Raw genomic sequence first — 55,486 nt, 5'->3', positions numbered from 1 at the left:
GCCCGCTGCAGGCGGCGAACCGAAGCCGGCGACTCCCGCCACACCGATCCAGGAAGAGGACGACGACATGACCGTTTACGTGCAGGCCAAGGGCCAAGACCCCGTCTACGAGATCAAGGACGGCAAGCGCCGGCAGCTGAGTTCCCCCGAGTGGGAGATCATCAAGGGCGCCTTCGAGTTCGCGGGACGAAAGGTCCCGTACTCCAAGGAGAAGCTTTCGCTGAAGGACGTCCTGAGCATCCCTGAAGCGGGCAAGTGATGCGACGGCGGCTCCTACGGCGCACGATCTGGGATGCCGACGCCATCAGCCCGGACGAGTGGAAGTTCCGCAACCTCATGCGGATCGCTCTCCCCGTCTACGACGCGATCGTCGTCGGGGCTGGGGTGTGGGCGATGTTGTGGGGGTCGCCGATCCTTCACCGCCTGTTCCCTGAGCACATGATCGTCCTGCTCGGGGCGCTCCTCTCAGCCGCTGGGATCAGCTGCGCCGTGGGAGTGATCTTCCCGGCCCTGTGGCGTCTCGAGCTGATGTCGAAGGTCGCGCTCGTCGCGCTCCTCGGAACGTACGCGGTGGTCGTCCTGCTGTTCCGCTCGAGCCCGGACCCATCCTCCGCGTTCGTCGTGTTCATCCTGCTCCTCGCGTTGCCGCTCCCGCTGTTCAGGCTCAGCCTGCTCGGGGAGGACATCAAAGAGCGCCGCGAGGAAGAGGCCTGAATGGACCCGCAGCACATCGTCACCATCGTCGTCGCGATCATCGGTCTCCTCGGGATCGTGGTCACGTTCGTCGGCACCCGAGGCAAGACGAAGACCGACGCGAAGACCGCGCTCGACGCTCGCATCGACGCTCGAGTCGCCGAGCAGCTCGAGGGCGCCTGGACGAAGATCGGGTCGCTCGAGGGCCGCGTCAACGAGCTCGTAGAGAAGGACCGGCTCAAGTCGTCCGCGTTCGCCCGCATTCTCCGTGCCATCGCCCGCCAGTGGCCCTCCGACCACGGCCCCGACCTCGACCCATCCGACATCGCCCTCATCGAGGACACCATCCCGCCGACGTGGTTGCGCCGGCAGAAGGAGACATCATGAGCTTCGCTTTCACCGTCGACCCGCTTGTGGTCGTCCAGTTCGTCATCTCGTTCATCCTGCCCGTACTCGTCGGTCTCGTGACTACTCAGGTCACGTCGAGCCGGTGGAAGGCTGTGCTCCTCGCGGGGCTCACCCTGGTCACGTCGCTGCTCGTCGAGCTCGCCCGCACCATCGGTTCCGGTGAGGTGTACGACCTCGGCGTCGCCCTGTTCTCCGCGCTGCCGGCGTTCGTCGTCGCCGTCGCTGGCCACTTCGGCCTGTGGAAGCCGACCGGTGTCGCCGACAAGGCGCAGACGGTCCTCGTGACCGCTGAGGAGGTCTGAGCATGGTGTTCCCTGATTACGTCACGACCCGGGCGGTGACCGCGGGTGGCGCGTTCACCCTCGAATCCGCCGACCTCCTGAAGGTGCGGCTCACGGTCACCGCGTCGAAGTCCCTCGTCCGGGATGAGAACGGTGTCCGCTTCGAACGTCGCCCCCTGACTGCCACGTCCGAGCTCGGATCGGAAGTGTCGATCGCGTTGCCGGTGACGGATCAGGCGGGGTGGCGGGATGCGGGCACGGGTCAGCTGATCGACGTGTCCGCTCCGGACTCGTTCACCCACAAGTACACGGCCCTCCTCGAGCTCATCGACGATCAGGGACGTGTCCTCGCCGGCGGTCAGGTCCGACTCGGGCCGTTCGTCGTCCCGACGGGTGACCTGTCCCCGATCGACCTCGACAAGACGATCCCGACGTCCACGGTGGCGGGGGAGCAGGTCGCTGTCCCCGACCTGTGGGGGCAGCTCGTCGCGGCGGCCGAACAATACGCAGCCCAGACCGCGGCCACTGTCGGGCCCGTCGCAGAGAAGGTCAGCGAACTCGACGAGCTCGCCCCCACGCTGGTCCGCTTCCGCGACCAGAACGGCAACCCCCTCCCCGAGGGTTCGACCACCACCATCGTCATCAACACCGCGACCGGCGAGATCGACGACATCATCTTCGAGGAGGCCTGACCATGGGGTACATGAAAGACTCCACCGGGCGCCGCCTCGACGCTATCGAGGTCCCCGCCCGGACCGAACTCAGCGGAGATGCGGCTTACCGCTCCACGTCCATGCCGACCGATGTGCCGCCGCCCGTGCTGGACATCAACTACGCCGAGCGCATGGCCCTTCACGGCTTCGAGACGCACACGCGTGCCGCCACCGATACGTACACGGACGCGCTCGGTGCAACCCAGACGGCCGTAGCCGACGTGCCCGTGTTCGACCGAGGAGCGCGGTCTGCGTCACAGATACTCGTGCCGCTAGGCCTCAAGCTGTCGCCCGGTGCGATTGTCTCATTCAACCCGAACGCGCTACTCCCCGCGACCGCCGACTACACGATCGTCGTGGATGTCGACCGGGCATCCGGCTACGCCAACAACGGGGCGATCCTGACGTTGGACGACGGCGCGGGAGGTACTCAGCACCGGGTCGTCATCAGCCTGAACTCGAACTATCAGCCGTCCTTCACCGTCCAGGCATCCGGTGCGGTGGTGGTCAATCAGGCTATGGGCAACATCCAGTCGTGGGGCGCTGGCCGTCCGCGTCGACTGGTGCTCGCAGTCAAGTCGGGGGCCTACTTCTACAGCGACACCGGCCTCAAGGACGGCGCATCGACAACGGGCGGATCACCGAGCAAGGCGAGTCTCACGCGCCTGACGCTCGGAAGCGCCGGGTTCGCGGGCTGGATCCGTCGCGTGCAGATCATCCCGAAGGCCCTCACCCGTGCACAGGTGGTCACGCTCGCGGCGGCCCCCGTTCCGCTGGCTTGCTGGGGCGACAGCATGACCGAAGCAGGCTGGCCGAACGGGCTCAGAGAGATGCGGTGGCCCTTCTCGGGGACGTTCAACGGAGGGGTCGGCGGAGAAACCTCCACTCAGATCCGCACGCGAATGCTCGCCGACACGTCACGCACCTCGTGGACCACTGTCATCTGGGCGGGTCGGAACAACTACGCAGACGTCTCCACTGTGCTGGCAGACATCGCCGCAATGGTCGCGAACCTCTCCCACCGGCGCTTCCTCGTACTCTCTGTCACCAACAAATCAGATGGCACGGAGTCCACCGGCTCGCTCGCGCTGCAGCGCATCCTCGCACTGAACGAAGCGATCAGGGATGCGTACCCGGAGCACTACTTAGACATCCGATCGCTCACTGTCGCCGCAAGCGGTGGCGCGGGTGACGCCCCAGCCCCGGCTTGGACGAGCGATGGCCTCCATCCAGCAACGGTGTGGAACACTTTCATCTCCTCCACGGTCGGCGCAGAACTGCGCTACCGCGGATGGTTTTGAGCCCTCACGTATCGCACGCATTTAGTTCAGCCCCCGGCTGCCTCACTAGAGGTGGTCGGGGGCTGTTCTGTTTCAGCGGAGGGTGATCATCCGACTGACGAGGACATCAATCTCATCGCTAACCCAGTTCACGGTTTCCGGCTCTTCCTCGACCCATCCGACGTAGTACGTCGCTCGGTCGCGCCGCTCGCGCGTGATGCGACCGATCCTTTCGCCTCCCAGTCGAACCGACCACTCTCCATCACCGAGTGGGTCGATGGCCGTGACCACCTCACCAGACCGGAACTGAAACGCCTCCCCGGATTCGAGGCGGTCGTGAATGGTCGAGAAGTTCTGAGTCATGAGCCACACCATAGGGGCATGTCTGAGACCAGTGCCAACATCGCTGAATGGCTGACTGGCATCCGATGCTCGCTGCGGAGGAGGGCCCGCCGGGTGTGTGGACAATGCTCGCCCCGTTCGGTGAGGTGTACGGCCGGGTGGAGATCCGCCGGCAGGGCGAGACGGTGTTCTACCGGTCCTGGTTCCGCAACACCGAGCTCATCCAGACAGGGACACTCCGGCAGGCGACCATGCTCGTCCACCGTGCGTACATCGCCACGCTCTCCCCCGGTCCCCCACCTGGCGGCATCTATCCCGACCTGTGGCGCCGCACGCAGCTACCGACCAATAGATAGGCTCTGCAGAATGAGCACTGCCTACGCCAGCCCGCGACAGATGGTCGGCTATTCGGTATTTGGAGCAGCCCTCACATGCGGGCCTGCCATCCTGATCCTGACCTTGAACGCTGGCAGTCTCACACGCTCCGCGATCGCCTGGACGGTACTCCTCTACGGCACAGCAGGACTTGTTGGAGCTATCTTGCGAGCCGTCGCTCACTACACGTCCCATGACCACCTCGACGGGCCCGGCAAACTGCTCGCCGTTACCGCCGCTTCCGGCGCGATGATCGTTGCTGCATGGGGACTCCTCTACGGGAACGTCGACAAGCTGCTTGCATGACGGACGCGGACGAGTTCGAAGCTGGTGCGAACCCTCGGTGCACCCGATGTGGAACGGCCATGCGCGACGTTAATGGCGGGTACGAGTGTGCCTGGGACAGCACCCGCATCGACGTCCCCTGGGTAGAACGCCCCATTGGGTCTGACGACCTGCCGAGCATCTGAACGTGCTGACCGCGAGCTGGGGTGGGTCCGGTTCTACTAAAGCCCACCCCATTCCGCCTCACGCTCCAGGGGCCCTCCTTGTACGATCGAGCCGTGCAGCCCGACGACCGCTTCTATGTGTTCGGCCTCGAATGGTGGCCATTCGACGGGGCGGTCACAGGCGCCTTCATTGCTGCTGCAGCCACCTTCGCGACGATCTACTTCAACCACCGTCGCTTCAAGTCAGCAGATTCAAGCCAACAGGGGCGCCACGAGGACGTCGTTTCGATGACTACGCGTCTCAGCGAACGCGAGCTCCTGAACCGCGACATCCAGCGTGCCGAAGAAGCCCTTGCTAACAACGACGCGAATCACTGGGTCTACGCAGGAGTGATTCTTCGCGAGGTAAACCTCAGCGAACATGCCACCGATGCTGATCGCAGGCGTGCGCGGCATGTGATGAGGGCCTTCAAGGAGCGCGTCACCCCGTCAATATAAGGAGTATGATCATCGATCTAGGTGGCACCGACCGAGAGGCGAATCGGATGACAGGCAGAGCTGATGCTTTCCTGTTCGTGATGGACGTCGATCGTGAGATCGCTGAAACGCTCGGCGAGAGCCCCCTGGCTGATGGGCTCTTGGCGACCTCGAAGCCCCTCCCATCCACCTTCGTCCGGTCGTCACGAAAGAAGGTCTGGGCGACGCGGTCTAGCGACAGTGGGCGCTCAGCCTCAGATGTGAGTCAGCGGGCTAAAGGCCGGTTCCTCGAATTGCCCAGCTTGGATCTCTTCTGGCCAGGTCTGTTTATCGCCCATGGCGAGCCCCCTCAGGATACGACGATCCTCCCCGAACCGAGCACACACCCGAAGCGCACCGGTGCCTAACGGACGCAAGGCGCGAAGAAGGTCGTTCACCAGTCTTTTATGACGGCACACGCGACCACAAAGTCGCGGTCTTCCATTCCGATCGGAGGTTTCGCGACGCTGACGCGTCGGAAGCCGGCAGGTTGGTAAAGCCGCTCGTACACAATCTCTTGGGCGTCGACAACGAGAAACCGGCCGGCGACCAACGATCTAGCCTGTGCGACCTTCGCCTTAGCCTCATCGAGCAAGACAGACCCTGGGAGCTGAGCTGCGGTGTAACGGTCGGACCTCGCCAGCTCCGCAATCGAATATGCTCCTGTCACCTCCAACGGAATGTTGCCCATGAGCTTGGTCCGCGCCGAGTTGCTGGCCTGGGTCAGATCGAGAGAGGTCATTCCGATTGTGAAGAAGCCCGCGACATCGATGTCCGACGGCTCACAAGGAGTGATAGCAACATACGTCCGGCTGTGCCCGTGCGCTTCGTAGTTCGCGACTCCGCCGCGAGCAAACTTCTGGAGATGCTCGGACCGAGAACATTCGAATTCCGCGAGGCGTTCGAGCACGCGCCCTTGGAGGGTCGAGTACCGCTCGTCGCTGAGGCTTGCGAGCGCGACTATGTCGTACTCGATCCGCTCAGCGGTCAACGCGCGGAGCGGTGACGGACCAGAGCCTCGAGAGCGCCCAGGCGATCTGAGTGAGCATCACGATAGTGGCTACGGAAACCGGCCGACGCGAGGGGCGCACTGCCGTGGCTCGCGAGGTTCGCCAATTGCTCGACGCCCTCGTCGGTCAGCACATACGCTGCCCCGATAGCTTCAGATGCCATGTCGTTATTACCTCGCTGGTCGGTCGCTCGAACCACAGGGTTCTCGCGCTGAGAACATACTATGGCAGATTAGCCATAGTCACCTGTAAAGGCGCACGGAACCGGCGCGAGGCGCTTACGCGAACGAGTCCAGCAAGCATGCCGCGCACTCAGCGAGGCATCGATATTGGAGTGAAGCCCGCCTGCGGTGAACCGATCTGCAGCTTCACCAGCGCGGAACGCGTTCCAAGTACGAGCAGTGGGTGACAGCGTTCGTGCGCTTCCCGGTCACCTCAACCGGTCGGTAGCAGGTATCTGCGTCGCAGGCGCTCCGTCGATCGAGATGCCGGTGAGCGTCGATCTGTACGCTCGGGTCCATGATGCAGCGGCGGTGGCAGACCCTGACCGAGTGGCCTCTCCTCGCCTCGTCGGTGCTCTTCCTGGTCGCTTACGCCTGGCAGGTCATCGGAGAGCTGCAGGGTGCGGTGAACGCGGTGGCCGAAGCGGTGATCTGGGTGACGTGGGCGCTGTTCCTCATCGACTACGTCGCGAATCTCGCGCTCGCGCCAAAGGCGAGGCGATGGCGCTGGTTCTACACACACCTGTTCGACCTTGCAATCGTCGTGCTACCTATGCTCAGACCGCTTCGGATCCTTCGGCTGGTGACCCTCCTCTCTGTTATCCAGCGGACCGCCGGGAATGCGATCCGCGGCCGGATCATCCTCTATGTGTCCAGTGCGTCGGCACTCCTCGTCTTCGTGGCTGCGCTCGCGGTGCTCGACAGTGAACGGGGCCACGGTGGCGGTATCCAGACCTTCGGCGACGCCGTTTGGTGGGCGTTAGCCACCGTCACAACTGTCGGATACGGTGACCTCTCTCCCGTGACCGCTGAGGGTCGGCTGATAGCGGTCGGTCTCATGCTCGGCGGCATCGCCTTGCTCGGTGTAGTGACAGCGACGCTCGCGTCGTGGATCGTCGAGCGCGTCGCTGAGCACGACGCGGAGACGGACGCCGCGACGGTCGGCCACATCCGTGCTCTCGAGTCGAAGATCGACGAGTTGCAGTCGATGATGCGAGCTCAGGACTGAATCGCCGGCGGGCGTGTAGGCAGCCGAACAAGCGCGCTCGTCCTCCGCAGTGCGCGGGGTCGCCGCCGTCCCCTCTTGAGCGGCGTTCCGCTCAGCCCCACCGCTGGTCGGTAGCGATTCGTCATTACCCGGTGAGGAGCTGCCAGCCGGCTGAAACGATCGTGTTGAGCCGATCCCGAACGGCTAGGTTCAATTCATGATTGACCCGGGGGTAGCCGCAAGGCCGAAGAAGCCCAATATTCCAGCACTGATCCTTCTCGGCGTGGGGAGCATCATGCTCCTTATAGGACTTGTCGGGGCACCAGCTGCACGACGCGCTGCCGAGGAGGATGCGTCTGCCGCCACTCTCAGCAACGCCGTATTTGCCGATGCGCTCGCTGTCAGCGGTTACGAGACTGTCGGGCCAGATCTCACCGGGGTCTGGCTCCTCTACGGGGTAGCGGGCTTCGGCGTACTAGCGGTCCTCCTGGGGCTCGCCGCTTTCGCATTTCGCCGATAGCAAGTCCCGCGTAGATGCGCGGCACTTGCTTCGCGGCGCACCCAGCGATCTATGGGAGCTCGTCGACTGCGCCCACCCACACCCAGCAGCGGTGCTCCCGACCGTCCACGGTGAACGTGATCCCAACAGCCGAGGGAGTCCACCGCGCGGCGACAGCATCGACACGAACGGGCGTCTCACCGAACCGCACCCAGGCTTTCACCTTCCGCCGTGGCTTCGGGTCGACGGTCAGCGGGACCTCGTCGAGTCGGAGCTCATCGGGGGTGAGCGACTGCAGGGGAGCGTCCCGTGCGGTGACTTCCAGTGCCCGTTCGTTCATGCGCGCGTCGACCGCGGTGGCGTATCGCCTGTTCGTGCCCAATGCCGGATGACCCTTCCTCCGGCCGAGAGCATTCCACGGTCCGCCGACACCGCCGCTGCGCTGATGCCAATGGTGCGGCACCGCCGCCTCCTCCCGGGGGAGGCGGGGGCGCCTTCCGGTGACCGCTCCCCAAACATGCGGCTTGCGGAACCACCCCCCGTGGACCGGAATCGTACGCCCGCACCCGGCAGCACTCAAGACCGCGGCGCGTGGGAAGCTGTCCTCGTGTTCACTCCTGACGAGTTCGACGCCGGCACCCAGCCGGAATGCCCTTCATGCGGCACGGTGATGCGTGACGTGGATGGTAGCTATGAGTGCGCGTGGGACGGCACCACTATCGGCCTTCCTTGGGTCGAGCGCCCGTCAGCAGCTGACAGGCTGCCGTCCCTCCACGAGGGTGACTAGCCGTGTCGGTAGAGCCATCTGAGCCTGCGGTCTCGCTTACGGTCATGGCTGAGACTCTGGGCGTCTCGTATCAGGTCATGCTTCGCCTCGCGCGTGAAGGCGAGATCCCTGCGTTCCAGGTTGGGAACCGGTGGCGCATGTTCCCGAGCGAAGTGCTCGCTCATCTAAGAGCAAAGGCGCGCACCGGTGCGGAGGAAGAGGCCCCGCTGATCCCGCGACGCGCCTCAACACGAGCGCACGGCCCTGACAGTCCAGGCGTGCAGAACATGAACGACGTCGACCAGTTCCTCCGGAAGATCGACCCTCACGACCGTTTCACGCGCGAGGAGACAATCGAACGGCTCAAGAGCGCCGGTTTCATGTGACGAAGAAACCCCTCGGACTGATCAGGTCCGAGGGGCTTCGCCGTACGGAACGGCTCAGTCTTTCGGGTTGACATCCTTCTTGCAGAGGATCTTCGCGTTTGCCCACACGGCGGTGACTGCGTCGGAGTTCGGCGAGACGACCGAGAGGCGCAAGCGCATGGCGTCGGTGACGTTCAGGCTGATGGCGGTGGGTTTCCCCAGCTTGAGCGGGACGGATCCCTTCGATGGTGTGGTGCTATCGACGGTGATGTAGCTGGTTCCGGAACTGTCGGAAGGCGATGAATCGTCTGTGCCAGCAAGGGCAGAGAACTGCTTGCACTGGAACGAGAGATTGAACTCCGACCACGACGTCCGGTCATTCTTCGAGCTCCCGGCAATGGCCTCGGGGTAATAGACGCCTGCCATCGTGGCTGCCTGAGCGTACGGCTCGTACCAGCCGTAGCTTGCTTTCGAGTCGACCGTCTTCTGCCCGGCTAGCGGGAACCACTGCCAGACGACTGTGCTGCGGCTGCTTGTCGACCGGCTGAGATCCTTGCCGGCCGTCGTGCCGGGGTAGACGATGCGGTAGGTCGTCGTCCCAAGGCCCACAGCCTTCACCTTCGCGGCGAAGGTCTGCTTCGAGGTCACGGTCGGCGTTGCGCTCAGCGTCCGCCAAGTCGCCCCCGCCTTCACCTGAACGGTCAGCTTCTTGCCTTTCAGGTTTGCGGATGCTCGACCCGACAGGACGATGACCTTCCCCGCGGTGACCGTCCCGCCACTGGCGGCAGCGATCTTGCCAAGCACCACCGTGGTCCGTTCGGCGGCCGAGGCAGGGCTCGGAGCCGCCAGAAGACCGAAACCGACCGCAGCGGCGATGACCGCGACCCCTACTCGCGATCGCGTGAACGCTGATTTGCGCATTAGTTCTCCCCAGAACATGCGGGGCCCCATGACCCCGCGCGTTCGAAGCATAGGGGCGTGACGAGCTGGTGAGCCAGCATCAGTTTCGAACAGGTCCCGACCTACTCGTCATCACATGAGTGCGGCCGCCGACCAGTTTTGTCACCTCCACCGATTGCCGATCCTCATTGGATCTCGGCCGGGCTTACTCGCTCCGCCGGAAACCGCGCACATTGACTACCGGCGTCGGCTCGTCGGTCAGCTGACGCAATCGGATCGCGATGCGGCCGGAGATCTGCGTGCGGTCCATACCCAGCCGAGGAATCGCGTCTCGTGCGGCTTCGGCCAGGTCGGCGTACATCCCTCGCAGTTCCAGGTATGCGTCTGCCAGCCCCGCGGGGCTACCATCCTCCAACCAAAGTCGAACCCTGCGCGTCGCGGCAAGTCTTCCCTCATGCCATGCCCTCGTCGACGCCGCCAGACGCTCATCGGACGGTTCCAGTTCATCAATGCGTTGCCACCACCGCGGTCCCTCCTTCTCGACCAGCTGATCAAAGGCCTGCTGGTTGCGCAATTGCTCCTCCAGGAGCTGGAGGCCCGGACCCGGGTCGGTCCGGCACAGCTCGCGAAGCACTTTGTCAGCCGTTGACCACGGGATGACCCAGCCATCCTGTTCCCGGAATGCAGCCGGATCCGATGTCAAGAAAGTGGGCGAGACGCCGCACTGCGCTCCGAGTCGCTCGGCGTCGCGGACAAGGAGGACGCCTACGACGGTCGAGAACTCCGCAATATCCGCATCGACGTATCGATCGAGGAGCGTAGCCGCGATGTCCCCGATATGGGTCGGAGGGCTGGGTTCGGAAACTCTCTCCCACCGCTCGACTCTCGCCAGGTACTCTCCGCGTTCCGACCACCGGACTCTGCAGCGAGAAGCAGGAGCCCATTCGGCAGCGCCCGCCTTGTCCCGGTCGAGGTGCTGTATTCGTATGCGCTTGGGGTTGCCAGCAGGAACTGTCAGGAGTTCAACCCTGCGCCAACGCCGTGGCTTGGGATCCCAGTAGAGCCACTCCGAACCCTCGTCGCGTTCAGTCATCGAGTTCGCCATGGCAAGAGCTTTCCAGCTTGAGTGTGGGAGCGCGCGGTGCTCCTCAGTCCGCCCGCAGTCCGCAACGCGTCCGCGGAAAACGCGATGTCCCGCAACCACGCCCAATCCCGGGCAACTCAGACAATTGATGCTTGACCGGGGTTTTCAACGCTTGCCAACGACAGCCAGCTGGCCGCGACTTCCGTGCGTTCAGAACCCGGCGTACAGGCCGGCCCATTCGCCCCTCGTACGTCGAGGCGTCCTAGCCCATGAAGGTTTCCGGGGGTGGAGTCAGCCAGATGAGGTCCACTCCGCCGTCGTCGCTACGCGTCCTCGCGGCGATCGAGAAGTTCGCCTCACGAGTGGCGGCGGCCGACTCCGCCCACTCCATGACGTCTCGAGGTGTTGCGTCGTCGACGTCGAAGGCCGCGATGCGAAGCCCGGGGCCAACAAGCATCACGCGGTAACCGACCGCGTAGTCCTCGGAGCGCGCATCGCGCTCATCGACCTGTTGCACCTTCATGGTCAGCGCGAGGTCGTGCCCGCCAGGTCTTCGCCCTCGTCGACCGACGCGCCGGAGTCGTCGCCGGCGAGCGCCAGTGCGGCGGCTCCGATGATGCCCGCGTTGTTGCGGTGCACGGCAGGGACGATCTCGGTCTTCAGATCCAGCAGGGGCAGGAATTTGTCGGCGTGCTTGGAGACGCCGCCACCGACGACGAACAGGTCGGGGGTGAAGAGGAACTCGAGGTGGCTGTAGTACTGCTGCAGGCGCTCGGCCCAGGCATCCCATTCGAGTTCTTCGCGCTCCATCGCCGAGTACGCGGCGAAGTGCTCGAAGTCCTTCTTGTGGCCCGGGCGGTGCAGGTGGCCGAGTTCCGTGTTCGGGACGAGGACGCCCTTGTAGATCATGGCGGTGCCGATGCCGGTCCCGAGGGTCGTGAGCAGCACGACCCCGTCGCGGTCCTTCGCAGCGCCGTACCGCATCTCGGCGACGCCGGCGACGTCGGCGTCGTTGGCGAAGTGGATCTGGCGGCCGAGACCCTTCTCGAAGAACGCCTCGGCCTCGAAGTCGATCCAGGTGTGCGCGACGTTCGCGGCCGACAGTGTGCGGCCGTTCTTCACGATCGCGGGGAACGCCACACCGAGGGGGATATCGTCGTCCGTCACCTCGAGCTTCTCCAGAACCTCGGTCACGGCCTTCAGGACATCATCGGGCTCGGCGCCCTTCGGTGTCGGGACCTTGATGCGGTCGGTGAGGAGCTTTCCCTGCGAGAGGTCGACGAGGGCACCCTTGATGCCCGTCCCTCCGATGTCGATGCCGACGGCGGTGGTGGCGGTCCCAGTCATGCATTCGAGCCTAGTCCGACCGCGGCAGCCCGGACGTAGGCCTCTGGCGGACCCGTCCGTAGGATGAACCGCACGAGGCCGAGGAGGACCCCATGAGCGACGCCGACAAGTACTGGTACAACCTGAAGACGGGTGAGGTCCAGCAGGGCTTCGAGTCTCCGGCGGTCGATCGCGCCGGTCCGTTCGACACCGCCGAGGAAGCGGCTCGTGCCCCGGAGATCATGCGGGAGCGTTCGCGCAGGTGGGCCGCAGAGGATGCCGCCGAAGACGAGTGAGCAGGCGCCGCGTCGCGTGACGGCGTCGCGGCTTCGGACCGCTAGTCTGGCAGTCGGCTCGGCACCGGGAAGGATGCGATGGACAAGCAGCGTGACTTCGTTCTGAGGACGATCGAGGAGCGGGGGGTCAAGTTCATCCGGCTGTGGTTCACGGATGTGACGGGGACCCTCAAGTCGGTCGCCATCGCCCCCGCCGAGGTGGAGGGCGCGTTCGCCGAGGGCCTCGGGTTCGACGGTTCCGCGATCGAGGGGCTGACGCGTTCCTACGAGTCCGACCTGCTGGCTCATCCGGACCCCGCCACGTTCCAGACCCTGCCGTGGCGCGGCGAGATCGATCCCACGGCGCGCATGTTCTGCGACATCACGACGCCCGACGGGCAGCCGGCAGTTGCCGACCCGCGCAACGTGCTCAAGCGCGCACTGGCCAAGGCCGGGGACGCGGGCTTCACGTTCTACACGCACCCCGAGATCGAGTTCTACCTGCTCAAGTCGTCGTCGTTCGGTCCTGAGGGTCCCGAGCCGGTCGACTCGGCAGGCTACTTCGACAACGTCCCCGGCGGCACCGCGCACGACTTCCGTCGTCGGTCGGTGCGGATGCTCGAGGACCTCGGCATCTCGGTCGAGTTCAGCCACCACGAGGGTGGGCCCGGTCAGAACGAGATCGACCTCCGCTACGCGGACGCTCTGGCGACTGCGGACAACATCATGACCTTCCGCACCGTCGTGAAGGAGGTCGCGATCGAGCAGGGCGTCTACGCCACGTTCATGCCGAAGCCCCTCAGCGGCAAGCCCGGCAGCGGGATGCACACGCACATGTCCCTCTTCGAAGGTGACATGAACGCGTTCTACGAAGAGGGTGCGCAGTACCAGCTCTCCAAGACCGGTCGACAGTTCATCGCGGGCCTTCTTCGTCACGCGAACGAGATCTCGGCCGTCACGAACCAGTTCGTGAACTCGTACAAGCGCCTCTGGGGCGGCGACGAGGCCCCGAGCTTCGTCTGCTGGGGCCACAACAATCGCTCCGCGCTCGTGCGCGTGCCGATGTACAAGCCGAACAAGGGACAGTCCACGCGGGTCGAGTACCGCGCGCTGGACTCGGCGGCGAACCCCTACCTCGCGTACGCGCTGATGCTCGCGGCCGGCCTCAAGGGCATCGAGGAGGAGTACGAGCTTCCCCCCGAGGCCGAGGACAACGTCTGGTCGTTGACGGATGCCGAGCGCCGAGCCCTCGGCTACGGTCCGCTGCCGTCGAGCCTGGACCACGCCCTCGAGTACATGGAGGAGTCCGAGCTCGTGGCGGAGACCCTCGGCGAGCAGGTCTTCAACTACGTGCTGCTGAACAAGCGTCGCGAGTGGCAGGAATACCGGTCGCAGGTCACGCCCTTCGAACTGCAGAAGAACCTCGAGATGCTCTGAGGCCATGGCCTCGATCGAGCGACGGGCTGCGCTCACCGATCTTGCCCGTGCGGGGTTCTCGGACCTCGCATCGTCCTCCGACGCGTTGGACGAGCTGAGCGAGCTGAGCGGCATCGCCCGTACCGATCTCGTCGTGGCTGCGCAGCGGGCGGCGGACCCCGACGGTGCGGTGCAGGCATGCGTGCGGATCGGTCGGCGTGCCCCCGACGCCCTGACGCATGTGCTCGCCGAGGCTGGCGACGTCGCGTGGTCCCTGCTCGGGGCTTCCTCGGGCTACGCCGACTTCTTCCTGCGTCATCCCGAGGAGCTCGTGCACCTGATCGGCGCGGGACGGATGCTGCCCTCGGGGCGCACCATGCGGGAGAGCCTCTTCGAATCCGTCGGGGCGGACGCCGACGGGTTCGCCGCGGCATCCGATGAATCCGCGTGGATCGCTCTGCGTGTCCGTTACCGCCGGCTCGTGGCGCTCGTCGCCGCCTACGACCTCGCTTCCGACGATGCCGCCGACGTACTGCCGGAGGTCGCGGCGGCGCTGGCGGATGCCGCGGGCGCGGCCCTCGACGCCTCGCTGTGCGCCGCTCGCGCTCGCGCGGCGACGATGTTCCCGCGTGACGAGGTCGCTGTGACGCGCCTCGCGGTCATCGGCATGGGGAAGACCGGCGCGCGCGAACTGAACTACGTCAGCGACGTCGACGTCATCTTCGTCGCCGGGGTGGCCGAAGGAGCGGAACTCGCGGAGGGCCGCGCGGTCGACATCGCGACCCGTCTCGCGGCGCTGACGATGCGCGGCATCTCGGACGTCGAGATCGAACCGCCCCTGTGGGAGGTCGACCCCAACCTCCGGCCCGAAGGCAAGCAGGGAGCCCTCGTCCGCACCCTCGACTCGCACCTGTCGTACTACGCGCGGTGGGCGAAGAGTTGGGAGTTCCAGGCGCTTCTGAAGGCGCGTGCCCTCGCCGGGGATCTGGAACTGGGGGAGCGGTACTGCGCCGCGGTGCAGCCGCTCGTCTGGACGAGCAGCGCCCGGGAGAACTTCGTCGACAGCGTCCAGCGGATGCGTGAGCGCGTCACGGACCACATCCCCTCAGACGAGGTCGCCCGGCAGCTGAAGCTCGGGCCCGGCGGCATCCGCGACATCGAGTTCACCGTCCAGCTGCTGCAGCTGGTCCACGGCCTGTCGGACGAGGGCATCCGTCAGCAGAGCACCCTGGGTGCCCTGGTCGCCCTCGTCGGGGAGGGATACATCGGGAGAACGGATGCCGCGGCCTTCGGCCAGCACTACCGCACCCTCCGCGTCATGGAGCACCGCCTGCAGCTGCGGCGACTGCAGCGTACCCACCTCATGCCGACCACCGACGACGAGCTGCGCGTCCTGGCCCGAGCGACCGGGCTGGCGACGGATGCCGCTGGGATCGGAGCCGTGTGGGAGCGCATCAAGCTCCAGGTGCGGGAGATCCACATCCGGCTGTTCTACCGCCCGCTCCTGTCGGCGGTGGCGGCGCTGCCCGCGGACGAACAGGGCGCCCTGTCGTCCGCTCAGGCGCATGACCGGCTTGCGGCGATCGGATTCCGAGACCCGGCGGGGACGCTTCGCCACATCGGAGCGCTCACGAGCGGACTGAGCCGGAAGGCCACCATCCAGCGCCACCTCATGCCCGTCATGATCCGCTGGTTCGCCGACGGGGTCGATCCGGACTACGGCATGGTCTCGTTCCGGCGCATCAGTGAACGCCTGGGCGACACCCCCTGGTTCCTGCGGATGCTCCGCGACTCCTCTGGTGCGGCGGAGCGTCTGACCCACGTGCTGTCGGGCTCACGGTATGCCGCCGATCTCATGGAGTGGATCCCCGAGGCGGCTGCCTGGCTCGACTCCTCGGAGCAGCTGCGACCGAGGTCCGGGTTCGCGCTGCAGCAGGAGGCGCGCGCGATTCAGGCGCGCCACGAATCGATAGGCGACGCGATGCGCTCGGTGCGCGCGCTGCGTCGCCGCGAGCTCCTCCGCCTCGCCCTCGGGGGACTGCTGGGCGAGCTGACGATCGCCGAGCTCTCGCAGGGTCTGACGTCGATCAGCGAGGTGACGATCCAGGCGACCCTCCGCGCGGTGTGGCGCGAGGTCGTCCCGCCCGAGGACGACGCGCTGGACTTCGCGGTGATCGCGATGGGGCGCTTCGGGGGAGCCGAGCTCGGCTTCGGCTCCGATGCCGATGTCATCTACGTCTACGACGCCAACGGCGTGCCGGCGCAGCGGGCGCAGGAGCTCGCGCTCAAGATCGTCCAGGGGCTGCGCACCCATTCGGAGGATCAGCGCGCGCCGTTCGATCTCGACGCGGGTCTTCGCCCGGAGGGGCGGAACGGCCCGATGGTGCGATCGCTCGACTCCTACGCGGAGTACTACCGCCGGTGGTCGCTGTCCTGGGAAGCGCAGGCGCTGTTGCGTGCCCGCGGGGTCGCCGGAAGCGTCACGCTGATCGGCCGCTTCATGGCGCTGGCGGACGACCTCCGGTACCCGCTTCATCCCGATTCGCAGGGTCTGCGCGAGATCAAACGGATCAAGGCGCGGGTCGAGAACGAGCGACTGCCGCAGGGGGTCGATCGGTCGCGGCACCTGAAGCTCGGGCCGGGCGGACTCAGCGACGTGGAGTGGCTCGTGCAGCTCCTCCAACTGCAGCATGCCGCCGACGTCGAGGGTCTCCGGACCACGTCGACCACCACCGCCCTCGAAGCCGCCCGCAGCGCCGGATTGGTTCCGGATGATGCGGCCGAACGTCTTGCCGAGGCATGGTGGCTCGCCAGCCGGCTCCGGTCGGCCAACACGCTCCTCTCCGGCCAGACCAGCGACGTGCTGCCGAGCGATCGTGGCAAACTCGACGGCATCGGCAGACTCTTGGAGTATGAGCCGCGCTCCGCCACGCAGGTGGAGGAGGATTGGCTGCGTACCGCGCGTCGGGCACGTCGCGCCTTCGAGAATCTCTTCTACGGCTGAGTGCCGATCACACCGAAAGGCACCCCCATGTCCGTTGGACTGCTGGCCGTCGTCGACGACATCCTGAGCGCCGCCCTGAAGGCCTCTTCCAAGACAGCCGGTGTCGTCATCGACGATGCTGCCGTGACGCCCCAGTACGTCCAGGGGGTCACGCCGGCTCGGGAGCTCCCGATCGTGGCGAAGATCGCGCTCGGCTCGCTCGTCAACAAGTTCCTCATCATCATCCCGATCGCGCTCGTCCTGACGGCGTTCGCCCCGCAGGTGCTCCCTTTTCTGCTCATCCTGGGAGGAGCGTTCCTCTGCTTCGAAGGCGCTGAGAAGGTGCTCGAGTGGTTCGGGTTCCACATGCACGCCGAAGAGGAGGAGGAGCGCGACGAGAAGAAGCTGGTCCTCGGCGCCGTCCGCACCGACCTCATCCTGTCGAGCGAGATCATGCTCATTGCGCTTGACAGCCTCGAGGAGGACCTCGGGGTATGGCAGACCCTCTCCATCCTGGCGGTCATCGCCCTCATGATGACCCTCCTCGTCTACGGCGCCGTCGCACTGCTGGTGAAGATCGACGACATCGGATTGAAGATGGCGAAGAGCTCGATCAAGCGCGTGCGCCACAACGGCGCCCGGATCGTACGCTCCATGCCTGCGGTGTTCCGTGCCATCAGCATCCTCGGCACCGTCGCCATGCTGTGGGTCGGTGGACACCTCGTGCTCGAGAACGTGGGCAAGGTCGGTTGGCACTGGACGACGGACCTGCTGCACGGTGTGGAGCATCTGCTCGAGGCCGCCGGGCCCGTCATCGTGTGGATCGGCGAGACACTCGTGTCCGCCGTCGCCGGTCTGCTCCTCGGGCTCGTCATCGTCGGAGTCATCCTGCTGATCGGACGCCTGCGCGGCAAGGACCGGGGACACACGAAGACCGAGACGCCGGCAGCCCACTGAGGCTGTCAAGGGGGCGTGGTCCCGGTGTGGGGGAGCGTAGCGTCCGAGGATGACGAACCACCACGATTCCCCCTCCGGCGAACCCACACCCGCGACGGATTCACCCCAGTCCCAGGTCGATGGGGTCGACCGGGACACCGCCTACAGCCCCGGCAGTGAGACCGAGACGCAGCAGAAGCAGGGCGAACATGTCTCCGACGACGTCGACGGCGACATCGACGCGTCGCAGGTCCAGGTCGCACCGGGCACGGGTGGCCCCGACGACGTCGGCGACATCGAGGTGGATCCGAAAGACATCAACCTGCCGGGCTTCTGACGTCGTTATCCGATCGTTCGGTGACGGTGCATCATTCACCTATACGTTCGAGGAATGACACCTCAGAGAGCGGTTCGACCGCAGATCGGAAGACGTACGGCGGCGGCATCGATCGCTCTCCTCGGGGCGCTGGCTGCCAGCGGATGCGCCCCTACAGGGACGAGCGGCGGGGCACCCGCACCCAGCGATTCGGCCGTGCCGCCGTCCTCAGCCGGTGCGTCATCGGCTGCACCCGCTCCGTCGCCCTCGCCGTCCGTATCCGCCGGCGCTGAGCCTGTGGTCCTAGACTCGACCGAATGGGGCGAGCTGGTCTCGGAATGCGTCAGCGCGAGCATGCCGGATCAGCCCCTCACCGTAGATGAGGACAGCGCGCTCGTCGTGCGGCGCACCGTGACGCCGGAATGGTTCGTCTACGTGCCCGCCGAGACGGAGGACGGGTACCTGTGCACATTGTCGGGAGAGACGGATGCCCCGGTGGTCCAGTCATGGGGAACCTCCCTGCGGCCCACCGGTGATGAGCTTCAGCGATGGCTGACGACCAACGACAACGAGGGTCTCTGACGCACGTCGTCACCTCCCGGGCGACGCAGAAGAGCCCGCCGGCGTCCTGCCGGCGGGCTCTTCTCGATCGTGGGATCAGACCCCGAAGTACAGCTCGTACTCGAAGGGGTGCGGGCGTGCCGCGATCGGCTTGATCTCGTTCTCGATCTTGTACTCGATCCACGTCTCGATGAGCTCGGGCGTGAACACGTTGCCGCGGGTGAGGAACTCGTGGTCGGCCCGCAGAGCCTCGAGCGAGTCGAGGAGCGAGTTCGGGACCTGCGGGATGTTCTTCGCTTCCTCGGGCGGCAGCTCGTACAGGTCCTTGTCGACCGGCTCGTGCGGCTCGATGCGGTTGATGATGCCGTCCAGGCCGGCCATCATCTGCGCCGCGAAGGCGAGGTACGGGTTACCGGAGGCATCCGGAGCGCGGAACTCGATGCGCTTGGCCTTCGGGTTCGAGCCGGTGATCGGGATGCGGATCGCAGCCGAACGGTTGCCCGCCGAGTAGACCAGGTTGACGGGAGCCTCGTAGCCCTTGACCAGTCGCTTGTACGAGTTGATCGTCGGGTTCGTGAAGGCGAGGACCGCGGGGGCGTGTGCGAGCAGGCCGCCGATGTACCAGCGAGCGGTGTCCGAAAGCCCGCCGTAGCCCTTCTCGTCGTAGAACAGCGGCTTGCCGTCGAGCCACAGCGACTGGTGCGTGTGCATGCCGGAGCCGTTGTCGCCGAAGAGGGGCTTGGGCATGAAGGTCGCGACCTTGCCCCACTCCTCGCAGGTGTTCTTGACGATGTACTTGAACTTCAGGATGTCGTCCGCCGAGTGCACCATGGTGTCGAAGCGGTAGTTGATCTCCTGCTGGCCACCCGTGCCCACCTCGTGGTGCGAGCGCTCGAGCACGAAGCCGGACTCGATCAGCTTGAGGGTGATGTCGTCGCGGAGGTCGGCCGTCTTATCGACCGGGCTGACCGGGAAGTACCCACCCTTGTACGGCGTCTTGTTGGCGAGGTTTCCGCCTTCTTCGACGCGACCGGTGTTCCACGCGCCTTCCTCGGAGTCGACGGAGTAGAAGCTCGAGTTCTGCTTCACCTCGTAGCGAACGTCATCGAAGATGTAGAACTCCGCCTCGGGCGCGAAGAACGCGGTGTCGGCGATGCCGGTGGAGGCGAGGTACTTCTCCGCCTTCTTGGCGACCTGGCGCGGGTCCTTGTGGTAGATCTCGCCGGTGCGCGGGTTGTAGATGTCGAAGATCATGACGAGCGTCTTCGCCTCGCGGAACTGGTCCAGGTAGGCCGTCGTGACATCCGGGATCAGCTGCATGTCGGACTCGTGGATGTTCGCGAAGCCGCGGATCGAGGAGCCGTCGAAGAGCTGGCCGACCGTGAAGAACTCCTCGTCAACGGTCGAGGCCGGGATGTTGAAGTGCTGCTGGACACCAGGCAAATCCGTGAAACGGATGTCGAGGAACTTGACGTCCTCGTCCTTGATGAAAGCAAGCACCTCGGAAGAATCTTTGAACATGGAGTCTCCAAGATCGGGTGCGATGTCGACGCCCGTCGGATCAGGCGCTCCTCGAACCTATCGGGAAGCAGTTGCTCGGCAGTGTCCCCGATGTTTCGAGGATGTTACGTGGGCGCGATTAGTCTGAAGCGGTGACCTCGTCCTCGCCCGATCATCCCGGAGAACGGTTGGGCCGTCCCGCCACCGGCCGCGGCAGTATCGGTCGCCCCGGTCGTCGTATCGGCGCGCTCTTCATCGACTACGCGGCAGCGACCATCCTGGCGACTGCGTTCTTCGGATACGACCAGTTCGCTCTGCCCGAGAAGGCCGGGTGGACACTGTTCGCGCCGATGATCGTCTTCGCCGTTCTGCAGGTCGTCTTCATCCCCACGATCGGGGGAAGCCCGGGGCATCGCATCCTGGGGATGCGCGTCGAATTGGCCCGCGGTGCATGGCCGGGCCTGTGGCGCCCGATCGTCCGCACGGCCTTGCTCGTCGTCGTTCTGCCGGCGGTCATCTGGGACGCCGATCAGCGCGGACTCCACGACAAAGCCGTCGGCACCGTCCTCGTCAGAGGCTGAACCGGGTCAGCGAGGCCGCTGCGCCCGGGCGCGCGCCGGATCGATCCCCTTGGGGATCGGAAGCGAGGTCACCGACTGGGAGACCGATTCGATGCGCTTGACGACGGCGGCGAGTGTCGCACGGTCGACGTTCTTGGGCAGCGACTTGATCGTCTTGGCGAGTTTGGAGATGTGGATGTCGCCCTCGCCGTCGCCGACGTAGAGGACCTCGACGTGGATCCCGGATGCCACCCGCGAGACCTTCTTGCGCTCGTCGTTGATGAGCCGCGTCAGGCGTCCACGGGCTCCCTCGCCGATGATGACCACACCGCCGCGCCCGACGGCGCGGTAGACGGCATCCTGCGTTCGGGGGTTCACGCCGACCGGCATCTCCGAGGTCACCCAGCTGCGGCCGAGGCCCGTCGACAGGACGTGTCCCACGGCTCCGGGCATCCCGTCGAGCTTGCGGTACATGACGCGCGTCGACAGGCGGGTCAAGAGGACCATCGCCAGCAAGATACCCATGAGAAGGCCGCTCACGCCCCAGAGGATGACGCTCCAGATCTCCACCGGCGGCACGAGGAAACCGATCCCGATGCCCACTCCGATCCCGATGAGGACCGCGCCGATGAGCGCCCACGGCAGCCAGCGGAACTCGCTCTGCGTGAACGTGTAGAGCGAGCGGATCTGCGAGAAGAATCCGGGGCGTTTCTCAGGTGCGGTACTGCGGGATGCCATGTGCTCAGCCTACCTTCGCGCCCCGCAGACTTCTTCACACTGTCGAGCGGATGCCGGCTGTCCACCGGCCGCCAGGCTGGGCCGTCCGCACCCTGACCGGCTTCCCAGGCTGGAGGGATGGACCCCGTCACTCTCGAGACGCCCGCAGCCCTCCGCGATCTCACACTCGCGGAGGCACCGTTCGCCGGCGTCCTCCGAGCCGGAGAACCTCTCACCGTCTGGGTGGACGCGGTCGACGTCGCGGCCTCACCGGCGTGGGCGGCGCTGAACACGGAGCACATCCTCGCTCCCATCGACGCCGCCGCGACGACGGACGGGCCGCGCGTCCTCCTGGCTCACTGTCCCGTGCAGCTCGACGATGTGGTGCGGGATGCCGCCCTGTCGCCGGGAGCGCTCGTCACCGTCGCCGTCAGTGCTCTTCGCGGTGCGGCAGAGGCGCACCGGCTGGGTGCGAGTTGCGGCCGGTGGTGGGTGACGACGGAGGGGCGGCCCGTCCTCGCGCTCACGGGGACACTGGACTGGCGGCGCGACACGCTCGCACTTCTCGAAGGTCTGGACCCCGCGAACCCGCCGCTCCGTGCGGCGCTGGATCGCGCGGTGGAGGCGATCGACGATCCACGCCGGCTGCGCCGCGAATCGGAAGAGGTCGAGGACCTGCTGTTCGCGGCGGCCGATCCTGAGCCGCTTCCGACCTCGCTCCGCGACGCCGATACGGCGCCGCCCACGCGGCTGCGGACCACCGGCGAGCACGCCGCCGGGCCCGGGGTGACGAATGCAGTGCGCGACCTCGTCACCCGACTCGTCGACGGCGGTGTCGCCGATCGCGTCGGTCGCGCCATCGCCCGCACTCGAGCCGCGTTCACGCGGACCTCTGCCGTCCGGGGTCGGAGGAGGACACGCCCGGCGGGCAGGCGGAGAGTGGTTCTCGTCGCGGCGGCAGCGGCGACCGCTGTGATCCTGGCGGGAGCCCTGTGGCCGACCGACGAGAAGGACCGACCGGCGGCCGCTGTGGGGTCCGTTTCGACTGCCCCGCCGAGGTCCGCCTCTGCATCCCCGATGGCGGCGTCTTCGGCTCCGGGTGACCCACCTGCACACGAGGACACGGGGCCCGCGGAGCTCGTCGCGGCCGCGCGCCGGCTGGTCGACGCGGTGAGCGCGTGTTCGGACGCGCCGTGCCGCGAGCGGTGGGGGGAGGAGTCGGTCGACCCCGGGAACATCCCTGCAGCCGCCGGCGGCTACGGAGTGGCCGTCGTGGATGAGTACGGCGGGGCTGCCGCGGTGAAGATCGTCGGAGACGAGCTGACGCAGGTCCTGGTCATGGTGCGGGTGGAAGAGAAATGGCTGGTCCGCGAGGTGTACGACCTCGCGGACCAGCCATGACGGGTTTCGCCCGAACGGCGTCAGACGCCGAGCTGACCCTCGAACTGCGCAGCCTCGAGGCGGGCCTTCATCGCACTGAGGAAGCGGGCCGCGTCCGCACCGTCGACGACGCGGTGGTCGTACGACAGGGCGAGGTAGACGTAGGAACGGACGCTGATCGCGTCCTTTCCGTCGACCGTCACCACTCCTGGGCGCTTGACGACCACACCGGTGCCGAGGATCGCCGACTGCGGCAGGAACACGACGGGCGTGTCGAACAGCGCGCCGCGCGAACCCGTGTTGGTCAGCGTGAACGTGCCGCCCGCGAGCTCGTCCGGCTTCAGCTTGTTGTTGCGCGTGCGGCCAGCGAGATCGGCGATCTCGTGCGCGATCTGAGCGATGTTCTTATCGCCCGCGTCGCGCAGGACCGGCGTGAGCAGGCCGCGCTCGGTGTCGACCGCGATCGAGAGGTTCTCGCTCGCCGGGTAGACGATCTGGCCGCCGTCGACGGTGGAGTTGATGACGGGGTACGTCTTCAGCGCCTCGGCGGCGGCCAGAGCGAAGAACGGCAGGAACGACAGCTTGTCGCCGGTCTTCTCGAGGAACGACGCCTTGACGGAGTCGCGGTAATTCGCGAGCTTCGTGACATCCACCTCGACGACCGTCGTCAGCTGAGCGGTCTGCTGCATCGACTCGACGGCGCGGCTGGCGAGGACCTTGCGCAGACGCGACATGGGCTGCGTCGTGCCGCGCAGCGGCGACACCTCGACGGCGGCGGGGGCCGGTGCTGCGGCAGCCGGAGCTGCGTCAGTCTTCGGGGCCTCGGCAGCCTTCAGGACGTCCTCCTTGCGGATGCGTCCACCGACACCGCTGCCCGTGATCGTCGACAGATCGACACCGTGCTGCTGAGCGAGCTTGCGCACGAGAGGCGTGACGTAGGTCACGCCGTCCTCGGCAGGTGCGGCCTGAGGCGCTTCAGCCTGAGGTGCCTCAGCCTGGGGTGCCTCAGCCTTGGGGGCCTCGGCCTCGGCCGCGGGTGCGTCAGCCTTCGGCGCCTCAGCCGCGGGAGCGTCCTGCGTCGACTCCTGGGCCTGGGGTGCTTCGGGGGCCTTCTCCTCGGCGGGCGCCGCGGGGGCCGGCTCGGCCGGTGCAGCGGCGGCGGCGGAGCCGACGCGGGCGAGCACAGCGCCGACCTCGACCGTCTCGTCCTCCTGGACGAGGATCTCGGTGAGCGTGCCGGCGATCGGGGACGGAATCTCCGTGTCGACCTTGTCGGTGGAGATCTCGAGAAGCGGCTCGTCGACGGCGACGTCATCGCCGACCTGCTTCAGCCAGCGGGTGACGGTGCCCTCGGTGACGCTCTCGCCCAGCTCAGGAAGGACGACGTCCTTCGCGTCGCCGGCGGACGCGGGCGCGGATGCCGGCGCGGACTGAGCCGGTGCCTCTTCCTTCGCGGGCTCCTCGGCGGCGGGTTCCTCGGCAGCGGGTTCCTCGGCAGCGGGCTCCTCGGCAGCGGGCTCCTCGGGAGCCGACTCAGCGGGGGCCGACGAGCCGTCGCCGATCTTCGCGAGGACGGCTCCGATCTCGACCGTCTCGTCCTCGTCCACGAGGATCTCCTCGATCACGCCGCTGACGGGCGAGGGGATTTCGGTGTCGACCTTGTCGGTCGAGATCTCGAGGAGACCTTCGTCGGCCTGGACCGAATCACCGACTTTCTTGAGCCAGCGGGTGACCGTTCCCTCAGTGACGCTCTCACCGAGCGCGGGGAGGACCACGGATGTGCTCATGACTGTGTCTCCTTCAAGAAAAAGCGATGTGCTGTCTAGCTTAGTGTCGCGAGTGCGACGGGGTCAGATGGTATGGAGGGGCTTGCCCGCGAGAGCGAGGAAGGCCTCGCCGAGGGCTTCGCTCTGAGTGGGGTGCGCGTGGATGAAGGGCGCAATGTCCTCGGGGTGCGCTTCCCATCCGATCGCGAGCTGTCCCTCGGTGATGAGCTCGCCCACGCGGTCGCCCACGAGGTGGACGCCCACGACGGGTCCGTCCGTGATCCGGACGACCTTGGCGAACCCCGCTGTTCCGAGGATCTCGCTCTTCGCGTTGCCGGCGAGGTTGAACTCGAACGCCGTGATCCGGTCGCCGTGCGCAGCCCGCGCCTGCTCCTCGGTCAGCCCGACCGAGGCGACCTCGGGGTGCGAGTACGAGACACGCGGGATCGTCGATTCCGGCACCGGAACGGGCGAGAGCCCCGCGATCCGCTCGGCGACGAAGGTGCCCTGCTGGAAGCTGCGATGCGCGAGCTGCAGGCCGGGGACGATGTCGCCGACGGCCCAGACGTGCGGAACCGTCGTCCGGAGGTCGGCGTCGACGGTCACGAAGCCGCGATCGAGCGCGACACCGGCTTCCGCCAGGCCGAGTCCGTCTGTGACCGGCCCACGGCCGACGGCGACCAGAACGTAGTCGGCATCGACGACGCGACCGTCCGAGAGGGTCACCGCGACGCCGTCCTCTCGTGCGGTCACGCCTTCGCACCGGATCGACAGGGCGGTCTGGATGCCGCGCTTGCGGTACGCACGCTCGAGCGCCTTGCTCGAAACGGCTTCCTCCGCGGGCAGCAGGCGATCCAGTGCTTCGACGACCAGGACCTCGGTGCCCAATGAACGCCACGCACTGGCGAACTCGACGCCGATCACGCCACCCCCGAGGATGACGACGGAGGCCGGCACCTCGTCGAGGGTGAGGGCGGTCTCGCTCGTGAGGATGCGACCCCCCGGTTTGATCCCCGGGAGGGAGCGCGTCTGCGAACCGGTGGCGAGGATGACGTCGGTGCCGGCGTATTCGTCGTCGCCGACGAGGATGGTCCGTTCTGCGGTCAGTCGTCCGGCGCCGGCGACGACGGTGATCCCGCGAGTCGAGAGCAGGCTCTGCAGGCCGCGGTACTTCTTCGCGACGATGCCCTCCCGGTACGCGGTCATGCGTGCCGGGTCGAAGCCCGTCAACGTGGCGTCGACGCCGACGGCCGCGGCCTCGCGGACGTGATCGGCGATCTCAGCGGTGTGAAGCAGAGCCTTGGTGGGGACGCAGCCGCGGTGCAGGCACGTCCCGCCGACCTTGTCCTTCTCGATCAGCGCGACGGTCTTGCCGAGCTCGCTCGCCCGGATCGCGGCCGCGTACCCGCCGCTGCCGCCGCCGAGGACGACGAGGTCGAATTCGTGACGGGTCATCGCGACTCCGTTTCGAGGAAGGCGAGGAGCGATCGCACCGTCGCGGCCGTCGGGCCCTTGTCCGTCGGGCCGAACGGCGATGCCTTGTTCTCGCCGCTGCCGGCGATGTCGAGGTGCACCCACGGGATGCGGGGGGCATCGGCATCCTCCGACGTCCGTCCGACGAATCGGCGCAGGAACAGGCCCGCGAACATCGTCCCGCCAGCAGGGTCGCCCACCTTCGCGTTGCGCATGTCGGCGATGGGGGAGTCGAGCTCGTCCTCCATGTGGTCGGGGAGCGGCAACTGCCACGCGGCTTCTCCGACGGATGCCGCCGCCTCGAGGTAGCGGGCGACGGTGGCGTCATCGCCCATGACGCCCGTGTGGCGGTTGCCGAGGGCGACGATGACGGCTCCCGTCAGGGTCGCGACGTCGACGATCACGTCGGGCTGCGTGCGGCTCGCCGCGACGAGACCATCCGCCATGACGAGGCGGCCCTCGGCATCCGTGTTCAGGACCTCGACGGTCGTGCCGTCGAGCATCCGGAGCACGTCGCCCGGGCGGGTCGCGCGTCCGGAGGGCATGTTGTCGGCGATGCAGAGCCACGCGGTGACACCGACGGAGAGTTCGCGCTGCGCTGCGGCGCGGACGACGGCGAGCGCCGTAGCCGCACCGGCCATGTCGAACTTCATCCCGACCATGGATGCCGGCGGCTTCAGCGACAGGCCGCCGGTGTCGAACGTGATGCCCTTGCCGACGATGGCGACGTGGCGGTCGGCGCCCGCGGGGGAGTAAGTCAGACGGACGAGGCGCGGCGGGCGGTCCGAACCCTGGCCGACACCGAGGATGCCGCCGAACCCCTGCGCGGCGAGCTCCGTCTCGTCGAGGACCTCGACGTCGACGGGCAGGCCCGCGACGGCCTCGATCGCGCGCTCGGCGAGATCGGCCGGGCTGAGCCATTCGGCGGGGATGTTGACGAGATCCTTGACGAGGGCGACGGCCGAACCCGTCACTTCGACGGCGCGGAGTTCGGCGGAATCGACGTCCGCTGCCAGGTGAAGGCTCACGTGGGCCGCCCGGGTCTTGGCGGGCTCACCCGACTTGTACCCCTCGAACCGGTAGCCGCCCAGGACGGCGCCCTCGGCAGCCGCCCGCCAGTGCTCCTGTGCATGCGGAAGGACGACGGCCACGTGCGCGAAGCCCGTGGTGGTGCGGATCGCAGCACCGACGGCATCCCGGATCGCGTCGCTCGACGGCGCTGCGCCGGTTCCGACGACCAACAGGGGGAGATCGGTGGATGCCGGGGCGAAGACCCGCACGGTGGTTCCCGCCGCGCCCGTGTACCCGACGCCGCGGAGGACGTCCTCCACGCCGGGCCACTCGGACAGGACCGCCGCCGCCTCCTCGAGCGGCGGAAGGGCCAGGACGATCGCGTCGGCGCCGCCGTCGCGTGCAGGAGAGGTGGACACGGTCAGCTCGGGGTACGGCATGCTCTCCATCCTATGGAGAGTGGCGTTCGCTCAGAGCGGGACGGCTCGCGCGCCGACCCCTTCGAGCCTGCTTCTACAGTGGAAGCATGCCCCTGTCTGGTCCCCTCTACGAGCGCATCACGACCGCGCCCCCTGTTCCGGCGGGCCTGCCCCTGGTCGTCGCGCTGACCGGCTTCACGGATGCCGGGTCCGCGGTCACGCGCGTCGTCGACCATCTGCACACCGAGCACGACCCGCAGCCGGTCGTGACGTTCAACCCCGACGTGCTGTTCGATTACCGGGCTCGGCGCCCGCTGATCACCTTCGACGGCGATCACCTCACGGACTACCGCCCTCCCCGCCTCGACCTCGCGCTCGTCCACGACGCGCTCGGTCAGCCGTTCGTCCTCCTGTCGGGCTACGAGCCGGACTTCGCGTGGGAGGCGTTCGTCGACACCGTCGTCGGGCTGGCCGAGGGGCTGCAGGTGCGATCGGTGACGTGGGTCCACGCGATCCCCATGCCCGTCCCGCACACGCGACCCCTCGGAACGACGGTCAGCGGCAACAGGTCCGACCTCACCGAGGCCCACTCCGTCTGGAAGCCGCGCACGCAGGTGCCCTCGACGGCGGGCCATCTCCTCGAGTACCGCCTGTCGGATGCGGGTGTCTCGGTGTCGGGTTTCGCCCTCTTGATCCCGCACTACCTCGCGGAGACCGACTTCCCCGCGGCGGCGATCGCCGCACTCGACAGCGTGTCGATCGCGACGGGACTCGTCTTCGACAGCGACACCCTGCGCGACGAGAACCGCGAGTACCTGGAGAAGGTGGACGATCAGGTCTCGGCGAGCGACGAGCTGACGACGATGCTCCACAATCTCGAGGCGCGCTATGACGCCTACATGGCGGGTTCCACGCAGGCTCAGCCGATCATCCACACGGGAGACCTTCCGTCGGCCGACGAACTCGCGGCCGAACTGGAGCGGTTCCTCGCGAATCGCCCGTCGGGTGACGACGATCGGCGGCCGGGCCTCGGCTGACAGGCTCGCCTCGCCCGTATTCATCCCTCTGTTGGGGGAATGCGCATACGGTTTTCGGTGTTGACACCGGTACGTCCTTCATGCATCCGACACGTATGAGAGAATGGACGAAATGACCCGTTGTCCGGTCCGAAGGAACGTCGTTGTGCGTGTCCGCGGGACTTGACAAGGGTCTTACTAGTGTCCGAAACCCGGCGGAATGCCGTCGGTGAAAGGCGAGACGTGACTTCGAGCACGAGGACCACCCGTACACGAGCGGCAGAAGCGGTCGACGAAGCTGACGTCGTCGAGCCTGCCGAGACCGAGGCGCCCGCCAAGAAGGCTCCGGCCAAGAAGGCTCCGGCGAAGAAAGCTCCCGCGAAGAAGCCCGCTGCGACGAAGGCGTCCCCGGCGAAGTCCCGTGCCAAGAAGTCCGCAGATGAGGACGACGAGGACGCTGAGGCCGACGAGGTCGAGCTCGACGCCGAGGCCACGGACGACGCTTCCGACGACGACGCAAAGAAGGATGCCGACAAGGCGGACGGCGACGACGAGGACGAGCCCGCCAAGCCGGCGTTCACCGAGCCCCTTCCGACGGGCGCGATCGTCATCTCGTCGTCGGACGACGACGAGGTTCCGGTCTACTCGACGCAGATCACCGGTGCGACGGCCGACCCGGTCAAGGACTACCTGAAGCAGATCGGCAAGGTCCCGCTCCTCAACGCGGCCGAAGAGGTCGAGCTGGCGATGCGTATCGAGGCGGGTCTGTTCGCCGAAGAGAAGCTGTCGCACATGACGGCGGCGGAGAAGTCGTCGCAGCTGGGCCTCGACCTGCAGTGGGTCGCCCGTGACGGACAGCGCGCGAAGAGCCACCTGCTCGGCGCCAACCTCCGTCTCGTGGTCTCGCTGGCCAAGCGCTACACGGGCCGCGGCATGCAGTTCCTGGACCTCATCCAGGAGGGCAACCTCGGCCTCATCCGCGCCGTCGAGAAGTTCGACTACACCAAGGGCTTCAAGTTCTCGACCTACGCAACGTGGTGGATCCGTCAGGCCATCACGCGCGCGATGGCCGACCAGGCGCGCACCATCCGCATCCCGGTCCACATGGTCGAGGTCATCAACAAGCTCGCCCGCGTGCAGCGTCAGATGCTCCAGGATCTGGGCCGCGAGCCCACGCCGGAAGAGCTCAGCCGCGAGCTCGACATGACGCCCGAGAAGGTCATCGAGGTCCAGAAGTACGGCCGCGAGCCCATTTCGCTCCACACCCCCCTGGGTGAGGACGGCGACAGCGAGTTCGGCGACCTCATCGAGGACACCGAGGCGGTCGTTCCTGCCGACGCCGTCGGCTTCACGATGCTGCAGCGTCAGCTCGAGTCGCTCCTCGATTCGCTGAGCGAGCGCGAGGCGGGCGTGATCCGCATGCGCTTCGGTCTCGGCGACGGTCAGCCCAAGACGCTCGACCAGATCGGCGACACGTTCGGCGTGACCCGCGAGCGGATCCGCCAGATCGAGTCCAAGACGATGGCGAAGCTGCGGCACCCGTCGCGGTCGCAGTCGCTCCGGGACTACCTCGAATGAGCGACGCCGCGAACGAGGGCAAGGAGCTCACGCGAGCGGTCGACGGCGCGACCTACGCCCGGATCCCCATCCGGACGCACGTCGTCATGCCTGGCGAGGACATCGACGAGATCGTCGCGACCTACGCCGCTCCGGAGCTCCAGCCCGGTGACCTGCTCTTCGTGACCGAGAAGATCGTGGCGATCACGCAGGGGCGCTCGTACCTCGTCGAGGACATCACGCCCAGGCCGCTCGCGCGGTTCCTGTCGCGCTACGTCGTGAAGACGAAGTACGGCATCGGCCTCGGCATGCCCGAGACGATGGAGATGGCGCTCCGTGAATGCGGAACGCCCCGCATCGTCTTCGCGGCGGGCGTCGCGGCCGTGACCAAGCTGTTCGGACGCCGCGGCGACTTCTACCGGATCGCCGGCGACAAGGCACGCTCCATCGACGGGCCCACGCCGCACACGATCCCGCCGTACAACAAGGCGGTCGTGCTCGGACCGAAGGAACCGGCGACGGTCGCCCGGCGTCTGAAGGCGCAGCTCGGCGGGGGGAACGACGTCGCCGTCGTCGACATCAACGACATCGGGGGCAACATCCTCGGGTCGACGCTCGACAAGGCGGGGGAGCAGCGGCTCGTCCGCATCCTTTCGGACAACCCGCTCGGACAGGGACACCAGTCCACCCCGCTCGGCATCATCCGTCCGTCGAAGGCCTGACCGTGGGTGCCGTGAACAGGCTCTACCGTCGCGCTCGGTTCTTCGTGCGACGCGTGGTCAATTTCGACACGGACCGGGTCCTGCAGTTCGCGCGGCAGTCGGCGCGGCTGTCGAAGGCGCCGCTGTGGTGGGTCGTCGCTGACATGGCATGGTGCTCGGTGCGCTACGAGACCACCTTCGAGAACTACTCGGAGTGGGACTTCCGCATCCTGAAGGCGCGCGAGCGCAAGACCTACATGACCGACCCCAAGTCGTTCCACCTGTCGCGCCGACTCAACGACGACGCGCAGCGCGCGATCTTCGACGACAAGCTGCAGTTCGCGACGCGGTTCGGACCCGAGCTCGGCCGTGAGTGGATCGATCTCGACCAGACGGATGCCGCGGCCTTCGCCGATTTCCTGAGCCGGCATCCGCGCATCATCGCCAAGAACCCCGGCGGCGTGGGCGGCAACGGCATCACGCTGGTCGACTCCGTCGACATCGACGACCCGGCCGCCTTCCGGGATCGGCTGCTCGCCGATCGGCAGACCCTCGTCGAACAGGTGCTCGTGCAGCATCCCGACATGGCGAAGCTGTACCCCGGCAGCGTCAACTCCCTGCGGATGGTGTCGTACCTGGATCCCGACGGCGAGGTGCACGTGCTCGCGGGTGTGCTGAAGATCGGCAACGGCGGCGTCATCGACAACTTCAGCAACGGGGGCATGTACACGATGCTCGACGAGCGCGGCCGTGCACTGCACGCGGCGAGCGATGAAGAGGGTCGTCCCTTCGCCGAGCACCCTGCGACCGGAACGCCCATCACGGGGTTCCAGGTCCCGCTCTACGACGAGGTCCTCGAGCTCGTGGACCGCCTGGCGCGGCGCGTGCCCGCGTTCCCGTACATCGGGTGGGACATCGCGATCACTCCGGAGGGACCCGTCGTCATCGAGGGCAACCACAACTCCGGTGTGTTCCAGTCGAAGCCTTCGGTCTCCGGCATCCGTCGCGGCCTCCTGCCGCGGTATCGCGCCGCGATGCGTTTCTGACCGACCCGAACCGAAGGGACCGCCATGCGCCGCATCCGCGTTCGCCTGCAGTACCTGATCCGACGCGCGCGCAAGCTCCGGCCGGGCAACCTCGTCGATTTCGCGCGGACCGTGCAGCAGGTCTCCAAGGCCCCGTTGCCCGTCATCATCGCCGACATGCTGTGGTGCTCGGTGCGCTACGACATGGCCTTCCGCGACTACGCCGTGTGGGACATCCGTCTGCTGAACGCGCGGGAGCGGAAGACGTGGATGACGCACCCCAAGTCGTTCCGCATCACGAAGATGTACAACACGCCCGAGGGGCGGTCGAAGCTCGAGGACAAGCGCCGGTTCGCCCGCGAGTACGCCGACCTGCTCGGTCGCGAGACGATCGATCTGCGTGATGTCGACGATGCCGCGCTGACGGCTTTCCTCGCGCGCCACCCGCGCGTCCTGGCGAAGCCGAACGAGGGACACGGCGGCGGCGGCATCGACCTGCACGAGGTGGGTCCGGACGTCGACGTCGCCGCGTTCCGCGCCGAGGTCACCGCGAAGGGGCAGACGGTCCTCGACGAGTTCATCGTCCAGCACCCCGAGATGTCGGCGCTCTATCCGGATGCCGTCAACACCGTCCGGCTCATCACGTTCCTCGACGGCGAGGGCCGGGTGCACCTGCTGGCCGCCGTCCTGCGCATCGGCAACGGGGACGTCATCGACAACTTCGCGTCGGGCGGGATGTTCACGATGCTCGACGACGAGGGCGTCGCGCTCTACCCGGGCGTCGACAAGAACAGCAACGTGTATCGGGAGCACCCTGCCACGGGGACCCCGATCGTCGGGTTCCAGGTGCCGCAGTACGACCGCGTGCTCGACCTGGTCGCCTCGCTCGCCCGGCGGACCCCGGAAGCGCCCTACGTCGGCTGGGACATCGCGATCACGGCGAACGGTCCCGTCGTGATCGAGGGCAACCACAACTCGAGTGTCTTCCAGCCCAAGCCCTCGGCCTCCGGCGTCCGCACGGGACTGCTGCCCGTGTATCAGGCGGCCGTCGGCTTCTGAGTCGGTTCCGCATACGCGAAGGCCCCCCGCCTCAGCAGGGGGCCTTCGTCGTACTCGGGATGCCGCGGCTCAGACCGATTCGGTCAGGCGTGCGGTCTCGTCGTGCCACGAGGTGGCGACGGCGCGGAGCTTCTCTTCGTACTTGCGTCCGTGGTGGGCGCAGAAGAGGAGCTCGCTGCCGTTGACCTCGGCGGCGATGTAGGCCTGGGCGCCGCAGGAATCGCAGCGATCCATCGCCGTGAGGCGGTGCTCGAGGACGGCTCCAGGCTCGGTGGTGGTCGACGTGCTCATGTCAGGTGCCTCCTCGTACTGCTCATGACGGGTGAACTGTCATGTCATACAACCACGGGGATGTTGCACGTATGCCGCCATTGCATGACATTTCGCTGTGCGCGTACGGTATGCGCGCGCTGTGCATGACGAGCTCGCGTCGGCGTGTGTGTCGGTCGGCTCGGTGTCAGCCGCGGCGAATACGATGGGAGATCGTGACAGCCGAGTATTCCGCCCATCATCTCCAGGTCCTGGAAGGGCTCGAAGCGGTCCGCAAGCGGCCCGGCATGTACATCGGCTCGACCGACTCCCGCGGTCTCATGCACTGCCTCTGGGAGATCATCGACAACTCCGTCGACGAGGCCCTCGGCGGGCACGGCGACCGGATCGAGATCCTTCTCTACGCCGACGGCAGCGTCGAAGTGCGCGACCGCGCCCGCGGCATCCCCGTCGACATCGAGCCCCGGACGGGTCTTTCCGGTGTCGAGGTGGTCTTCACGAAGCTGCACGCGGGCGGCAAGTTCGGCGGCGGCTCGTACGCCGCCTCGGGCGGTCTGCACGGTGTCGGAGCGTCGGTCGTCAACGCCCTGTCGGAGCGCCTGGACGTCGAGGTCGACCGCGGCGGCAAGACGTACGCGATGTCGTTCCACCGCGGCGAGCCCGGATCGTTCGACGGAGACGGTCCCTCGTCCACCTTCCGTCCCTTCGAGAAGTCCAGCGAACTCCGCGTCGTCGGCAAGGCGCCCCGCGGCGTCACCGGCAGTCGCATCCGGTACTGGGCGGACCGGCAGATCTTCACGAAGGACGCTGCCTTCGACCTCGGAGAGCTCGAGCAGCGTGCGCGGCAGACGGCGTTCCTCGTCCCGGGGCTCGAGATCGTCATCGTCGATCGGCGGACCGACGAGGAGATCGAGACGAGCTTCCGCTACGACGGCGGCATCTCCGAGTTCGCGGAGTTCCTGGCGCCGGACGCGCCGATCACCGACACCTGGCGCCTCTCGGGCACCGGCACGTTCACCGAGACGGTGCCGGTCCTGCAGGCGTCGGGGGCCATGGTCCCGACCGAGGTGGAACGCGAGTGCGAGGTCGACATCGCGCTGCGCTGGGGCACCGGGTACGAGACCATCGCCCGCTCGTTCGTCAACATCATCGCGACCCCCAAGGGGGGCACGCACCAGCAGGGCTTCGAGCAGGGGCTCATGAAGACCCTCCGCGGTCAGATCGAGTCGAACGCGCGCAAGCTCAAGGTCGGCGCGAACGAGAAGATCGAGAAGGACGACATCCTCGCGGGGCTCTCGACCGTCCTCACGGTGCGTCTGCCCGAGCCGCAGTTCGAGGGGCAGACCAAGGAGATCCTCGGCACGCCCGCGGTCCGCAACATCGTTGCATCCGTCGTCTCGAAGGAGCTGGCTGCGAAGTTCGCATCGTCGAAGCGGGACGACAAGGCGCAGACGGCGCTCCTGCTCGAGAAGGTCGTCTCGGAGATGAAGGCGCGCATCTCTGCGCGCACGCACAAAGAGACCCAGCGACGCAAGAATGCGCTCGAGTCGTCGTCTCTGCCGACGAAGCTCGCGGACTGCCGCACGAACGACGTGGCCGAGTCCGAACTGTTCATCGTCGAGGGCGACTCCGCGCTCGGTACCGCGAAGCTCGCGCGCAACAGCGAGTACCAGGCGCTGCTGCCGATCCGCGGCAAGATCCTCAACGTGCAGAAGGCCTCGGTCAGCGACATGCTCTCGAACGCCGAGTGCGCCGCGATCATCCAGGTGATCGGCGCGGGGTCCGGACGATCTTTCGACTTCGAGGCCGCGCGCTACGGCAAGATCATCCTGATGAGCGACGCCGACGTCGACGGGGCGCACATCCGCACGCTGCTGTTGACCCTGTTCTTCCGCTACATGCGTCCGCTGATCGAGGAGGGCCGCGTGTACGCCGCCGTCCCGCCGTTGCACCGCGTCGTCGTCATGAACCCCGGCACCAAGCCGAACGAAACGATCTACACGTACAGCGAGCAGGAGCTGCACACCCTCCTGGCGAAGCTGACGAAGTCGGGCAAGCGGTGGCAGGAACCGGTCCAGCGATACAAGGGTCTCGGTGAGATGGATGCCGATCAGCTCGCCACGACGACGATGGACCGGGCCGGGCGCACACTGCGACGCGTGCGCGTGCAGGACGCCGAGGTCGCCTCGACGGTGTTCGAGTTGCTGATGGGGTCCGAGGTCGCTCCCCGCCGCGACTTCATCGTGACCTCGAGCGAACGGCTCGATCGCGAGCGCATCGACGCCTGAACCGTGCGGCGCTAGCGTGACGGGTATGGAAGCCCACCGCGTCGTCGCGCCCGTCATCGCCCCGGGGGAGAAGCCCAAGGGTCCCGCCTCGTACTTCCCGAGCATCGAGAAGACCTACGGTCAACCGGTGCAGCACTGGCTCGACGTCGCCGCCGGCAGCCTGGACACCCGGACACACATGGAGACCGTGGCTGTCCTCAAGGACGAGCACGGGCTCGGGCACGGACACGCGAACGCGATCGTCGCCTACGTGAAGGCGAAGCTCGCAGGCTGAACCCTGCTCAGGCCACCGTCGTGCCGATGGCGCCGACCGCGGCGTCGAGCGCCTGGCCGGAGGCATCCCGCTTCGCGCCCGCCTCGGGCAGCGATCGGACCGCGCCGTCGATGCCGACGGCGCGCGGTTGGTCGCCGACCCACGCGACGAGCAACGCGTCCTCCCACCGGAGGAAACGCTGCGCGCGGACGCCGCCGGTCGCCCGACCCTTTGCGGGGAACTCGGAGAACAGCGAGACCTTCGCCGACCCCGGATCGGTCCCCGGCAAGGCGGCACTCGCTCCCGCGACCGTCGCCACGACGGTCTCGTCCGTTGCGGTCACGGCGGTGAAGGCGATGACGCGGGCGCCGTCCGAGAGCCGGATGCCGGCCATCCCGCCGGCCGACCGGCCCTGAGGGCGGACCGCCGAGGCTTCGAATCGCAGGAGCTGCGCGTCGCTCGAGACGAAGACGAGCTCACCCGCGTCGTCGGCGAGGGCAGCACCGACGACGGTGTCGCCCGGCTTGAGCGAGATGATCTCGACGTCCGGCTTTCCCGGCGGCAGCTCGGTCGCCGAGACGCGCTTGACGACGCCCTGCGCCGTGCCGAGCGCGATCGGGGCGGCATCCGTCAGCGGGACGATCGCGACGACGTGCTCGGCCGGGGCGAGTCCCAGATACTGGTCCGCGCGGGTTCCCGCGGCGAGCTGCACCGAGTTCGCCGGCACGGACGGCAGGTCGACGGGCGTGAAGCGGACCAGTCGACCCAGAGTCGTGACCGCGCCGAGGTCGCCGCGCGTCGTGCCGTTCACCCAAGAGCGGATCGCGTCGTGCTTCGACCGGCGAGCGGGTGGGACCACGCCCCCGCCGGGCGCGTCGGCGACGAGCTCTGCGCGCACCATGCGTCCGGTCGCCGAGAGATAGACGCGGCACGGGGCGTCGGCGATCTGAAGGTCCGCCGGCGCTGCGGCGCGGCCGCGGGGAGCGACGGGACCGCCGTTCATGAGGAGCGTCCGGCGGGGCGTGCCGAAGGCGTCGGATGCGGCATCCAATTCGGTCGCGACCTGGCGCCGCAAGAGCACCTCGCTGCCGAGGAGCTCCTCGAGGGCCGCGATGTCGGCCTTCAGCGTGTTCTGCTCGGCCTCGAGTTCGACGCGCGAGAACTTCGTGAGTCGGCGCAGCCGCAGCTCGAGGATGTACTCGGCCTGCAGCTGAGACAGGTCGAACACGTCCATGAGGCGCGTACGGGCCTGCTCGCTGTCATCTGAGGTGCGGATGACCTGGATGACCTCGTCGATGTCGAGGATCGCGATGAGGAGGCCCTCGACGAGGTGCAGGCGCTCCTGCTTGCGCGCGAGCCGGTAACGGCTGCGGCGGGTGACGACCTGGATGCGGTGATCCAGGTACACGCGCAACAGCTCTTTGAGGCCGAGCGTCTGCGGCTGTCCGCCGACGAGGGCGACGTTGTTGATGCCGAAGGAGTCCTCAAGCGGCGTGAGCCGGTAGAGCTGTTCGAGGACCGCGTTCGGGTCGAAGCCGGTCTTGATTCCGATGACGAGCCGCAGGCCGTTGTTGCGGTCGGTGAGGTCGGTGAGGTCCGAGATGCCGGTGAGCTTCTTCGACGAGACGGCGTCGCGGATCTTCTCCATGACGCGCTCCGGCCCCACCATGTAAGGGAGCTCTGTGACGACGATGCCGGTGCGGCGCGGGCCGAGCGATTCGATCGACGTCTTCGCGCGGGTGCGGAACGTGCCGCGGCCGGTCTGGTAGGCCTCCTTGATGCCGTCGAGGCCCACGATGACGCCGCCACCGGGGAGATCCGGTCCCGGCACGAACTCCATGAGCTCCTCGAGGGTCGCCCCGGGGTTCTCGAGCAGGTGGATGGCGGCCGACACGACCTCGATGAGGTTGTGCGGCGCCATGTTCGTCGCCATGCCGACGGCGATACCGGTCGCACCGTTGACGAGCAGGTTCGGGAACGCGGCGGAGAGCACCTCCGGCTGCTGGAACTGGCCGTCGTAGTTCGGGATGAAGTCGACGACGTCCTCGTCGAGGTTCTCCGTGAGAGCCAGAGCGGATGCCGCGAGTCGGGCTTCGGTGTATCGCGCGGCAGCCGGCCCGTCGTCGAGCGAACCGAAGTTGCCGTGCCCGTCCACCAGGGGCACGCGGAGGGCGAAGTCCTGCGCGAGGCGGACGAGCGCGTCGTAGATCGCGGAGTCGCCGTGCGGGTGGAGCTTGCCCATCACGTCACCGACGACACGCGCACTCTTCACGTGGCCGCGGTCCGGGCGCAGGCCCATCTCGGACATCTGGAAGAGGATGCGGCGCTGCACGGGCTTCAGGCCGTCGCGGGCATCCGGAAGGGCGCGCGAGTAGATGACCGAGTAGGCGTACTCCAGGAATGAGCCCTGCATCTCGTCAGCGAGGTCGACGTCCTCGATGCGTTCAACAGCGGGCGGAGGAGGGGGAGTGCGCGATGCCATGGCCTCGATCGGTCTTCGGGAGATGCTGCGAGGGGCCAGAAACGGCGGCGGAGCACCGTGTGGAAGACTGACCCGGGTGTCTCTCAGCCTACCCGTGGACCCGCCGTCAGCCCGGAGCCTCACCGGTGTCGTGCCGCAGATCCTGGCCTCTCTCGAGGGGCGGGGCGAGTGGTTCCCGCCCGCCCGGTCGGCGATCGTGCTGCTGGTCGACGGTCTCGGCCGTGCGAACCTGACCGCCCGCGCCGGATACGCGCGCTTCCTCACCGGGCGGATGACCAAGAAGGATGCCGCCCGCACCGTCTTCCCCTCGACCACGGCGGTCGCGCTCGCGAGCCTGCTCACGGGGGAGACACCCGGCACGCATGGATTGGTCGGCTACCGCGCGCGCATCCCCGGCACGGATCGCGCGCCCAACCAGCTCAAGGGCTGGGAGACGGACGGACTCGACCCGTTGACCTGGCAGCGCTCGGTCCCGCTGCTCCAGCGCGAGGCAGAGGCGGGGCGGCCGTGCTTCGTCGTCTCGCAGCCGCGTTACGCCGGGACCGGGTTCACCGCCGCCCTGCAGCGGGGGGCCGAGTTCGTGGGTGCGGCCTCGATCTCCGAGCGTGTGGAACGTGCCGCGGACCTGGCACTCCGGCATCCCGGAGCCCTCGTCTACGCGTACGTCCCGGAATTGGACACCATCGCCCACGCCCGCGGGTGGGAGAGCGACGAGTGGGCCGCGGCTCTCGAGCGAGTGGACGGTGCGGCACGCGATCTGGATGCCGCCATCGGCTCCCACGCCGCGGCGGTTCTCACCGCCGATCACGGCATCGTCGACGTCCCCCGCCATCGCCAGGTCCTCCTGCGTGACGGCGACCCGCTCGTCGAGAACGTGACCATCGTCGCGGGCGAGCCGCGCATGCTCCACCTCTACACGGAGGACGGACGCGCGGACGAGGTCCTGGAGCGGTGGCGGGATGCCGAGTCCCCCCGCGCCTGGGTGATGTCACGCGACGAGGCGGTCGCCGCCGGACTGTTCGGCGCCTCGCCCGATCCCGAGGTCCTGCCGCGGATCGGCGATGTCCTCGTCGCCGCCCGGTCCGCCGTCGCGTACTACGACGACCGGGAGGCCGACAAGAAGCCGCAGAACATGATCGGGCAGCACGGCTCGCTCACCGATCAGGAGCGGGTCGTCCCGCTCGTGCGGCTCGGGGCCTTCGGCTGAGGTCAGCCGTCCTCGGTGCGTGCGCCGAAAACGATCTCGTCCCACGAGGGCATCGACGTACGACCCCGCCGACGCGTCTGCTCGGTGGCCGGTTCCGCCGCGACTTCGGGCTGGGAACTCTCCGGCTCGGCGGGCGCCGGCTCGTCGGCGGGCTCGGGTGCGTCGAAGAGGGCGACGGGGGTGGAGGTGCGCTCCTCCCCGTGCTCACCCGGCATCGGCTCGCGCTGGCCGCGGCGGCGGCGCAGCGCTTCGAGGAGGTCCGCCGTCTCCGCAGACGTCACGGGTGCGTCGGGCGCACGCTTGATGGCGGCCTGCTGCACAGCGGCGGACGAGGAGGGACGCGGCTCGGGCGATTCGAGGTCGGCGTCGGGTTCGGAGAGCGCACGGGGACCGAATGCACCACTGTCGAAGCGGGAGGCATCCTTCTGCGGCGCGGAGTCGAGAGCACGCAAGCGGGGGATGAGACCTTCGGGCAACGAGCCCTGACGCGACAGCTGGGTCGCGTCGGAGTTCTGCGGCGCGAGGGACGATCGGCGCGGATCGAACGACCAGCGGGCGTCGTGCTCGACTTCCCCGACGGTGAACTCGAGCTTCACGGTCCAGCCGTTCTGGTCCTTCCAGCTCGTCCAGCGCTCGCCCGTGGCGCCGGCTTCGGTGAGCTTCGCGCGGACGGCATTGCCGAAGGTCGGCTGCGCCCCGGGGTCGAGCTCGCCCCCGATCAGCACGGTCACGGCCAGCGCCTGACCCACGATGTGCTCGCGTTCGGCCAAGACCGGTCCTTCGAAGCGCTGAACGTCTTCGACGCGCACACCGAGCAGCTGAGCCACATCCTCGGCCGTCATGCCGGCACGGATGTGAGCCTGGATGTCGCGGGGGTTCGGGCGGGTGGTGCGGGGCTCGGCGTCCCGCTGCAGGCGGCGCAGGTGGGTGCGCAGCGCCTCGTCGACGGCGAGCGAGAAGCGGTCGCCGGCGTCGGTCGCGAGCATGAGGCGACCGTCCTCGGTGCCGATCACTTTGAGCTGTTCCATGCGGACGTCCTCCAGATCCAGCGTGTGCGTTCATGCTGTCACGGAGCAGGCCCGGCGGCGGGAATATCCGGGGCGCGCCGCGAGTTTGCGGTGTGGCACCCCCGAAAGGCAGCTACGGCCCGGCGGCTCATTTGCGATTCACCGTGAGGTGATGCAAACTATGGCCGCCCGAACGGGCCGCACCCCACAGCACCACCCCGAAAGTTGAGACGTTCTCGAATGGCCACGGATTACGACGCCCCCCGCAAGACCGAAGACGACAGCGAGTCGATCGAGGCTCTCAAGGAACGCGTCCCGGACAAGATGTCCGGCTCGGTCGACGTCGAGGACTCTGACAACCCGAGCGGGTTCGAGCTCCCCGGCGCAGACCTCTCCGACGTCGACCTCGACGTCGTCGTCCTCCCTCCTCAGGAGGATGAATTCACCTGCGTCGAGTGCTTCCTCGTGAAGCACCGGACCCAGATCGACCACCAGACCTCGATCGGTGCCATCTGCACCGAGTGCGCCGCGTAAGCAGCGCCGACCTTCCTCGGCGTCAGCCGCGGAGACCTAGCGACCCCGCTGCGCGCGGGTGATGATCGCCGCCACCCGATCGGGTGTGCGCGACGAGAACACCCAGCGTGCCGCGGGGTCGTCGTCGTCTGAGACGGGAACGCGGACGACGCCGTCGATACCGCCGCGGAGGACGTGCCAATCGTCCCCGCGCAGGCCGCCGCCTCGCGCCGTGCGGGCGTCGTCCCCGGTGAGGAACTCGGCTTCGCCCAGATCGGACACCGCGATGTGGGCGCGCCCCACGTACAGGACCCCGTCACGGACGGCGATCACGGGCGCGGCGAGGATGAGCGCCGAGACGAGGATGACTCCGACGGCCAGTCCGATGACGAGGGCGAGCGTCGTGTCGATCGGCGAGAACACCACGGCTGCCATCGGGGCGCACACCGCTGCGCTCACCAGGAGCCACAGGGACGGGCTCAACCGCTCGCGGTAGGAAGCGGGGACGGGGCGGTCGGTGTTGTGCATTAGCCTCGGGGGGTGATGGATACCGTGGACGTTCCCATTATCTCGGCTCATGTGCCCGTCTACGCGCACCCCGGGGATGCAGGCGCCGACCTCGTCTCGACCGAGCAGGTGCGGCTGGCTCCCGGCCAGCGCGCCCTCATCGGCACCGGAGTGCGCATCGCGCTTCCCGACGGCTACGTCGCCTTCGTCGTCCCCCGCAGCGGTCTGGCCGCCAAACACGGCATCACCGTCGTCAACTCCCCGGGCACGGTCGACGCCGGATACCGGGGTGAGATCAAGGTGACGCTGCTGAACACGGATGCCGCCGAGGCGTTCGACATCGCACCGGGCGATCGGATCGCCCAACTCATCGTGATGCCCGTCTCGCGGGCGACATTCCTCCCCGTCGACGCGCTTCCCGACAGTGTGCGCGGTGACGGGGGATTCGGATCCACCGGCTACACGACAGGAACAACCGCATGAGCGACGAGCTCGCCCCCAAGTCGGCACCGAGCGATCGTGCCGCCAACGGCCCCTTCGACGAGGCGGAAGCCAATCCCGTCCGCCCCTACATCGATCTCGGCGGCGTGAAGGTCCTGCCCCGGGAGGGGCTGAACCTCCGGCTCGAGGTCGAGGAGCAGACGAAGCGCATCGTCGCCGTGGGCTTGGACTACGCCGGCTCCACCCTGCAGGTGCAGCCGTTCGCCGCACCGCGCTCGAGCGGCCTGTGGGAGGAGACGCGAGAGCAGATCCGTCAGCAGGTCCGTCAGCAGGGCGGACGCGTCGAGGAGCGCGAAGGTCCTCTGGGACCCGAGCTGCTCGCCGAGGTCCCCGTCGCCGGCGCGGACGGCGCGGCCGGTAAGCGGCTCGCACGGTTCGTGGGCGTCGACGGCCCCCGGTGGTTCCTGCGCGGTGTGATCGGCGGAGCCGCCGCCGGTGACATCACGGCTGCCGAGCAGGTCGAAGACCTCTTCCGATCGATCGTCGTGGTGCGCGGGACGACGCCGATGCCTCCGCGGGACCTCATCCCTCTCAAGATGCCCGCGACGCCCGGCAGCGCGTGAGCATGGCCCAGGACCGACCCGGCGAGCCGTCGGTCGATCGACCGGACCTCGTCCCGCCCTCAGCGGGCGAACCGACGGCATCCGACCTCATCGGTCAGGCCCTCGGAGGCGCCGCGAAACGTGCCGGACTCGATCCGACCGACGACGCCACGACCGGACACGTCGTGTGGCGGGCGATGGGCGGATGGCGGGGGATCGGCGAGTCCGTCCTCCCGGGGCTCGTGTTCGTCGTCCTCTACACGGTCACCGGTCAGGACCTCGTGCTCTCGCTCGTGGCATCGGTGGGGTTGGCGGCCGTCTTCACGATCATCCGCCTGGTTCAGCGGTCTCCCGTTGCGGCGGCCTTCGGCGGGCTGATCGCGACGGGCGCCGCCGCAGCGCTCGCGCTGTTCACGGGTCGGGGCGTCGACAATTTCGTCCCCGGGCTGATCACGAACGCGGCGTACGGGACAGGGCTCCTCGTCTCGGCGCTGATCGGGTGGTCGCTCATCGGCGTCGCTGCGGGGTTCCTCATGAACGAGGGCACCGCGTGGCGGGCAGACCGACGCAAGCGCCGGGTGTTCTTCTGGCTGACGATCGCGTGGGCCGCGCTGTTCTTCGCGCGTCTCGCGGTGCAGCTGCCGCTGTACCTCACGGATCAGACGGCGGCACTCGGCACTCTGAAGCTCATCATGGGCCTGCCGCTGTTCGCGCCGATGGTCGCGGTGACCTGGCTCGCCGTCCGTGCGCTCTATCCGCCGCGCGCCGCGTCGACCGAGGAAGCCGCAGCAGAACGCCCCTGACCGGTCCGACGGCTGGTTGACTGGCCGTATGGACGCCGTCCCGATGTTCCCGCTCGGGAGTGTGCTGTTCCCGCACGCGCCGCTCGTCCTTCGGATCTTCGAACCGCGCTACCTGACGATGCTCGGGAGACTGCTCGAGCACGAGGACCCGGAGTTCGGCGTCGTCCTGATCGAGCGCGGACGAGAAGCCGGCGGGGGAGAGGAACGCTCCTCCCTCGGCACGATGGCCAGGATCGTCCAGGTCGAAGCGGGAAGCGCCGACCTCTTCGTGATCGCCGTCGGCGGAGATCGCATCACGGTAGACCGCTGGGGTCTCGACGACCCGCATCCGATCGCCGACGTGACGCCCCTGGAGCCGCTGGCCTGGGACGAGGAGCTGGCACCGCTGCGGCGCGAAGCGGAGCGGGTGGTCCGCCGTGTCGCCACGCTCGCTTCGGTGCTCGGGGAAGCGCGGTGGGATCCCGATACGGAGGTGTCGGACGACCCCGTCGAGTCGAGCTGGCAGCTCGCCGCGATCGCACCCCTCGGCGAGTACGACCAGTTCCGTCTGCTCGGCGCCACGAGCCTGCGCGATCTCCTCACGTTGCTGGTCAGGCTGTGTCTCGACGAGGAGCCGGTGCTCGTCGCGCGCGCTGCGGACGAGGTCGATCCGGACGAGGAGAGCGGCGCCTGAGGCAGCGGCATCCGCCCGCGTAGAGTATCTTGATATCAAGATAAATTTCGCCCGCCTGGGTAAGGCGGACCTCACTAGTCACCGGGACCAGGCAGGGCGAAGATGGGAGGGCCGGCTCACGCCGCGCCCGCCGACGAAGGAGAGCACACGTGTCCACAGTTGACAGCTTCGGTGCCAAGAGCACACTCACAGTCGGCGACACCGACTACGAGATCTTCCGCATCGACACCGTTCCCGGTTTCGAGAAGCTTCCGTACAGCCTCAAGATCCTCCTTGAGAACCTGCTTCGCACCGAGGACGGCGCGAACGTCACCAAGGAGCAGATCGAGGCCCTCGGTAACTGGAACCCCGATGCCGAGCCCAACACCGAGATCCAGTTCACGCCGGCGCGCGTGGTCATGCAGGACTTCACCGGTGTCCCCTGCATCGTCGACCTCGCCACGATGCGCGAGGCCGTCACCGCCCTCGGCGGCGATCCGAGCAAGATCAACCCGCTGTCGCCGGCCGAGATGGTCATCGACCACTCGGTCATCGCCGACCTCTTCGGATCCGAGAACGCCCTCGAGCGCAACGTCGAGATCGAGTACGAGCGCAACGGTGAGCGCTACCAGTTCCTGCGCTGGGGTCAAACCGCCTTCGACGACTTCAAGGTCGTCCCCCCGGGGACCGGCATCGTCCACCAGGTGAACATCGAGCACCTCGCCAAGGTCATCTACGACCGCCCGGTAGACGGCGTCCTGCGCGCCTACCCCGACACCTGCGTCGGCACCGACTCGCACACCACGATGGTCAACGGCCTGGGCGTGCTCGGCTGGGGCGTCGGCGGTATCGAGGCCGAGGCCGCCATGCTCGGCCAGCCGGTCTCCATGCTCATCCCACGCGTCGTCGGCTTCAAGCTCACCGGTGAGATCCCCGCCGGCGTGACCGCGACGGACGTCGTCCTCACGATCACCGACATGCTCCGCAAGCACGGCGTGGTCGGCAAGTTCGTCGAGTTCTACGGCGAGGGCGTCGCCCAGGTGCCGCTGGCCAACCGCGCCACCATCGGCAACATGAGCCCCGAGTTCGGTTCGACCGCCGCGATGTTCCCGGTCGACGACGTGACCCTCGACTACCTGCGCCTCACGGGACGCGACGAGCAGACCGTCGCCCTCGTCGAGGCGTACGCCAAGGCTCAGTCGCTGTGGCACGACGCCTCCCGCGAGCTCAGCTTCAGCGAGTTCATGGAGCTCGACCTGTCGACGGTCGTCCCCTCCATCGCCGGCCCGAAGCGTCCGCAGGACCGCATTCTGCTCTCCGAGGCGAAGAACCAGTTCGAGAAGGACATCCTCAACTACGCGGATGCCGCGGCTGAGGACTCCGTCGAGATCGAAGGCACCTTCCCCGCGTCAGACCCGGGTTCCGCTCCGGGCGTCGAGCACGAGACCGTCTCGGCCGAGGGCGTCTCGCACCAGCACGAGCACGAGCACGTCCCCTCGATGATCTCGAGCGGTGCCCGCCACGCGGCATCCAAGCCGGTCAAGGTCACGACTCCCGACGGGCAGTCCTACCTCCTCGACAACGGTGCGGTCACCCTCGCGGCCATCACCTCGTGCACCAACACGTCGAACCCGTCGGTCATGATCGCGGCGGGCCTCCTCGCCAAGAAGGCCGTCGACAAGGGCCTGAAGCGCAAGCCGTGGGTCAAGACGACGCTCGGACCCGGCTCGAAGGTCGTCACCGACTACTACGAGAAGTCCGGTCTCGACAAGGCGCTCGAGGGCCTCGACTTCTACACCGTCGGCTACGGCTGCACGATCTGCATCGGCAACTCGGGTCCGCTCATCGAGGAGGTGTCGGCGGCGATCAACGAGAACGACCTCGCCGTCACCGCCGTCCTCTCGGGCAACCGCAACTTCGAGGGCCGCATCAGCCCCGATGTGAAGATGAACTACCTGGCCTCGCCGCCGCTGGTCGTCGCCTACGCTCTCGCCGGGTCGATGAACTTCGACTTCGAGACCGATGCGCTCGGCAAGGACGCGGACGGCAACGACGTGTTCCTGAAGGACATCTGGCCCTCGCCCGACGAGGTCCAGGAGGTCATCGACCACTCCATCTCGCGCGAGCAGTTCATCAAGCAGTACTCGACCGTCTTCGACGGCGACGAGCGCTGGCAGAACCTGCCCACGCCCACCGGCCCCATCTTCGAATGGGACGAGGATTCGACGTACGTCCGCAAGGCACCGTACTTCGACGGCATGGAGAGCACGCCGGCACCCGTCACCGACATCTCCGGTGCGCGCGTCATGGCGACCCTGGGCGACTCGGTCACGACCGACCACATCAGCCCGGCCGGCAACATCAAGGCCGGCACCCCGGCGGCTCAGTACCTCACCGAGCACGGTGTGGCACAGAAGGACTTCAACTCCTACGGCTCGCGTCGCGGAAACCACGAGGTCATGATCCGCGGCACGTTCGCGAACATCCGCCTGAAGAACGAGATCGTCGCCGCGGTCAACGACGGCAAGGTCGTCGAGGGCGGTTTCACCCGCGACTTCACCCAGCCCGGCGGACCGCAGTCGTACATCTACGACGCGAGCCAGAACTACCAGGCGCAGGGCACCCCGCTCGTCGTCTTCGGCGGCAAGGAGTACGGCTCCGGTTCGTCGCGTGACTGGGCGGCCAAGGGCACGAGCCTGCTTGGCGTCAAGGCGGTCATCACCGAGAGCTTCGAGCGCATCCACCGCTCGAACCTCATCGGCATGGGCGTCGTCCCGCTGCAGTTCCCCGCCGGGGAGAGCTGGAGCTCGCTCGGCCTCGACGGCACCGAGATCGTCTCGATCACGGGCCTCGAGCAGCTGAACGAGGGCGTCACGCCCAAGACGGTGAAGGTCGTCGCCGAGCCGAGCGAGTTCTCGCCGGAGGGCAAGCAGACGGTCGAGTTCGACGCGGTCGTCCGCATCGACACCCCCGGTGAGGCTGACTACTACCGCAACGGCGGCATCCTGCAGTACGTGCTGCGTTCGCTGGTCTGACCCGCGTGTCAAGAGGACCCCGGCTCCGCGTGGAGTCGGGGTCCTCTCGCATGCGGGCACGTAGACTCCTGTCATGAGTCTTCTCGAGGGAATTTCCGGTCCGCGTGACCTCGATCGGTTCTCGAGCGAGGAGCTTCACATCCTCGCCGATGAGATCCGGACCTTCCTCGTCGAGAACGTCTCGCGCACCGGTGGCCACCTCGGCCCGAACCTCGGTGTCGTCGAGTTGACGATCGCACTGCACCGCGTCTTCGACTCCCCGAACGACCCGATCATCTTCGACACCGGACACCAGTCCTACGTCCACAAGCTGCTCACCGGTCGTCAGGACTTCTCGAAGCTGCGCTCGCGCGGCGGTCTCGCCGGTTACCCGCAGCGCTCCGAGAGCCCGCACGATGTCGTCGAGTCCTCGCACGCGTCGAGCTCGTTGAGCTGGGCGGACGGCGTCTCGCGTGCCCTGACCGTCACCGGGCGCAAGGATCGTCACGTCGTCGCCGTCGTGGGTGACGGCTCGCTCACGGGCGGCATGACGTGGGAGGCGCTCAACAACATCTCCGACGACAACGATCGCAACCTCGTCATCGTCGTCAACGACAACGGTCGCTCGTACGCGCCGACCATCGGGGGCATGGCCCGCTACCTCAACCGCGTTCGCACGGCCGACAGCTACAAGACCCTGCGTCAGAGCTCCGCCCATGTCTCCCGGCTGCTGGGACCCATCGGCCGAGCGGTCTACCGCGGCGTCCGCGGCGGCACGCACGGCTTTCTCTCGCGCTTCACCAACAACGTGGCGCTGTACTCCAACCTCGACATCAAGTACCTCGGTCCCGTCGACGGGCACGACCTCGATGCCATGGAGGAGACGCTCCGTCTCGCGAAGCAGTACGGCGCTCCCGTCATCGTGCACGCCATCACCGACAAGGGGCGCGGGTTCGAGCCGGCGCGACGCGACGAGGCCGACCAGTTCCACGCCGTCGGGAAGATCGATCCCATCACGGGGGAGCCGATCGGGTCATCGGATGCCGTGGCCTGGACCGACGTCTTCTCCGAGGCGCTCGTAGCGGCGGGGGAGCGGCGCGACGACATCATCGCGATGACCGCCGCGATGCTGCGACCGACCGGCCTGCAGGAGTTCGCACAGAGGTTCCCGAAGCGCGTGTACGACGTCGGCATCGCCGAGCAGCACGCGGTCGCCTCGGCCGCAGGGCTCGCGTTCGGCGGTGTCCACCCGGTCGTGGCGATCTACGCCACGTTCATGAACCGGGCGTTCGACCAGGTCATGATGGATGTCGCGCTGCACAAGGCGGGCGTCACCTTCGTCCTCGACCGGTCGGGCGTGACCGGGCCCGACGGTCCGAGCCACCACGGCATCTGGGACCTCGCCATGCTGCAGCTCGTGCCCGGCATCCGGATCGCCGCGCCCCGCGACGCGGAGCGGCTTCGCGAACTCTTCGACGAGGCGGTCACCGTCGAGGACGCGCCCACCGTGGTGCGTTTTCCGAAGGGGTCCGTGCCGGATGCCCTCGATGCGATCGAGCGTCTGGCGGACGGCACGGACGTGCTGTACCGCAGCGGCGCCGAGGACGTCCTCATCGTCGGCATCGGCCCGATGGCGCACATGGCCGTCGAGGTCGCCGAGCGGCTCCGCGCCCAGGGCATCGGTTCGACGGTCATCGACCCTCGCTGGGCTGTTCCCATCCGCCCTGCCGTCGTCGAGCTCGCGGCATCCCATCGCCTGGTGATCACGATCGAGGACGGCATCCGCGTCGGCGGTGTCGGGACGCGCGTGCGTCAAGTGCTGCGCGAGGCGGGCGTCTCGACGGCCGTCGACGAGCTCGGCCTTCCGGACGAGTTCATCGACCACGCGACCCGCGAGCAGATCCTCGCCGATGCAGGCCTGACGGCCTCGAAGATCGCGCAGGACGTCGTGTCGCAGGTGCTCGGCACGCGCGTACCCGTCGCCCGCCAGTCGAGCGACGACGCCGTGTGGAGCTCGCAGGAGGTCGAACTCCGCGGCCCGACCGACGCGGCTTCCGACTGACCGCGTGACAGCATGGAGGGATGCAGACACGGCAGCATTCCGGCGATGAGAACCTGAGTCGAGAGGATGCCGCGGCCCGGGCATCCGTCATCGATCTCGACACGATCGAGGTCGACCTGGACGTCCGGTCGGCGTCCGACGCCTCCCGCGATGACTTCGCGACGCAGAGCACTCTGCGATTCCGCGCGTCGGCCGCCGAGACGTGGGTCGACTTCCTCGGCGTCGCCGTCGACGAGGTGGAGCTCAACGGTGCGCCGCAACCGGTCGAGTGGGACGGTGCCCGGATCCGCCTCTCGGGACTCGCCGAGGACAACACGGTCCGCATCCGCGCCCGTGGTCGGTACAGCCGGTCGGGTGAGGGTCTTCACCGCTTCACGGATCCCGTGGACGGGGCCGTGTATCTGTACACGCAGTACGAGCCTGCCGACAGCCGCCGCGTCTACCCGTGCTTCGAGCAGCCCGACCTGAAGGCGCGGTGGACCTTCCACATCACGGCGTCGGGTGACGGCGTCGTCCTGTCGGGCGGCGCCGAGACCTCTCGCCTCGACGTCGACGGCGGGGTCCGCGTGTCCTTCGCCGAGACGCCCCTGCTGTCGAGCTACGTCACCGCGGTCGCCGTCGGGCCGTACCACCGCGTCGACGGGGCCTGGACGGGGGAGCGGCAGAGCGTGGACCTCGGCGTCCTCTGCCGCGCCTCGCTCGCGGAGCACCTCGACGCGGACGAGATCCTCGACATCACCCGCCGAGGACTCGACTTCTTCACGGCGGCCTTCGACCAGGAATACCCGTGGGGTAAGTACGACCAGATCTTCGTCCCCGAGTACAACCTGGGGGCGATGGAGAACCCGGGTCTCGTCACCTTCACCGAGGCGTACGTCTTCCGCGGCGCGGCGACGGCCGCGCAACGCGAAGCGCGCTCCAACACGATCCTCCACGAGATGGCGCACATGTGGTTCGGCGACCTCGTCACGATGCGGTGGTGGGACGATCTGTGGCTCAAGGAGTCGTTCGCCGACTTCATGGGGACGCACGCGAACGTCGCGACAGGGCTGCACCCGGATGCCTGGGTCACGTTCGCGAGCCGGCGAAAGGGGTGGGCGTACGTCCAGGACCAGCTCCCCACGACGCATCCGATCGTCGCCGACATCCCCGATCTCGAGGCGGCCAAGCTGAACTTCGACGGCATCACCTACGCAAAGGGTGCGTCGGTTCTGAAGCAGCTCGTCGGGTTCGTCGGCGAGGAGGCCTTCTTCCGCGGTGCGCAGCGGTACTTCGCCGCCCACGCCTACGGCAACACGACGCTCGAGGATCTCCTCGTCGCGCTGGAGGAGGCATCGGGGCGCGACCTGCGATCGTGGAGCACGGCGTGGCTCGAGACGACCGGGCTGCCGACCCTCACCGTCGAACGCGGCCCTCTGGCCGTCGTGCAGGACGTCGCACGACCGCACGCGGTCCGCGTCGGTCTGTGGGACGACGAGGCGGGACGTCTCGTCGCGCGCGGCGATGTCGCCGTCGACCTGTTCGGTGAGCGCACCCTCGTCGACGCGCCCGTCCTTCCTGACACCGCCCTCGTGATCGCCAACGTCGACGACCGCTCCTATGCGAAGGTGCGGCTCGACGACCGGTCGCTCGCAGCCGTCACGGCGGGCCTGTCATCGATGCCCGACGCGGTCGCGCGCGGCGTCGTCTGGGCGGCCCTGTGGAACGCGGTGCGTGACGGGGATCTCGCGGCATCCGTCTATCTGGCGATCGCGGCGGATCACGCTTCCCGCGAATCGCACCCGGCGCTCCTGAGCGACGTCCTCGCCCACGCCGCCTTCGCGATCCGTCATTACGTGTCGGACGTCGAGCGGGCATCGGCCGCGTGGTTGGAGGGAGCATGGCGCGCCATGTCGGCGGCCGACGCCGGGTCCGACGCGCAGCTCATCTGGGCACGAGCAGTGGGTGCGGCCGCCGAACTGTCCGGGGACCGCGCGGCCGAGATGTCGGCGATTCTGGCAGGAGAGGCACCGGCACCGGCGGGTCTCCCGCTCGACCCCGATCTCCGGTGGGGATGGCTCTTCGGTCTCGCGGCGTCCGGCCACGCGGACGCCGCGCGCGTCGACGCCGAAGCGGAGCGGGATGCGACCGCCTCGGGCCGCACGGCGCGTCTGGCGGCGCTCGCGGCGCGGCCGGAGGCATCCGTCCGTCGCGACGCGTGGCGGGCGGCGTGGGAGGACGAGACGCTGACCAACGACCACCTCGATGCCACCATCCGTGGCGCGCGGGCGGGGGAGAGCCGTGATCTCGTCGCGGAGTTCGACGCCCCGTACTTCGAGCGGATCCTCCCGGCATGGCGCACTCGCAGCATCGAGATCGCCGCGCGTCTCGTGCGGGGCCTCTTCCCGGCCACGGACGACACCGCGGCGGTGGACGCATGGCTCGACGCCCACGCCGATGCACCCGGCTCGCTCCGGCGCATCGTGATCGAGCAGCGTGATCACCTCGCGCGCGATCTCCGGGTCCGTGCGGCCCAGGCGCAGCTCACTCGGCCCTGACGAACGCGAACGGCCCCCGGGGACACACCCCGGGGGCCGTACGCGTTCCTGGGTCCGTCAGGCGATGCCGCGGATCGGCGGGTGGTGGAACGTGTCGCCGAACACCCGGTCGCTCGCGCCCTCTCGGTCGAGGTACGGCGTCGCACCGCCGTCGATGAAGGGCCATCCTGCTCCGAGGATCAGGCACAGGTCGATGTCCTCGACCTCGGGCACGACGCCCTCGTCCAGCATGAGCTTGATCTCCTGCGCGAGGCCGTCCTGCACACGGCGGAGGATCTCTTCGGCGGATGCCGGTGTCGATCCCGTCGCCTTCTTCGCGACCTTCTCGGCGGCCTTCGTGAATCCGGTCACGCGGCCGCCCTTGTCCTTCTCGACGACCTCGTCCAACGCGGCGAGCTCGTGGAAGTTCTCGTTCGCATAGAACCGGTCGGGAAAAGCGCGGACCATCGTGTCCTGCACGTGGGCGGCGACCTTCCAGCCGACGAGGTCGATGAGCTGGAACGGTCCCATCGGCAGGCCGAGCGGCGCGAACGCCTTCTCGACGTCCGCGACGGGCGTGCCCTCGTAGACGGCGCGCGCGGCCTCGCCCATGACCTTGGCGAGCAGACGGTTCACGACGAATCCGGGCGCGTCGGCGGTGAGGACCGCGTTCTTGCCCAGCCCCCGGGCGACGACGAACGCCGTCGAGAGGGCGGCATCCGACGTCAGCGGAGTCTTCACGACCTCGATGAGCGGCATGACCGCGACCGGGTTGAAGAAGTGGAAGCCGACCAGGCGCTCGGGGTGAGCGAGCTTGGCGCCGATCTCCTCGACCGAGAGCGACGACGTGTTGGTCGCGAGGATCGCATCCTCCGCGACGACGGCCTCGATCTCGGCGAACACCGACTGCTTGACGCCGACCTCTTCGAAGACCGCCTCGATGACGAAGTCGCAGTCGGCATAGGCCGACTTGTCGGTCGTCCCGGTCACGAGGGCGCGCAGCTTGTTGGCGGTGTCGCCGTCGAGCCGGCCCTTCGCCTCGAGCGTGCCGATCTCGTCGTGGATGTAGGCGACGCCCTTGTCGACGCGCGCCTGATCGAGGTCAGTGATCAGCACGGGCACCTGGAGCTTGCGCACGAACAGAAGGGCGAACTGGCTGGCCATGAGCCCCGCGCCGATGACGCCGACCTTCGTGACCTTCTTCGCGAGCGCCTTGTCGGGCGCGCCGACGGGACGCTTCGCCCGCTTCTGCACCAGATCGAACGCGTACATGGATGCCGCGAACTGGTCGCCCGTGACGAGCGAGGCGAGCGCGTCGTCCTCACGCGCGAACCCTTCGGCCTTCGTGCCGCTCTTGGCCTTGTCGAGCAGGTCGAGCGCGACGTAGGGGGAGCGCGGGACCGTGCCGATCTTCGACTCGAGCATGCCGCGGGCCATCTTGATCGCGATGGGCCACTTAGTGAGCCGCTCGATCTTGCCGGGGGCGTTCTTGCGCTCGACCTTGATCGTGCCGCCGAGGACGCCGTCGGCCCACCGCAGTGACGACTCGAGGTAGCTCGACGCCGGGAAGATCGCGTCCATGATCCCGAGGTCGAAGGCCTGCTGCGGCTTCAGGACGCGGTTCTGCTTCAGCGGGTTGGAGACGACGACCTCGAGCGCGTTCTCGATGCCGATCAGGTTCGGCAGGAGGTACGCGCCGCCCCAGCCGGGGATGATTCCGAGGAAGACCTCCGGCAGCGCGATCGCGGCGGCGGAGGCATCCACCGTCCGGTACGTCGAGTTCAGCGCGATCTCGAGCCCGCCGCCCAGGGCGAGCCCGTTCACGAAGGCGAACGACGGCACGCCGAGATCCGACAGCTTGCCGAGGACGTGGTGACCGAGCTGGGCGATCAGTCGCGCGTTCTCGACGGAGCCGACATTGCTGACCTCGCTGAGGTCGGCGCCGGCGGCGAGGATGTACTGCTTGCCCGTGATGCCGACGGCCTGGATCTCGCCGGCGCGCGCCCGAGCGGCGAGCGTGTCGAGGGTGGCGCCCAGGGCGGTCAACGTCGCGGGCCCCAGCGTGTTGGGACGGGTGTGATCACGGCCGTTGTCCAGCGTGATCAGGGCGAGCACCCTGCCGCTGGCGAGGGTCACGTCGCGCACCGGCGAGTTCGTCACGACCTCGGTGTCGGAGAGGGCGAGCAGGGGCGAGAAGTCGATCTGGTCGTAGGTGGTCATCGTCGGCGGCCTCACTTCTTCTTCTTGCCGTTGTAGTGCGGGTTCTCCCAGATGACGGAGCCGCCCTGGCCGAGTCCCACGCACATGGCCGTGAGGCCGTAACGCACGTCGGGGCGCTCGGCGAAGTGGGCCGCCAGCTGGATCATGAGGCGGACGCCGGATGCCGCGAGCGGGTGCCCGAGCGCGATGGCACCGCCCCACGGGTTGACCCGCGGGTCGTCGTCGGCGATGCCGAAGTGGTCGAGGAGCGAGATGACCTGGACGGCGAACGCCTCGTTCAGTTCGAAGAGGCCGATGTCGTCGATCGTCAGGCCCGCCTTCTTCAGGGCCTTCTCCGTCGAGGGGATGGGGCCGATGCCCATGATCTCGGGCTGCACGCCCGCGAACGCGAACGAGACGAGCCGCATCTTGGGGGCGAGCCCCAGCTCCTTGACGGCACTGCTGCCGGCGAGCAGCGACATCGTCGCCCCGTCGGTGAGCGGCGACGAGGTGCCGGCCGTGACCCGTCCGTGCGGACGGAACGGCGTCTTCAGCGCGGCGAGGTCAGCCATCGTCGTCTGCGGACGACGCCCCTCGTCCTCGGTCGCGAGTCCCCATGCGCCTGCGGCATCCTTCACCGCGACGGAGACCAGATCGGGCTGGAACTTGCCGGCCTCGTAGGCGGCCTGCGCCTTGTGCTGGCTGAGCATGCCGAAGCGGTCGGAGCGCTCCTTGGTGAGCTGCGGGTAGCGGTCGAAGATGCGCTCGGCCGTGACGCCCATGTTCAGCGCGCCGGGGTCGACCATCTTCTCTGCGACGAAGCGCGGGTTCGGGTCGGCGTTGCCGCCGATCGGGTAGTGCCCCATGTGCTCGACGCCGCCGGCGAGGGCGACGTCGTACATCCCGACACCGATGGATGCCGCCATGGTGGTCACGCTCGTCATGGCGCCGGCGCACATGCGGTCGATGGCGAAGCCGGGGACCGTCTGGGGGAGGCCTGCGAGGATCGCGACCGATCGGCCGAGCGTCAGCCCCTGCTCGCCGGTCTGGCTGGTGGCGGCGATCGCGACATCGTCGACGCGCTCGGCGGGAACGCCGGGGTTCCGCTCCATCAGACCGATCGTCGCCTTGACGGCGAGGTCATCGGCGCGGGTGTTCCAATACATGCCCTTTTCGCCGGCACGCCCGAACGGGGTGCGCATTCCGTCGACGAAATAGACGTCCGAAAGCTCGGCCACATTGCCTCCAAAGATTGGGTTCCCACCCAGCCTAGAGAGGCGCTCCGACCGTGAAAATCGGTTGGTTCGAACCTACGAAGCGGGTTCGGACGGTTCGTCGGGGCTCTGCACGGAATCCACAAAGGCGGCGGCGATCACCTGTGCGGTCTGTTCAATCTGCCAGGTCCGGGCGCCGAGGGTGAGGAGGGCCTCACCTACTGATTCCGCGGTGATCTCCGCGGGAGGATTCCACGCGACCCGACGCAGGAGATCGGGCGTCAGGAGGTTCTCGGTCGGCATGTGCAGCTCTTCGGCGCGCGCCTCGACGACAGGTTTGGCGGCCTTCAGACGTGCGTCCGCGGCGGGGTTGCGGTCCGCCCACGCGCGCGGCGGGGGCATCCCGTCACCCGGGCCGCGCTCGGAGGGGAGCGCGGGGTCGGCCCGTCCCGCCTCGATGGCCGCCCACCAGCGATCCAGCTGATTGCGGCTCGCGCGACCCGTGAACTCCTTGACCCGTGCGAGGTCCTGTTTCGTCGCGGGGTCGGCGATGACGGCGGCGACGAGGG

General features: G+C 67.8%; 54 protein-coding genes (2 of these 54 only partly in view). 35 read left to right on the top strand and 19 right to left on the bottom strand.

Annotation, left to right across the window (positions count from 1 at the left end; genetic code table 11):
* The 6 genes in view from MRBLMI1x_RS12360 to MRBLMI1x_RS12335 are tightly spaced (at most 11 nt apart) and all read left to right on the top strand, a layout consistent with a single transcriptional unit that may run on beyond the window.
* A protein-coding gene (locus MRBLMI1x_RS12360; RefSeq protein ID WP_363459069.1) for a type IV pilus assembly protein FimV crosses the window boundary here: on the top strand, nt 1-259 show its 3' end. Its footprint begins 491 nt before the window's first position; the window shows 259 of its 750 coding nt (coding positions 492-750); the start codon falls outside the window, past its left edge; it ends in the stop codon at nt 257-259.
* A complete protein-coding gene (locus tag MRBLMI1x_RS12355; RefSeq protein WP_363459067.1) occupies nt 259-714 on the top strand; it encodes a hypothetical protein in 456 nt (151 codons plus the stop codon). The genes MRBLMI1x_RS12360 and MRBLMI1x_RS12355 overlap by 1 nt, the downstream gene beginning before the upstream one ends.
* Entirely contained in the window at nt 715-1,080 is a 366-nt protein-coding gene (locus tag MRBLMI1x_RS12350; RefSeq protein WP_363459065.1) for a hypothetical protein, read from the top strand.
* A complete protein-coding gene (locus tag MRBLMI1x_RS12345) occupies nt 1,077-1,403 on the top strand; it encodes a hypothetical protein (protein ID WP_363459063.1) in 327 nt (108 codons plus the stop codon). Before MRBLMI1x_RS12350 ends, MRBLMI1x_RS12345 begins: the two co-directional genes overlap by 4 nt.
* Before the next feature lie 2 nt (nt 1,404-1,405).
* Nucleotides 1,406-2,074, top strand: coding sequence for a hypothetical protein (locus MRBLMI1x_RS12340; protein WP_363459061.1), 669 nt, complete (start codon nt 1,406-1,408; stop codon nt 2,072-2,074).
* An 11-nt stretch (nt 2,075-2,085) separates the two neighbouring features.
* Nucleotides 2,086-3,396 (top strand): SGNH/GDSL hydrolase family protein, encoded by a 1,311-nt coding sequence (locus MRBLMI1x_RS12335; protein WP_363459059.1) that lies wholly within the window; start codon nt 2,086-2,088, stop codon nt 3,394-3,396.
* A gap of 72 nt (nt 3,397-3,468) precedes the next feature.
* On the opposite strand, the gene MRBLMI1x_RS12330 is transcribed toward MRBLMI1x_RS12335, so the two are convergent.
* A complete protein-coding gene (locus MRBLMI1x_RS12330) occupies nt 3,469-3,738 on the bottom strand; it encodes a hypothetical protein (RefSeq protein WP_363459057.1) in 270 nt (89 codons plus the stop codon).
* A gap of 47 nt (nt 3,739-3,785) precedes the next feature.
* On the opposite strand from MRBLMI1x_RS12330, the gene MRBLMI1x_RS12325 reads away from it, so the two are divergent.
* From MRBLMI1x_RS12325 to MRBLMI1x_RS12315, 3 genes are all read left to right on the top strand, one after another.
* The gene (locus tag MRBLMI1x_RS12325; RefSeq protein ID WP_363459055.1) at nt 3,786-4,073 is read left to right on the top strand and encodes a hypothetical protein; all 288 of its coding nucleotides are present in this window, start codon (nt 3,786-3,788) and stop codon (nt 4,071-4,073) included.
* Nucleotides 4,074-4,083: 10 nt separating this feature from the next.
* The gene (locus MRBLMI1x_RS12320; protein ID WP_363459053.1) at nt 4,084-4,398 is read left to right on the top strand and encodes a hypothetical protein; all 315 of its coding nucleotides are present in this window, start codon (nt 4,084-4,086) and stop codon (nt 4,396-4,398) included.
* Between the two features lie 257 nt (nt 4,399-4,655).
* Nucleotides 4,656-5,039 (top strand): hypothetical protein, encoded by a 384-nt coding sequence (locus MRBLMI1x_RS12315; protein ID WP_363459051.1) that lies wholly within the window; start codon nt 4,656-4,658, stop codon nt 5,037-5,039.
* A gap of 412 nt (nt 5,040-5,451) precedes the next feature.
* Here the strand turns inward: MRBLMI1x_RS12315 and MRBLMI1x_RS12310 are convergent, their stop codons facing one another.
* Nucleotides 5,452-6,048: a hypothetical protein gene (locus MRBLMI1x_RS12310; RefSeq protein WP_363459049.1), complete on the bottom strand. Its 597-nt coding sequence runs from the start codon at nt 6,046-6,048 to the stop codon at nt 5,452-5,454.
* 592 nt (nt 6,049-6,640) lie between these two features.
* Here MRBLMI1x_RS12310 and MRBLMI1x_RS12305 point away from each other — a divergent pair.
* Nucleotides 6,641-7,297 (top strand): potassium channel family protein, encoded by a 657-nt coding sequence (locus tag MRBLMI1x_RS12305; RefSeq protein WP_363459047.1) that lies wholly within the window; start codon nt 6,641-6,643, stop codon nt 7,295-7,297.
* A 548-nt stretch (nt 7,298-7,845) separates the two neighbouring features.
* On the opposite strand, the gene MRBLMI1x_RS12300 is transcribed toward MRBLMI1x_RS12305, so the two are convergent.
* Nucleotides 7,846-8,115: a hypothetical protein gene (locus tag MRBLMI1x_RS12300; RefSeq protein WP_363459045.1), complete on the bottom strand. Its 270-nt coding sequence runs from the start codon at nt 8,113-8,115 to the stop codon at nt 7,846-7,848.
* A 491-nt stretch (nt 8,116-8,606) separates the two neighbouring features.
* Here MRBLMI1x_RS12300 and MRBLMI1x_RS12295 point away from each other — a divergent pair, with 491 nt between their 5' ends.
* Entirely contained in the window at nt 8,607-8,927 is a 321-nt protein-coding gene (locus MRBLMI1x_RS12295; protein WP_363459043.1) for a helix-turn-helix domain-containing protein, read from the top strand.
* Between the two features lie 54 nt (nt 8,928-8,981).
* Here MRBLMI1x_RS12295 and MRBLMI1x_RS12290 read toward each other — a convergent pair whose 3' ends face one another.
* From MRBLMI1x_RS12290 to ppgK, 4 genes are all read right to left on the bottom strand, one after another.
* Entirely contained in the window at nt 8,982-9,845 is an 864-nt protein-coding gene (locus MRBLMI1x_RS12290) for an NPCBM/NEW2 domain-containing protein (RefSeq protein ID WP_363459041.1), read from the bottom strand.
* Nucleotides 9,846-10,011: 166 nt separating this feature from the next.
* Nucleotides 10,012-10,911 (bottom strand): hypothetical protein, encoded by a 900-nt coding sequence (locus MRBLMI1x_RS12285; protein ID WP_363459039.1) that lies wholly within the window; start codon nt 10,909-10,911, stop codon nt 10,012-10,014.
* 241 nt (nt 10,912-11,152) lie between these two features.
* On the bottom strand, nt 11,153-11,413 hold the full coding sequence (locus tag MRBLMI1x_RS12280; RefSeq protein WP_018186658.1) for a hypothetical protein: 261 nt from the start codon (nt 11,411-11,413) through the stop codon (nt 11,153-11,155).
* Nucleotides 11,414-11,415: 2 nt separating this feature from the next.
* On the bottom strand, nt 11,416-12,237 hold the full coding sequence (gene ppgK, locus MRBLMI1x_RS12275; RefSeq protein ID WP_018186659.1) for a polyphosphate--glucose phosphotransferase: 822 nt from the start codon (nt 12,235-12,237) through the stop codon (nt 11,416-11,418).
* A gap of 92 nt (nt 12,238-12,329) precedes the next feature.
* Here ppgK and MRBLMI1x_RS12270 point away from each other — a divergent pair, with 92 nt between their 5' ends.
* From MRBLMI1x_RS12270 to MRBLMI1x_RS12245, 6 genes are all read left to right on the top strand, one after another.
* Nucleotides 12,330-12,512, top strand: a complete 183-nt coding sequence (locus tag MRBLMI1x_RS12270; RefSeq protein WP_018186660.1) for a hypothetical protein — start codon at nt 12,330-12,332, stop codon at nt 12,510-12,512.
* 78 nt (nt 12,513-12,590) lie between these two features.
* Nucleotides 12,591-13,928: a type I glutamate--ammonia ligase gene (glnA, locus tag MRBLMI1x_RS12265; protein WP_018186661.1), complete on the top strand. Its 1,338-nt coding sequence runs from the start codon at nt 12,591-12,593 to the stop codon at nt 13,926-13,928.
* A 4-nt stretch (nt 13,929-13,932) separates the two neighbouring features.
* Nucleotides 13,933-16,911: a bifunctional [glutamine synthetase] adenylyltransferase/[glutamine synthetase]-adenylyl-L-tyrosine phosphorylase gene (locus MRBLMI1x_RS12260; protein ID WP_363459035.1), complete on the top strand. Its 2,979-nt coding sequence runs from the start codon at nt 13,933-13,935 to the stop codon at nt 16,909-16,911.
* 27 nt (nt 16,912-16,938) lie between these two features.
* Nucleotides 16,939-17,847 carry a DUF808 domain-containing protein gene (locus MRBLMI1x_RS12255; protein ID WP_363459033.1) on the top strand — a complete coding sequence of 303 codons (909 nt, stop codon included), beginning with the start codon at nt 16,939-16,941 and terminating at the stop codon, nt 17,845-17,847.
* A 49-nt stretch (nt 17,848-17,896) separates the two neighbouring features.
* A complete protein-coding gene (locus MRBLMI1x_RS12250) occupies nt 17,897-18,163 on the top strand; it encodes a hypothetical protein (protein WP_018186664.1) in 267 nt (88 codons plus the stop codon).
* A 333-nt stretch (nt 18,164-18,496) separates the two neighbouring features.
* Nucleotides 18,497-18,724: a hypothetical protein gene (locus MRBLMI1x_RS12245; protein WP_256335387.1), complete on the top strand. Its 228-nt coding sequence runs from the start codon at nt 18,497-18,499 to the stop codon at nt 18,722-18,724.
* 75 nt (nt 18,725-18,799) lie between these two features.
* Here MRBLMI1x_RS12245 and glnA (MRBLMI1x_RS12240) read toward each other — a convergent pair whose 3' ends face one another.
* Nucleotides 18,800-20,224: a type I glutamate--ammonia ligase gene (glnA, locus tag MRBLMI1x_RS12240; RefSeq protein ID WP_018186667.1), complete on the bottom strand. Its 1,425-nt coding sequence runs from the start codon at nt 20,222-20,224 to the stop codon at nt 18,800-18,802.
* Nucleotides 20,225-20,355: 131 nt separating this feature from the next.
* On the opposite strand from glnA (MRBLMI1x_RS12240), the gene MRBLMI1x_RS12235 reads away from it, so the two are divergent.
* Nucleotides 20,356-20,784 (top strand): RDD family protein, encoded by a 429-nt coding sequence (locus MRBLMI1x_RS12235; protein WP_363459030.1) that lies wholly within the window; start codon nt 20,356-20,358, stop codon nt 20,782-20,784.
* Nucleotides 20,785-20,790: 6 nt separating this feature from the next.
* Here MRBLMI1x_RS12235 and MRBLMI1x_RS12230 read toward each other — a convergent pair whose 3' ends face one another.
* Nucleotides 20,791-21,501, bottom strand: a complete 711-nt coding sequence (locus tag MRBLMI1x_RS12230) for a DUF4191 domain-containing protein (RefSeq protein WP_363459028.1) — start codon at nt 21,499-21,501, stop codon at nt 20,791-20,793.
* Nucleotides 21,502-21,618: 117 nt separating this feature from the next.
* Here MRBLMI1x_RS12230 and MRBLMI1x_RS12225 point away from each other — a divergent pair, with 117 nt between their 5' ends.
* Nucleotides 21,619-22,881, top strand: coding sequence for a hypothetical protein (locus MRBLMI1x_RS12225; RefSeq protein WP_363459026.1), 1,263 nt, complete (start codon nt 21,619-21,621; stop codon nt 22,879-22,881).
* A 20-nt stretch (nt 22,882-22,901) separates the two neighbouring features.
* On the opposite strand, the gene sucB is transcribed toward MRBLMI1x_RS12225, so the two are convergent.
* From sucB to MRBLMI1x_RS12210, 3 genes are all read right to left on the bottom strand, one after another.
* Nucleotides 22,902-24,647 (bottom strand): 2-oxoglutarate dehydrogenase, E2 component, dihydrolipoamide succinyltransferase, encoded by a 1,746-nt coding sequence (sucB, locus tag MRBLMI1x_RS12220; protein WP_363459024.1) that lies wholly within the window; start codon nt 24,645-24,647, stop codon nt 22,902-22,904.
* Nucleotides 24,648-24,710: 63 nt separating this feature from the next.
* Complete coding sequence (gene lpdA / locus MRBLMI1x_RS12215) at nt 24,711-26,081, bottom strand: dihydrolipoyl dehydrogenase (RefSeq protein ID WP_363459022.1); 1,371 nt, start codon at nt 26,079-26,081, stop codon at nt 24,711-24,713.
* On the bottom strand, nt 26,078-27,550 hold the full coding sequence (locus MRBLMI1x_RS12210; RefSeq protein ID WP_363459020.1) for a leucyl aminopeptidase: 1,473 nt from the start codon (nt 27,548-27,550) through the stop codon (nt 26,078-26,080). The genes lpdA and MRBLMI1x_RS12210 overlap by 4 nt, the downstream gene beginning before the upstream one ends.
* Nucleotides 27,551-27,636: 86 nt before the next feature.
* On the opposite strand from MRBLMI1x_RS12210, the gene MRBLMI1x_RS12205 reads away from it, so the two are divergent.
* The 5 genes from MRBLMI1x_RS12205 to MRBLMI1x_RS12185 all read left to right on the top strand — a co-directional run bounded on the left by MRBLMI1x_RS12205 (nt 27,637) and on the right by MRBLMI1x_RS12185 (nt 32,887).
* Nucleotides 27,637-28,566 carry a proteasome assembly chaperone family protein gene (locus MRBLMI1x_RS12205; RefSeq protein ID WP_018186675.1) on the top strand — a complete coding sequence of 310 codons (930 nt, stop codon included), beginning with the start codon at nt 27,637-27,639 and terminating at the stop codon, nt 28,564-28,566.
* Nucleotides 28,567-28,788: 222 nt separating this feature from the next.
* Entirely contained in the window at nt 28,789-30,123 is a 1,335-nt protein-coding gene (locus MRBLMI1x_RS12200) for an RNA polymerase sigma factor (RefSeq protein WP_336123599.1), read from the top strand.
* Entirely contained in the window at nt 30,120-30,824 is a 705-nt protein-coding gene (locus tag MRBLMI1x_RS12195; RefSeq protein WP_018186677.1) for a coenzyme F420-0:L-glutamate ligase, read from the top strand. The genes MRBLMI1x_RS12200 and MRBLMI1x_RS12195 overlap by 4 nt, the downstream gene beginning before the upstream one ends.
* 11 nt (nt 30,825-30,835) lie before the next feature.
* Nucleotides 30,836-31,849: a sugar-transfer associated ATP-grasp domain-containing protein gene (locus tag MRBLMI1x_RS12190; RefSeq protein WP_363459017.1), complete on the top strand. Its 1,014-nt coding sequence runs from the start codon at nt 30,836-30,838 to the stop codon at nt 31,847-31,849.
* A 24-nt stretch (nt 31,850-31,873) separates the two neighbouring features.
* A complete protein-coding gene (locus MRBLMI1x_RS12185; RefSeq protein WP_116229156.1) occupies nt 31,874-32,887 on the top strand; it encodes a sugar-transfer associated ATP-grasp domain-containing protein in 1,014 nt (337 codons plus the stop codon).
* 69 nt (nt 32,888-32,956) lie between these two features.
* Here MRBLMI1x_RS12185 and MRBLMI1x_RS12180 read toward each other — a convergent pair whose 3' ends face one another.
* Nucleotides 32,957-33,178 (bottom strand): DUF7455 domain-containing protein, encoded by a 222-nt coding sequence (locus tag MRBLMI1x_RS12180; protein WP_018186680.1) that lies wholly within the window; start codon nt 33,176-33,178, stop codon nt 32,957-32,959.
* A 194-nt stretch (nt 33,179-33,372) separates the two neighbouring features.
* On the opposite strand from MRBLMI1x_RS12180, the gene MRBLMI1x_RS12175 reads away from it, so the two are divergent.
* On the top strand, nt 33,373-35,445 hold the full coding sequence (locus MRBLMI1x_RS12175; RefSeq protein ID WP_414685614.1) for a DNA gyrase/topoisomerase IV subunit B: 2,073 nt from the start codon (nt 33,373-33,375) through the stop codon (nt 35,443-35,445).
* A gap of 25 nt (nt 35,446-35,470) precedes the next feature.
* A complete protein-coding gene (locus MRBLMI1x_RS12170) occupies nt 35,471-35,719 on the top strand; it encodes a DUF4287 domain-containing protein (RefSeq protein ID WP_363459014.1) in 249 nt (82 codons plus the stop codon).
* Nucleotides 35,720-35,726: 7 nt separating this feature from the next.
* Here the strand turns inward: MRBLMI1x_RS12170 and MRBLMI1x_RS12165 are convergent, their stop codons facing one another.
* On the bottom strand, nt 35,727-38,180 hold the full coding sequence (locus MRBLMI1x_RS12165; RefSeq protein ID WP_363459012.1) for a DNA gyrase/topoisomerase IV subunit A: 2,454 nt from the start codon (nt 38,178-38,180) through the stop codon (nt 35,727-35,729).
* Nucleotides 38,181-38,274: 94 nt separating this feature from the next.
* Here MRBLMI1x_RS12165 and MRBLMI1x_RS12160 point away from each other — a divergent pair, with 94 nt between their 5' ends.
* Complete coding sequence (locus MRBLMI1x_RS12160) at nt 38,275-39,387, top strand: alkaline phosphatase family protein (RefSeq protein ID WP_363459408.1); 1,113 nt, start codon at nt 38,275-38,277, stop codon at nt 39,385-39,387.
* Nucleotides 39,388-39,389: 2 nt separating this feature from the next.
* Here the strand turns inward: MRBLMI1x_RS12160 and sepH are convergent, their stop codons facing one another.
* On the bottom strand, nt 39,390-40,415 hold the full coding sequence (sepH, locus tag MRBLMI1x_RS12155) for a septation protein SepH (protein WP_363459010.1): 1,026 nt from the start codon (nt 40,413-40,415) through the stop codon (nt 39,390-39,392).
* 219 nt (nt 40,416-40,634) lie between these two features.
* Here sepH and MRBLMI1x_RS12150 point away from each other — a divergent pair, with 219 nt between their 5' ends.
* A complete protein-coding gene (locus MRBLMI1x_RS12150) occupies nt 40,635-40,928 on the top strand; it encodes a DUF4193 domain-containing protein (protein WP_018186686.1) in 294 nt (97 codons plus the stop codon).
* Nucleotides 40,929-40,964: 36 nt separating this feature from the next.
* On the opposite strand, the gene MRBLMI1x_RS12145 is transcribed toward MRBLMI1x_RS12150, so the two are convergent.
* A complete protein-coding gene (locus tag MRBLMI1x_RS12145; protein ID WP_363459008.1) occupies nt 40,965-41,435 on the bottom strand; it encodes a DUF3093 domain-containing protein in 471 nt (156 codons plus the stop codon).
* A 12-nt stretch (nt 41,436-41,447) separates the two neighbouring features.
* Here MRBLMI1x_RS12145 and dut point away from each other — a divergent pair, with 12 nt between their 5' ends.
* The 7 genes from dut (at nt 41,448) to pepN (ending at nt 51,525) form a co-directional block, all read left to right on the top strand.
* Nucleotides 41,448-41,897: a dUTP diphosphatase gene (gene dut / locus MRBLMI1x_RS12140; protein ID WP_026302850.1), complete on the top strand. Its 450-nt coding sequence runs from the start codon at nt 41,448-41,450 to the stop codon at nt 41,895-41,897.
* Complete coding sequence (locus tag MRBLMI1x_RS12135; protein WP_018186689.1) at nt 41,894-42,478, top strand: DUF3710 domain-containing protein; 585 nt, start codon at nt 41,894-41,896, stop codon at nt 42,476-42,478. The genes dut and MRBLMI1x_RS12135 overlap by 4 nt, the downstream gene beginning before the upstream one ends.
* A 2-nt stretch (nt 42,479-42,480) precedes the next feature.
* On the top strand, nt 42,481-43,260 hold the full coding sequence (locus MRBLMI1x_RS12130; protein WP_363459005.1) for a DUF3159 domain-containing protein: 780 nt from the start codon (nt 42,481-42,483) through the stop codon (nt 43,258-43,260).
* 28 nt (nt 43,261-43,288) lie between these two features.
* Entirely contained in the window at nt 43,289-43,933 is a 645-nt protein-coding gene (locus MRBLMI1x_RS12125) for an LON peptidase substrate-binding domain-containing protein (RefSeq protein WP_018186691.1), read from the top strand.
* Nucleotides 43,934-44,082: 149 nt separating this feature from the next.
* On the top strand, nt 44,083-46,947 hold the full coding sequence (locus MRBLMI1x_RS12120; RefSeq protein ID WP_018186692.1) for an aconitate hydratase: 2,865 nt from the start codon (nt 44,083-44,085) through the stop codon (nt 46,945-46,947).
* A 73-nt stretch (nt 46,948-47,020) separates the two neighbouring features.
* Entirely contained in the window at nt 47,021-48,988 is a 1,968-nt protein-coding gene (dxs, locus tag MRBLMI1x_RS12115; RefSeq protein WP_018186693.1) for a 1-deoxy-D-xylulose-5-phosphate synthase, read from the top strand.
* A 20-nt stretch (nt 48,989-49,008) separates the two neighbouring features.
* Nucleotides 49,009-51,525 carry an aminopeptidase N gene (gene pepN / locus MRBLMI1x_RS12110; RefSeq protein ID WP_363459003.1) on the top strand — a complete coding sequence of 839 codons (2,517 nt, stop codon included), beginning with the start codon at nt 49,009-49,011 and terminating at the stop codon, nt 51,523-51,525.
* A gap of 57 nt (nt 51,526-51,582) precedes the next feature.
* On the opposite strand, the gene MRBLMI1x_RS12105 is transcribed toward pepN, so the two are convergent.
* From MRBLMI1x_RS12105 to MRBLMI1x_RS12095, 3 genes are all read right to left on the bottom strand, one after another.
* Nucleotides 51,583-53,724 (bottom strand): 3-hydroxyacyl-CoA dehydrogenase NAD-binding domain-containing protein, encoded by a 2,142-nt coding sequence (locus tag MRBLMI1x_RS12105; RefSeq protein ID WP_363459001.1) that lies wholly within the window; start codon nt 53,722-53,724, stop codon nt 51,583-51,585.
* Nucleotides 53,725-53,735: 11 nt separating this feature from the next.
* A complete protein-coding gene (locus MRBLMI1x_RS12100; protein ID WP_336123609.1) occupies nt 53,736-54,941 on the bottom strand; it encodes a thiolase family protein in 1,206 nt (401 codons plus the stop codon).
* Between the two features lie 72 nt (nt 54,942-55,013).
* On the bottom strand, nt 55,014-55,486 hold the final stretch of the coding sequence (locus MRBLMI1x_RS12095) for a ribonuclease D (protein ID WP_018186697.1). It continues 724 nt past the right edge of the window; the window shows 473 of its 1,197 coding nt (coding positions 725-1,197); its start codon lies beyond the right edge, outside the window; its stop codon occupies nt 55,014-55,016.

It is taken from the genome of Microbacterium sp. LMI1x-1-1.1 (assembly GCF_040676205.1).
GTDB lineage: Bacteria > Actinomycetota > Actinomycetes > Actinomycetales > Microbacteriaceae > Microbacterium > Microbacterium aquilitoris.
Note: the sequence above shows the minus strand (reverse complement) of the source record. Positions and strands in the feature narration are given on the sequence as shown.

Bases quoted from the DNA above. Each gene is read 5' to 3' on its own strand.
- MRBLMI1x_RS12355 (WP_363459067.1), top strand. From the start codon at position 259: ATGCGACGGCGGCTCCTACGGCGCACGATCTGGGATGCCGACGCCATC.
- MRBLMI1x_RS12350 (WP_363459065.1), top strand. From the start codon at position 715: ATGGACCCGCAGCACATCGTCACCATCGTCGTCGCGATCATCGGTCTC.
- MRBLMI1x_RS12345 (WP_363459063.1), top strand. From the start codon at position 1,077: ATGAGCTTCGCTTTCACCGTCGACCCGCTTGTGGTCGTCCAGTTCGTC.
- MRBLMI1x_RS12340 (WP_363459061.1), top strand. From the start codon at position 1,406: ATGGTGTTCCCTGATTACGTCACGACCCGGGCGGTGACCGCGGGTGGC.
- MRBLMI1x_RS12335 (WP_363459059.1), top strand. From the start codon at position 2,086: ATGAAAGACTCCACCGGGCGCCGCCTCGACGCTATCGAGGTCCCCGCC.
- MRBLMI1x_RS12330 (WP_363459057.1), bottom strand. From the start codon at position 3,738: ATGACTCAGAACTTCTCGACCATTCACGACCGCCTCGAATCCGGGGAG.
- MRBLMI1x_RS12325 (WP_363459055.1), top strand. From the start codon at position 3,786: ATGGCTGACTGGCATCCGATGCTCGCTGCGGAGGAGGGCCCGCCGGGT.
- MRBLMI1x_RS12320 (WP_363459053.1), top strand. From the start codon at position 4,084: ATGAGCACTGCCTACGCCAGCCCGCGACAGATGGTCGGCTATTCGGTA.
- MRBLMI1x_RS12300 (WP_363459045.1), bottom strand. From the start codon at position 8,115: ATGAACGAACGGGCACTGGAAGTCACCGCACGGGACGCTCCCCTGCAG.
- MRBLMI1x_RS12295 (WP_363459043.1), top strand. From the start codon at position 8,607: ATGGCTGAGACTCTGGGCGTCTCGTATCAGGTCATGCTTCGCCTCGCG.
- MRBLMI1x_RS12290 (WP_363459041.1), bottom strand. From the start codon at position 9,845: ATGTTCTGGGGAGAACTAATGCGCAAATCAGCGTTCACGCGATCGCGA.
- MRBLMI1x_RS12285 (WP_363459039.1), bottom strand. From the start codon at position 10,911: ATGGCGAACTCGATGACTGAACGCGACGAGGGTTCGGAGTGGCTCTAC.
- MRBLMI1x_RS12280 (WP_018186658.1), bottom strand. From the start codon at position 11,413: ATGAAGGTGCAACAGGTCGATGAGCGCGATGCGCGCTCCGAGGACTAC.
- ppgK (WP_018186659.1), bottom strand. From the start codon at position 12,237: ATGACTGGGACCGCCACCACCGCCGTCGGCATCGACATCGGAGGGACG.
- MRBLMI1x_RS12270 (WP_018186660.1), top strand. From the start codon at position 12,330: ATGAGCGACGCCGACAAGTACTGGTACAACCTGAAGACGGGTGAGGTC.
- glnA (WP_018186661.1), top strand. From the start codon at position 12,591: ATGGACAAGCAGCGTGACTTCGTTCTGAGGACGATCGAGGAGCGGGGG.
- MRBLMI1x_RS12260 (WP_363459035.1), top strand. From the start codon at position 13,933: ATGGCCTCGATCGAGCGACGGGCTGCGCTCACCGATCTTGCCCGTGCG.
- MRBLMI1x_RS12255 (WP_363459033.1), top strand. From the start codon at position 16,939: ATGTCCGTTGGACTGCTGGCCGTCGTCGACGACATCCTGAGCGCCGCC.
- MRBLMI1x_RS12250 (WP_018186664.1), top strand. From the start codon at position 17,897: ATGACGAACCACCACGATTCCCCCTCCGGCGAACCCACACCCGCGACG.
- MRBLMI1x_RS12245 (WP_256335387.1), top strand. From the start codon at position 18,497: ATGCCGGATCAGCCCCTCACCGTAGATGAGGACAGCGCGCTCGTCGTG.
- glnA (WP_018186667.1), bottom strand. From the start codon at position 20,224: ATGTTCAAAGATTCTTCCGAGGTGCTTGCTTTCATCAAGGACGAGGAC.
- MRBLMI1x_RS12230 (WP_363459028.1), bottom strand. From the start codon at position 21,501: ATGGCATCCCGCAGTACCGCACCTGAGAAACGCCCCGGATTCTTCTCG.
- MRBLMI1x_RS12225 (WP_363459026.1), top strand. From the start codon at position 21,619: ATGGACCCCGTCACTCTCGAGACGCCCGCAGCCCTCCGCGATCTCACA.
- sucB (WP_363459024.1), bottom strand. From the start codon at position 24,647: ATGAGCACATCCGTGGTCCTCCCCGCGCTCGGTGAGAGCGTCACTGAG.
- lpdA (WP_363459022.1), bottom strand. From the start codon at position 26,081: ATGACCCGTCACGAATTCGACCTCGTCGTCCTCGGCGGCGGCAGCGGC.
- MRBLMI1x_RS12210 (WP_363459020.1), bottom strand. From the start codon at position 27,550: ATGCCGTACCCCGAGCTGACCGTGTCCACCTCTCCTGCACGCGACGGC.
- MRBLMI1x_RS12205 (WP_018186675.1), top strand. From the start codon at position 27,637: ATGCCCCTGTCTGGTCCCCTCTACGAGCGCATCACGACCGCGCCCCCT.
- MRBLMI1x_RS12195 (WP_018186677.1), top strand. From the start codon at position 30,120: ATGAGCGACGCCGCGAACGAGGGCAAGGAGCTCACGCGAGCGGTCGAC.
- MRBLMI1x_RS12185 (WP_116229156.1), top strand. From the start codon at position 31,874: ATGCGCCGCATCCGCGTTCGCCTGCAGTACCTGATCCGACGCGCGCGC.
- MRBLMI1x_RS12180 (WP_018186680.1), bottom strand. From the start codon at position 33,178: ATGAGCACGTCGACCACCACCGAGCCTGGAGCCGTCCTCGAGCACCGC.
- MRBLMI1x_RS12170 (WP_363459014.1), top strand. From the start codon at position 35,471: ATGGAAGCCCACCGCGTCGTCGCGCCCGTCATCGCCCCGGGGGAGAAG.
- MRBLMI1x_RS12165 (WP_363459012.1), bottom strand. From the start codon at position 38,180: ATGGCATCGCGCACTCCCCCTCCTCCGCCCGCTGTTGAACGCATCGAG.
- sepH (WP_363459010.1), bottom strand. From the start codon at position 40,415: ATGGAACAGCTCAAAGTGATCGGCACCGAGGACGGTCGCCTCATGCTC.
- MRBLMI1x_RS12150 (WP_018186686.1), top strand. From the start codon at position 40,635: ATGGCCACGGATTACGACGCCCCCCGCAAGACCGAAGACGACAGCGAG.
- MRBLMI1x_RS12145 (WP_363459008.1), bottom strand. From the start codon at position 41,435: ATGCACAACACCGACCGCCCCGTCCCCGCTTCCTACCGCGAGCGGTTG.
- MRBLMI1x_RS12135 (WP_018186689.1), top strand. From the start codon at position 41,894: ATGAGCGACGAGCTCGCCCCCAAGTCGGCACCGAGCGATCGTGCCGCC.
- MRBLMI1x_RS12130 (WP_363459005.1), top strand. From the start codon at position 42,481: ATGGCCCAGGACCGACCCGGCGAGCCGTCGGTCGATCGACCGGACCTC.
- MRBLMI1x_RS12125 (WP_018186691.1), top strand. From the start codon at position 43,289: ATGGACGCCGTCCCGATGTTCCCGCTCGGGAGTGTGCTGTTCCCGCAC.
- dxs (WP_018186693.1), top strand. From the start codon at position 47,021: ATGAGTCTTCTCGAGGGAATTTCCGGTCCGCGTGACCTCGATCGGTTC.
- pepN (WP_363459003.1), top strand. From the start codon at position 49,009: ATGCAGACACGGCAGCATTCCGGCGATGAGAACCTGAGTCGAGAGGAT.
- MRBLMI1x_RS12105 (WP_363459001.1), bottom strand. From the start codon at position 53,724: ATGACCACCTACGACCAGATCGACTTCTCGCCCCTGCTCGCCCTCTCC.